Source organism: Marinobacter sp. R17, from assembly GCF_003789045.1.
GTDB classification, from domain to species: Bacteria; Pseudomonadota; Gammaproteobacteria; order Pseudomonadales; family Oleiphilaceae; genus Marinobacter_A; species Marinobacter_A mangrovi.
Genome location: NZ_RHGZ01000029.1, coordinates 1 through 57,671, shown reverse-complemented (window position 1 = coordinate 57,671; position 57,671 = coordinate 1). Strand labels below are relative to the sequence as shown.

Here is a 57,671-nt window from a genome sequence, read left to right as displayed (position 1 = left end):
CGATCGTCGATCGTATGGTGCGGATGCTCGGGCATCGCATCGAAGTGACGTCCCGGCCGGGTGTGGGATCGCGCTTTACCGTGGTCGTGCCGCAGTCGGCCCCGGCGTATCGGGCTCCGGCCGCCCAGGCAACGGTTGCGGCTATGGAACCGCATTCCCTGGCCGGTCGCCGGGTGCTGGTGATCGATAACGAACCGGACATCCTGGTTAGCATGCGGGCGCTGCTGGAGCAGTGGGGCTGTGACGTACAGACCGCCGAGAACGCCGACATGGCGCTGGCCCTGCAGCAGTCGGTCAGCCCGGCGCCTGAGGCGGTGCTCGCCGACTATCACCTCAACGATGGCCGCACCGGTTGCGAGGCCATCTACGCCATACGGCGCCAGCTGCAACAGGACGTCCCGGCAGCCATTATCACCGCCGATCGCAGCGACGCCTGCCGCCAGTTCCTGAAAACCCAGTATTTCCAAGTGCTTAACAAACCGGTCAAACCCAACCGGTTGCGCGCGCTGCTCACCAGTTTGTTGTCATGAGGCGTCATTGCGGGCTGGCCTGTGATGACGGCAAACTGTCATCACTGAGGCCCGGATTCCTGTCTACACTTCTGGAATAAGACCGCGATCGGCGGCTTCCGACTGAATGCCAACAGCGAGGAGGTGTCCATGCAAAGCTCCGACAGTGCTCTGACCAACCATGAAGTGACCGTCTGCCTGGCCGGCGGGGCTATCCTGGGGCCATTCAACGCCACTTGGTCCAAGGATTCCGGCGGCGATGTGCGGGAACTGGTCAAGGAATACGACGCCTTTCTCCAGGGCGAACCCCAGAAGCGCTTCAAGTTCCATCTGCACGATACCTACACCAACACGGTACACACCCTGATCCTGAACTTTTCCCAGGTGACCGGTGTCTGTGACCATGTTCGGCTGAAGCACAGCCCGGAGGGCTGATGTGGCGCTAAGGCGACCGCATGCTATGGAACGGGCTGGCCGGCTTGTGTGGCTCAGACCTCTTTTCCCGGGTCGCAGGGGCTTGAAACCGCAGGTTTTTGCAACAAGGACAGGAGGTAGAGGCTGATCCACGGCGTCGTGGACAGTGAAGAGCGGGGCGATCGTTGCCATCCGGCTCCATTCCAGCGAAAGGAGGCTGCCATGAGTGAATTCCGTATCGAAAAGGACAGCCTGGGTGAGGTGAAGGTCCCCAGTGAGGCCCTGTGGGGCGCCCAGACCCAGCGGGCTGTGGATAACTTTCCGGTCAGCGGGCGCACGATGCCGCCGGCCTTTATCGAAGCGGTGGTTCGCATCAAGCGCGCCGCGGCGGAAGCCAACAGCCGGCTCGGCCTGCTGGAAGACCGGCGCCGGGACGCCATCCTCAAGGCCTGCGACACCCTGCTGGCCGGTGAGCACCGGGACCAGTTCCCGATCGATGTCTACCAGACCGGCTCCGGCACCAGCACCAACATGAACGTCAACGAGGTGATCGCCCATCTGTGCAAGGCGGATGGTGGCGAGATCCACCCCAACGATCACGTCAATATGAGCCAGAGTTCCAACGACGTGATTCCCACGGCCATTCATGTGAGTGCCGTGAGTTTGGCAGAATCCACGCTGCTGCCGGCCCTGTCGCATTTGCAGGGTGTCATCTACGAACGCGAATCCGAATTCAAACAGACCGTGAAGACCGGCCGCACGCACCTGATGGACGCCATGCCGGTGACGCTGGGCCAGGAACTGCAGACCTGGCGGGAACAGCTGCACGCGGTGGAAAAGCGGATCGAATGGGCGCGGGATGAGCTGCTGGCGCTGCCCCAGGGCGGTACCGCCGTGGGCACTGGCGTCAATGCTCACAGCCAGTTTGCCGACCGGTTTATTGGCGCGCTGAACGAGCAGACCGGGTTCCACTTCACGTCTCTCGAGCACAAGTTCGTTGCCCAGAGCGCGGTGGATGCGCCGGTGAATTTCTCCGCCCAGTTGCGTGGGGCCGCGGTAGTCCTGATGAAGATGGCCAACGACCTGCGCTGGATGAACAGCGGGCCGATTCATGGGCTGGCGGAGATCAGTCTGCCGGCTCTGCAGCCGGGCAGCAGCATCATGCCGGGCAAAGTGAATCCGGTGATTCCCGAATCCACGGCCATGGTCGCCGCGCAGGTGATGGGGCTGGACAGCACCATTGCCACGGCCGGCCAGTCCGGCAACTTCCAGCTCAACGTGATGCTGCCGCTGGTTGGGGCCAACCTGGTGGACATGATTCACCTGATCAGCAACAGCGCCCGGGTGCTGGCGGATAAGGCCATTAGCGGCTTTACGGCCAATACCGGGCATCTGGCCGAGGCTGTCGGCAAGAATCCGGTGCTGGTGACCGCCCTGAATCCGGAAATCGGCTACAGCCGGGCCGCCGAAATCGCCAAGGAAGCCTACGCCAGCGGTCGCTCCATCCTGGATGTGGCGGAAGAGAAGACCGACCTGTCCCGGGAACAGTTGGAAGGCATCCTTGATCCGTTGAAACTGACTCGCGGAGGCCTGGAAAGCTGACTGACGCCGCTGTACTGGTCCTCCAGCTGCTGTTATTGCTGACGGCGGCCAACGGCTCCCCGGTGTTGGGGCAGTTGCTGCTGGGCGCTCATGGCGACCAGCCGATCGATGGTGGTCGGCTCTGGCGCGACGGCGAGCGCTTGCTGGGGGACAGCAAGACCTGGCGGGGGCTGATCATCGGCGTCGTCGCCACCACCATTGTCAGCCTGTTGCTGGATCTGGGCGGCAAGTTCGGCGCACTGTTCGGCTTTTTGGCCCTGACCGGCGACATGATCAGCAGCTTCATCAAACGCCGCCGTCATTTACGGTCCAGCGCCCAGGCCATCGGGCTCGACCAGTTGCCGGAAGCGATCCTGCCGGTGGTGTTCGGGGCCTTCTGGCTGGACTACGGCTGGGAGGTGACGGTGGTGACCGTGTTGCTGTTCATGCTGGCGGATATGGTGTTTTCGCCGTTGTTGTACCGGTTGGGGATTCGGCGGCGGCCGTATTGATCGGCTAGGGAGGCGGTGCCGTTGGCGCGATCCTCCCCCGATGCGTCCGTTGTCCGGATGTAGGTTGGGCTGACGCAGGAAGCCCAACATTGGCCCGGCACCGAGCATTTAGGATCTCTACAACATTGTTGGGCTTCCTTCGTCAGCCCAACCTACGGTGCCCTTCAGCTTCGGAGTAGCCGGCGAGGCTGCCAAAGCCGCTAGGCCGGCCCCCGCGTCAACGTATGCATATTCACCTCCGGCGGACAGTTCAGCCGGGCATGAACCATCGAGGTTCCGGCGCCACACGAGGTGTAGCCCTGCATATCCGCATGGCGCCAGGCGCCCTTGCCGAGTGAGCGCGGGCAATCCGCATCCAGCAGCACCGGAATCCCGCCGGGCAGGCAGATCTGGCCGCCGTGGGTATGGCCGCAGAGGAACATGTCATAGCCGGCGTGGGCTGCTTCGCGCCAGATTTCCGGGGTGTGGCTGAGCAGCAGGGAGGCCTCGCCGGGTGGAATGTCTTCGGCGGCGCGTTGCAGGTTGTGCACCTTGTAGAAGTGGGCGTCGTCGACACCGGCCAGGTAGAACCTGGCGCCACCCCGTTCAATCGCCATGGATTCGTTCAGCAGCATCTGATAACCCATGTCCTCCAGGGCCGGCAGCATGCGGATGCTGTCATGATTGCCCAGCACGCCGACCGGTGTGCCCTTGAGTACCTGGCGCAGGCGGCGCATGCCGTCCAGGCTGGCCTCGATCGGCCCCCAGGTCAGCTTGCGGTAATCGCCGGTGAGCACGCACAGGTCGTAATCCAGGTCCGCCACGTGTTCGATGATGGCCTCCAGCATGGCGTCGTCCATGTCCACGTGCAGGTCGGTCAGTTGCAGGATGCGGTAGCCTTCGAACGCGGCAGGCAGGTGCGGAATCACGAAGCGGTTATCGATGGTGCGCATGCGCCGGGCGTTGTTCTCGGCACGCTCCAGCATGCCGCTGATGCGCAGGCAGGCGCGAATCAGGCCGTGTAGGGAATACCATTTTTCCACGTGGCAAAAATGGCCGTTGCGGTCGATCAGGCGCGATTCGAATTCCCTTTCGATCCCCAGTCGCTGGCGGGCGTGAACCGGTCCCAGCCGCAGGGAAAGGCGATACTCCAGGAGATCGTCCGGGTGTTTGGTTTCCGGAGCCGCACGGGTCATTGTCCGCTCCTTGCGTCGCTTTTTTCGTGTCGTGCGATGGATATGCCGTGCTCCTGAACGGTTGGAACCGCACAGGAGAGGTTTCAGTATGGCGCGCGCGGCACCGGGGGTAAATGCGGAACCGTTAAGGGATCGACATGTCGCAGGCATAACCGCCAACAATGGGGGACTTCCGCGATTGGTAAATCCCCGCGTTAGCCCACAAAATAGAAGGTCAACGCATTGTAATGCGCCAATGAGCGTCAGGAGGAATCATGAGTCAGTCCTGTGATCTGCCGGGTATGAACGTCCCGCGCAGCCGGTTTCCCGAACCGGATACCGATCTGGAGCTGCCGGCCGATGCCGGTGAGCAGCGGGCGGTCTTCGGCGGTGGTTGCTTCTGGTGCACCGAGGCGGTCTACCTCGCCGTGGATGGCGTCAAGGCCGTCACGTCGGGCTATGCCGGAGGCGCTGCGGAAACCGCCAACTACGAGGCGGTCTGCACCGGGAATACCGGACACGCCGAGGTGATCGAGATCCGCTACGACCCGGCGAAAACCAGCTTTGGCGAGTTGCTGCGGATTTTCTTCTCGGTGGCCCACGACCCGACCCAGCTCAACCGTCAGGGCAACGACCGAGGCACCCAGTACCGGTCGGCGGTGTTCTATGCGACCGACGCCGAGAAGCAGGTGGCCGAGGCCTATATCCGCAAGCTGGATGCCGCCGGAGTGTATGATGCGCCGGTGGTGACCACCCTGGAGCCGCTGGAGGCCTTTTACCCGGCCGAGGAGTACCACCAGAACTTTGCCGCGCGTAATCCCTTTCAGCCGTATATCATGGCGGTCGCCGCGCCCAAGATGGAAAAACTGCGCGACCGCTTTGGTGACCGCCTGAAACCCGAATACAACGACGATTCCGTTTAAGGAGCCTGGCCATGCCCACATCCGACGCAGGTTACGACCTGACCCCGCTGAACCCGGACGACATCGACAAACTGGCCGCGGGCCTCTCCGACGAAGAGCGCAAGGTACTGCTGGACCACGGGACCGAGCATCCCTTCTGCGGCACGTTGCTGGATAACAAGCAGGACGGCGTCTATCACTGTCGCCTGTGCGATCTGCCGCTGTTCAACTCCGAACACAAGTTTGATTCCGGCACCGGCTGGCCGAGCTTTTTTGCCCCGTTCGATCCGGACCACATCCGCTACCTGGAAGACCACAGCGCCGGCATGATGCGCACCGAAATCCGCTGCCCGCGTTGCGACAGCCACCTGGGCCACGTCTTCCCGGACGGCCCGCCGCCGACCGGGCAGCGTTATTGCCTCAATTCCGTGGCGATGACGTTTGTGCCGAAGGGCGAGTGAGATCGACCTGATTCCGGGGTGTCCCGCCGGGGCACCTTCGGTTGTAGGTTGGGCTGACGCAGGAAGCCCAACAAAATGAGCGGGCACAGGGCATTTCCGTTCTCGTGGACACTGGCCTCCCTCCCCATTGAATGGGAAGAAGTTGGCCGGCGGATCTGGATTGTTGGGCTTCCTGCGTCAGCCCAACCTACGGCTTAAGTTTGTGCCGTTTCCTACCGAATCTCCTCCGACTCGATCACCCGGACCCCGTCACTGCCCAGCACCGAATCCAGCATGGTCCGCGCAATCGATCGCGCTGACACGGCGCGGTAGTGCGCCGGAATGATCGGGCGCAGCAGGCGGCTGGCGATCAGGCCGGCTTTTTCCCCGAAGCGGGCTTCTTCCCGGTCCGTGTCGATCAGCGATGGGCGCACCAGCGCCAGACGCCGGAAACCGATCCGGCGCAGGTCGTCTTCCGTTTCGCCCTTGGTGCGTAGGTAGAAGTTGCGGCTGGCGCTGTTGGCCCCCAGGGAGGAATTCAGCACCATCACCGGCGTGCCGTAATCGTGGGCCTTCTGGGCGGCTTCCAGAATCAGGTCGTGGTCCACGGCGCGGAAGGCCGCCTGGCTGCCCGCCTTCCTGATCGTGGTGCCCAGGCAGCAGAGCAGGGCGTCGGCTTTCCACCAACCGGCGGCGGGCAATGGCATGGTGAAATCGACCACCGGGTTGTGCAGTTTGTCGTGAGGCGTCAGGGGGCGGCGTGTGGGTGCCGTCACGGTCGGGATGGACGGGTCGTTGAGGGCCAGTTCCAGGACTTCCCGACCCACTGCGCCAGTGGCGCCGAGCAGCAGCAATTCCATGGTTTTGCTCCAGAAAGCGGTGAGGCCCGAGTATGGCATACCTGAAATGCGTTTTGGCTGTCATCCGGTTGTCATGTGGACGTCGTACATTGAAGTCAGCAACGACTGCATTGTGGTGATAGCCAATGTGGCAGGGAGCTCATCTGCATCAGGGACGATGCTTTTTTCTCTTCAATCACCACCGGTCACCCCGGCCACATAACGGGCGACCGCGTTGATCTCCTCTTCCGACAGACTCTCCGCAAACGCCGGCATAATGCCTACACCTCCGCGCACGGCGGCGGCCACCTGTTCCGGCGTGGGTTTCAGGGTATCCAGGTTGGGACCAATCTGACCGGTCGTGCCCGCATCCTGCAACGTATGACACAGGCCGCACGAGGGCTGGGCCAGCTCGGTGAACACGCGCCGACCCAGCGTTGAGGAATCCCCGTCGGCCAGGACTGTGCCCGGGAGGAGGGCGGTCGCCAGCAAAACCCAGCGAGCAGGCCCTCCCTTGCAGACGGTCATGGTTGCGGCCATCAGCTGACGGTTAACGTGATGCCGTGATCGTCCCAGCCGTTATGGCCGTAACCCCGCTCGTTGTCACGCCGCTCCCGGGGTTGGGTGATGCCTTCGGCGCTGGTCGCCCGGCTGACGATGCGGTACTCGCCGGGTTTCAGGTCGGCCGCGATCATGAAGGGACGCCAGGCATAGCGACCCAGATCGGGGCCGACGAACTCCGCGGCCTGCCAGTTCTTGCCATTGTCCAGCGACACCTCCACGCTTTTCACCGCGTTGGCTCCGCCGAAGGCCACGCCGTGGATGATCTGCGGCCCGGACTTGGCCTGTTCCAGCGGTCCGGTGATCCACGATTTCACGTTCATTTCCCACATCGACGGCTGTTCGGGGCTGCCTTTCTCACCCACATCGCGGATGCGGTAGCTGGAAACCTGGATCTTGGCGGTGGACTGCACATCGGTGAAAGCCACCTGCTTCACGTATTTCACGTTATTGACGCCGTAGTAGCCGGGAATCACCAGGCGCAGCGGTCCGCCGTGGGTCAGCGGCAGCGGCTCGCCATTCAGTTCCCAGGCGAGCAGGGCCACATCCAGTGCTTTCAGCGGGACGGACCTTTCGACTTTTACGGTGTCGGCATCCAGGCCGGCGGGCAGTTCCTCACCGCCGGTACTGGTGATGTACTGGGCGCCGGACGCCGGACCGCCCAGATCCTGGATCACCTGCCGCAGGGGAACGCCGGTCCAGAGCACGCAGCCGGCGGCACCCACGCTCCACTGGGAGCCGCTGGCGCCATGCGGAAAGAAGGCACGACCGTTGCCGGAGCACTGCAGGACGGTGGCGACGGTTTCCACACCCAGCCGCTTGAGTTCGCCGACGGTCAGTGAGCGCGGGTTGTTGACGCCACTGAAACTGACCTCCCAGGCATCCGGGTCGGCGACGATGCTTTCCGACGGTGTGGGCAGGTTGTTGCGGACAAACAAGATGTTGTTGGGCGTGATGACGCTCATGTCGATGGCGTCGCGCCGGGTCTCCATCGTTTTCTCACTGTGGATAATCAGCGCGTCAGTCTTCTTCCATTTGATAAAATCGGGAATCGGGGCTGTGTCGCCGCTGGCCCGCAGGGGGATGCCAGACAGTCCTAGGGCAGCCAGGGTGCCGACACTACCCGCCAGCATCTGGCGTCGGGTCAGTCGGGGGAGATCGCTGTTGAACCGGTTCAGGGTGACCATGGCCGTTCTCCTTGTCGTTGTCAGATCTCACCATGTCGAGTGGCCGGCTCAACAGCTCCCTGGGCACGGGCCATACTGTGTCTTTAGCCCCTGTTCGAAAAGTGATCAAGATGACCTTTAGACTATTCGGCTATTGGCTGAGGGACTAATATGTTGCCCCTTGCGACAGCGGCGGGCGCCGCTGGCAGACGTTCGTGAAAGTGAGGTATCCCGGCCGATGATCCGCCTGACCGTTAATCCCATTGCCGAATCCGCCACGCTGATGCGACGCATCGGGGTGGTGGTCGGTTCGGTCGGTGTGACCGCGCTGTATTCGTCCCTGGTCCTGCTGCGGTCGCTCACCGGGCGCCTGACACGGGAGAAGGTGGACCGCTATTGCCGCGACTGGTCAGCGTTGTTGTTGAGACTGGTGCGGGTCAACCTGCGGGTGCGGGGCGAGATTCCGGATTTCGAGGACGGCCGCCGCTACATCATCCTCTGCAGCCACGCCAGCCACTACGATATTCCGCTGAGCTTCGTGGCCCTGCCGGGTTCGATCCGCATGCTGGCCAAGAAAGAAATGTTCGGCATTCCCCTGCTGGGGCCAGCGATGCGGGCGGCGGAATTCCCGTCCGTCGATCGCTCCAACCATGACCGCGCCCTGGCGGACCTGGAGCGGGCCAGGGCCATGATGGAGAGCGGGATTGTGCTGTGGGCTGCGCCGGAAGGCACGCGTTCCCCGGATGGCGAACTGGGTCGTTTCAAGAAAGGCTGTTTTCACCTGGCCCTGGATACCCAGGCGATCATCGTGCCGGTGGGAATTCGTGGCAATGAGCGCGTGCTGCCGGCGCGCACCTGGCACATCAACCTGGGTCAGCAGGTGGATTTCTGCGTGGGCGAGCCGCTGGACAGCCGCCAATACAGCCGCGAGCAGTTGCCCGAGCTGATGGCGGAAGTCCGGCGGCGGATCGAGCGGGAGCGAGGCTGGGCCTGACGCCCGGCCCGGCGTCAGTGCAGGAACAGGCCGAGCAGGTAAACCCCACCGTAGCCAATGGTGTAGGCGACCAGCAGGAACAGGCTGTAGCGCAGGTAGCTGGCAAAGGTCAGGCCCGGGATCTTGCTCATGGCGACAATACCCGCCGCGGAACCGATCACCAGCAGGGAACCGCCCACACCCACCGAATAGGTCAATCCCAGCCACTCACCCGGCGTCATGTCGATCCCCGCCTTGAGCAGTGCGGCGGTCAGCGGCACGTTGTCGATCAGTGACGAGAAGATGCCCATGAAGTAGTTGGCGGCGATCGGCGGCAGCACATGGTAAACCTCGACGAAGCTGCCCAGTGCCGCGATTTCCTTGAGCATGCCAACGATCAGCAGGATCCCCAGGAAGAAGAACAGGGTATCGAACTCGATGGTGCGCACGTATTCGATAATCGGGTCCAGGTCGGAATCCGTACTCAGGAAACGGGACGTGAGGAACATGACCGACAGCCCGAACAGGAACATCAGCACCGGCGGCACCTGGAACAGCACGTTGCAGGCGATGGTGGCAATGATCGTGGACAGGAACAGCACGGCAATGATGACGTCCACACGGCGCACATCATTGCGTTCGTGAACCAGCACCACCTCTTCGTGCATGCCCCGGGACAGCAGCAGGGCCAGCAGGAAGACGCCGAAAGCGGCCGGCACGGCCAGGGCCAGCAGCGTCAGGATTTCGACCTTGTGGGCCAGGAAGATCATCAGCGTCGTGACGTCGCCCGTGATCAGCGACACGCCGCCGGAGTTGACCGCGAAGACCACCAGGGTGACGAACCGGACCTGCTTTTTCCGGTCCAGATGCAGGGACAGGATCAGGGCGCAGGACACCAGGGTGGCTGTAATGTTGTCCGCCAGGGACGAGAAGATGAAGCAGAACAGCCCGGTCAGCAGGAGAAGATGATTCTCCTTGATGCGCTTGGGCATGATCAGATAGATCAGGTTTTCGATCATGCCTTTCTTGTTCAAATAGGCCACAAAGGTCATGGCGGCCACGAGGAAGAGCCACAGGCTGGCGATTTCGGATATGCTCTCCGCCAGTCCTTCGCCGACCGATTCGGTGTGGCTTTCCGACGGACTGAAGAGGAAGAGCATGAGCCAGGACAGGGTGCCGAAAAACAGGGTGACCTTGGCTTTGTTAACGTGGGTGACCTCTTCAAAGATCACGCCGAGAAGCGCCAAAATGGCGAAGCTGATCAGGACAAATTCCAACCAATGCATAAAGGACAAACCATCCGCAGGCTGTTTAACAGGAATAATGGTGTGTAAGGGGAGTGCCGAATTCTGTTCTTGTTCGGGGCAGATAGCTCGGCGAAGCCGGCGATTCTACTCGGATGGCATTTGATAAGCTACCGGAATGATTGCTTTGGTCATGCGAATTTCGTACCCATTGCTATAAGCAATTTCATCTTGCGTCAAAAATACGGATAATTGGCGCCTCAAAATAATTATGTAACATTTTCGATCACCTCAGATTGAAGGTAGCAAGCTAATGACTGCAAGACAGGCAGATGTCGTGCTGGTCGGTGGTGGCGTCATGAGCGCCACTCTCGGCATGATGCTCAGGCAGCTTGATCCGTCCCTGGACATCGTCATGGTCGAACGTCTCGATCACGTGGCCCATGAAAGCACCGACGGATGGAACAATGCGGGTACCGGCCACGCCGGTTACTGTGAACTCAACTACACGCCGGAAACCGATGACGGCGACGTGCAGATTGAACGGGCGCTGAACATCAACGCGTCGTTCGAACTGTCACTCCAGTTCTGGTCGTACCTCGTCGAAAAGAACATCCTTCCGGAGCCCTCCAAGTTCATCAACCCCACTCCGCACGAGAGTTTTGTCTGGGGTGAGAAGGACGTGGCTTTCCTGCGCAAGCGGCATGAGAAGCTCAGTAACCATCACCTGTTCCGGGAGATGGAGTTCACCGAGTCCACCGACACCTTGCGTGAGTGGATGCCACTGATCATGAGCAACCGCGACCCCAACCAGCCGGTTGCGGCAACCCGGGTCAAGCATGGCTCCGACGTGGATTTCGGGTCCCTGACCCGGAGTATGGTCGATTTCCTGAAGGATCAGCCCAACTTCGAGCTGTTGCTGAATCATCCGGTGAAGACGCTGGCCCAGCGCGACAACGGCCGCTGGAAGGTTCGTCTGAAGGACGAAAACACCGGCGAGACCAAGAAGATCGAGGCCGGTTTCGTGTTCCTGGGGGCCGGTGGCGGTGCGCTGCCGCTGCTGCAGAAATCCGAGATCGAAGAGAGCAAGGGTTACGGCGGTTTCCCGGTCAGCGGCCAGTGGCTGGTCTGCCAGAAGCCGGATGTGGTCAAGCGTCACCACGCCAAGGTCTACGGCAAGGCGCCGATGGGCGCGCCCCCGATGTCCGTGCCGCACCTGGATACCCGCATCATCAATGGCGAGCCGGCCCTGCTGTTCGGGCCGTTTGCCGGGTTCACCACCAAGTTCCTCAAGCAGGGCTCGGTGTTTGACCTGTTTTCGTCGGTTCGCGGTGGCAACATCGTCCCCATGATGCAGGTGGGTAAGGGCAACATGGACCTGACCCGTTACCTGATCAAGGAAGTGTTCCAGTCTCACACCGCCCGGATCGAATCCCTGCGTAACTTCTTCCCGGATGCGCAGGAACAGAACTGGAAACTGCAGACCGCCGGCCAGCGGGTTCAGATCATCAAGAAATCCGACGATGGTCGCGGCAAACTGGAATTCGGCACCGAGATCGTGGCGGCCAAAGACGGCTCCCTGGCAGCCCTGTTGGGCGCTTCCCCGGGTGCGTCTACGGCGGTGAACGCCATGGTGGACGTCCTGGAACGCTGCTTCAGCGATCGTCTCAAGACGCCGGAATGGCAGGCACGGATCCGCGAGCTGATCCCGTCCTACGGACAGTCCCTGGTGGACAATGCCGAACTGCTGAACACCGTTCGCAGCCGCACCCTGTCCACACTTGGCCTGGACAAGCTGAAAGAAAAAGAAGAGGCTTAAGGCCGCACACCAATACCCCGGTACTGGCATTGCCGGCGCCGGGGTATCGTCGCCCCTGAAACCTGTCGCTTTTCTAATCATTACCCCTTCGATCGATCTCTGTCCTCCCCATTGCTACGCCCTGAATCCGCCACCGGTGGATGTTGTTGGTGGATTATTGACCGGCGCACAGTGACTCCTGACATTCGCAGCGGTTTGTCCATTGGGCTGGCCGAGGGATGTCGTCTTCCAAAACAAATACAAGAAGCGTCTCCGGAATGGGAGGCGAAAGGAGCTAACAATGAAACACGTCAAGCAACGGCTGCCATGGCTGGCCGCCGCTCTTCTTCTGTTGGGATCGGCTTCACAGGCCCATGCCGGGGTCTTTGTGCAGCTGTTCGAATGGTCCTGGGACGATGTGGCCCAGGAGTGTGAGAACTTCCTCGGGCCCAAGGGGTATTCGGCCGTTCAGGTGTCGCCGCCTCAGGAGCATATCCAGGGCAGCCAGTGGTGGACCCGCTACCAGCCGGTGAGCTACCAGCTCAACAGCCGCAGCGGCGACGCGGCCGCCTTTGCCAATATGGTGTCACGCTGCAACGCCGTGGGTGTGGATATCTACGCCGATGCCGTATTCAACCACATGGCGAACGGCAGCGGGACCGGCACCGCAGGCTCGTCTTACGACAGCGGCAGCGAGACCTATCCGATATACAGCAGCAACGACTTCCACTCCACCTGCACCATCAACAGCGGCGACTACAGCAGTGACGCCTGGCGGGTGCGCAACTGCCAGCTGGTGGGGCTGCCGGACCTAAATACCGGCGCCAACTATGTCCAGCAGACGGTCGCGGACTACATCAACAACATGATCAACCTCGGGGTGAAGGGCATTCGCGTGGACGCTGCCAAGCATATGGCACCGGGGGACATCAGCGGTATCCTGGGTCGGCTCAACGGCAACATCTACACCTTCCAGGAAGTCATCGACCTGGGGGGCGAGGCGATCAGCTCGTCGGAATACACCGGCCAGGGCGACGTCACCGAGTTCAAGTACAGCGCCAACATCGGCGACGTGTTCAAGAACCAGCAGCTGTCCTACCTGAGCAACTTTGGCGAGGACTGGGGCTTTATCGGCAGCCAGAATGCCGTGGTGTTCACCGACAACCACGACAACCAGCGCGGCCACGGCGCCGGGGGCAGCAACGTGCTGACTTACAAGGACGGTGCGCTCTACAACCTGGCCAACGTGTTCATGCTGGCCTGGCCGTATGGCTATCCCAAAGTGATGTCCAGCTACGCCTTCTCCGACAGCGACCAGGGGCCGCCGTCCAGCAGCGTCTACCAGAACGGCGAGGCCCAGTGCGGCAGCGACTGGATCTGCGAACACCGCTGGTCGTCGATCGCCAACATGGTGGCCTTCCGTAACGAGACCGACGGCACCGGCGTCAACCACTGGTGGGACAACGGCAACAACCAGATCGCCTTCGGCCGGGGCAGCGTTGGTTTCGTTGTGATCAACCGTGAGAGCAGTGACCTGAGCCGCACCTTCACCACCAACATGCCGGACGGCAGCTACCACAACGTGGCCGGCGACAACGCTTGCGTGACCGTATCCGGAGGTCAGGTGACTCTGGACGTGCCTGGCATGGAAGCGGCGGCGCTGCATACCGGAGCCGCGTGTGATGGCTCTGACTCCGGTTCGGACACCGGCTCCGGTAGTGGTGGCAGTACGGACGTGACGGTGACCTTCCAGTGCCAGAACGGAACGACGACGCTGGGCCAGAGTGTCTACGTGACCGGCAATATCGCCGAACTGGGCAACTGGGATCCGGCCTCGGCAGTGATCCTGTCTGCGGATAACTACCCGACCTGGGCGGGCGACGTGGGTATTCCGGCGCAGACCGATGTCGAGTGGAAATGCCTCAAACGGGACGAAAGCGATCCGTCGCAGGATCAGGTCTGGCAGAGTGGCAGTAACAACACACTGGCCGGCCAAAGCGCCGGATCGTCGGTGACCGCGACGGCGAGTTTTTGAGGCCGTCGTCAAATCTTTTTAGGGCCCTGATGGGCCCACCGAAGCTGAAGCGTCGGCTACATGGCCCAGCCGACTCGAGGGTGTAGCAGATGCTTCAGCTTCTGAGGCGCCGCCAGGCGCCCACCATTCTTACCCACCTCCCAACCCGTTCTGTACTTCAGTGGCGTCCTGCACAAGGCCAGATCGAAACCAATGGCTGCTATCGCTGGAGCAGAGGGCAGGATGTCCTCGTCGCCTAAGCGGCCATGGACGGCCCTCTTAGGCGACGGAAGCGATGGCAGCCGTTGGTTTCAGGCTCCCAAGGTCTGCTCAGGACATACGCAATAAAAAAAGGGGCCCTTGAAGGGCCCCTTATCATGCTCACCACAACCAATCAGTGGGATTCAGACGGCTCGGCATGGGCCTTGGCCGCCTCATCCTGATCGGCGTTGTGGTCCTTCGCCAGCAGGACGTAGAACGCCGGCAGCACGAACAGCGTGAACAGCGTGCCGATGCCCAGACCCGTGGCGATGGTCAGGCCGATGGCGAAACGGCTCTGGGCACCGGGGCCGACCGCGATCAGCAGCGGCACCATGGCCACGATCAGCGCCAGGGACGTCATGATGATCGGACGCAGTCGGATAGCCGCAGCCTCAATCACGGCCTCCAGCTTGTTCAGCCCCTTGTCATGCTGCAACAGGTTGGCGAACTCGACGATCAGTATCCCGTTTTTCGACACCACCCCGATCAGCGTGATCAGGCCCACCTGGGTGTAGATGTTCATGGTGGTGAAGCCCAGCACCATGAACGCCATGGCCCCGGCGATGGACATCGGCACCGACACCAGGATGATGAACGGGTCACGCCAACTCTCGAACTGGGCTGCCAGAACCAGGTAGATCACCAGCAGTGACAGGAAGAAGGTCACCGCCAGGGCGCTGCCTTGCTGCACGTACTGGCGAGAGTCCCCCTTGAAGTCGAAGGTGAAGCCCTGCGGGAACACCTCGTTGGCGGTCTGCTTCATGAAATTGATGGCGTCGCCCTGCGGCACCAGCGGGATCCCCTGGATCGTCAGGGAGTTCTGCTGGTTGAACTGCGTCCGCTGGGACGGTTCCACCGACTTGCTGAAGCTGATCACGCTGCTCAGAGGCACCAGTTCGCCCGAGTCGGCACGGATGTAGTAGTCGTTCAGGTCTTCCACGTTCTTGCGGGCGCTGCGCTCCACCTGCGGAATGACCTGATAGGAACGACCTTCCATATTGAAGCGGTTGATGTAGCCACCACCCAGCATGCTCGACATGGCTTGCCCCACATCCTGCATCGACAGGCCCAGATCAGCGACCCGGTCGCGATCCACCTTGATGGTGGTGACCGGCCGGTCGAACTGGATCGACTTCTGCAGGAACATGAACTTGCCGCTCTGCATGCCCTTGGCCAGCAGGTCGTCGGCCACGTTGTTGAGCTCTTCATAGCTCTTACCGGTGGTGATGACGAACTGGAACGGCAGGCCGCCGCTGGAGCCGGGCAGGGACGGAATCGGGAACACCGCCGTCTGCAGGCCGGTAATCTTGGAGATTTCCTTCTGCAGGATCGGCTGGACCTCGAATTGGGAAACATCCCGCTCACTCCAGGGCTTCATCTTGAAGCCGCCGAATACGGCGTTGGGGCTGGTGATCCCCAGCAGCATGAAGGTCTCGTCGTAACCGGGTAGCTTTTCAAAGGCATCCTGCATCTCATCGCCGTACTTCTGCAGGTAATCCAGCGTCGCGGTTTGCGGCGCCGTGCCCTGGAACAGCAGGATGCCCTGGTCTTCACTGGGCGCCAGCTCGCTCTGGCTCAGCTTCACCATGCCTCCGATCGACAGCAGCACGATCACCGCAAAGAAGATGGTGACGGACTTGGTCTCCAGGCTGGAGGACAAGGCGCGCTGGTAGCCGTTGGCCAGCCCGTTGAAGAAGTTCTCGACCTTGGTTTCGAACCTGGTCGGATTACCGTGGGGCTTGAGTACCTTGCCCGAGAGCATCGGCGACAGGGTCAGCGCCACGATGCCCGAAATCACGACGGTGCCGGCCAGCGTAAAGGCGAATTCGGTGAACAGCGAGCCCACCAGACCGCCCATAAAGCCAATCGGCGCGTAGACCGCCACCAGCGTTGTGGTCATGGCGATAATCGGCGTCGCCATTTCCCGCGCGCCGTTGAGCGCCGCGTCGAACTTGGATTCGCCCTCCTCGATATGCCGGTGCACGTTCTCCACCACGATGATGGCGTCATCCACCACCAGACCGATGGCCAGCACCATCGACAGCAGGGTGAGCAAATTCAGGGAGTAACCCAGCGACAGCATCACAAAGGCGCCACCGATGATCGAAAGCGGCACCGCTACCGACGGGATAATGGCTGCACGCAGTGACCCCAGGCAGAGGAAGACCACCACCAGCACGATCAGGACCGCTTCCCAGAGGGTCTGGATCACTTCCTTGATGGAGTCGTCGATGAACTCGGACGCGTCGTACGGCAGCTCCACCTTCAGCTCTTCCGGCAGCTGGGCCTCGATATCCGGCAGGGCGTCTTTGACCAGTCCGGCAACGGTCAGCGGGTTGGCGCCCGGCGACAGATTGATCGCGACATAGGTGGACGGCTTGCCCTTGTACAGCGCCAGGTTCTCGTAGCTCTGCGAGCCCAGTTCGACCCGGGCGATGTCGCCCAGACGGATCAGCGTGCCCTTGTCTTCCTTGATGACCAGATTCTTGAACTGTTCGGCGCTGCCAATATCGGTGTCGCTGGTCAGGCTGATTTGCACCAGGTCGCCCTTGGTGTTGCCGACCGCCGCCTGATAGTTGTTCTTCAACAGGATCTGCACCACGTCGGACGGGGTCATATCGACGGCGGCCAGGCGTTCCGGATCCAGCCAGACCCGCAGCGCGAATGTCCGGCCCAGCAATTCCGCTTTACCCACACCGGGCAGGGCTTGCAGCTTGGGCTGGACCACACGGGTCAGGTAGTCGGTGATCTTCGGCACGTCCATGGTGTCGCTGTAGAAGGCGATGTACATCAACGCCGTGCTGTCGCCGGTCTCGGATGTGATGACCGGGTCCTGGGCGTCCGCTGGCAGCACGTTGCGCTGACTGGCCACCTTGGCCTGGATTTCGGCCAGCGCTGCGTTGGCGTCGTAGTTCAGCTCCATGTGGGCCTCGATGGTGGAGGTGCCCTGGGAGCTGGTGGAGGTCAGGTAGTCGATACCGCTGGCTTCGGCGATGGCCTGTTGCAGCGGCGTGGTGATAAAGCCCTTGACCAGGTCGGAACTGGCGCCCGGATAACTGGTGGTGACGGTGACCGTCGTGCTTTCCAGCAACGGATACTCCCGCACCTCCATTTCCATGGCACTACGGACCCCCAGCAGCAGGATCAGCAGACTGACGACGGTCGCCAGTACCGGCCGGTTAACGAATATGTCCGTGAAGCGCATCAGTTGCTGGCCTCCTCGCCACTGGTTCCATCCTTGGCCGGGGCGTCGTCGTCCTTGGTGATCTCGACCGCCTGGCCGGCCCGCAGGCGCAGCAGGGCGGTTGCGACGACCCGCTCACCGGCTTCAAGATTCTTCGTGACCTCAACCCGGCCATCGCGTGTGGCGCCGGTTTCGACGCTGCGGCGTTCAGTGACCAGTTGGCCGTCGTCGTTCTTCTTCAGCACGTAGACGAAATCGCCGTAGGTGTTAAAGGAAATGGCCGTGCGCGGCAGGGTCACCACGTCGCGTTCGGCCGGCCGGACTGTCTGAACGGTGGCGAACATGCCCGGGCGCAGCTCGCGATCCGGGTTGCGCAGGGTGGCGCGCACGCGCACGGTCCGGGTCTCGGGGCTGATCGAGCTGTTGATGGCGCTGACTTTGCCCTTGAACGTTTCACCCGGCAGCGCGGCCACGGTGGCCTCTACGTCATAACCGACGTCGACGTTGGCCAGATCCTTCTCGGAGATGGTGTAGTCCACATAGATGGGATCGAGCATGTTGATCTCGACAATCGGCGTGCCCACGCCCAGGTACTGGCCCTGGTCCACCAGGCGCAGGCCCAGGGAGCCGGCAAACGGCGCTTTGATGACCTTCTTCTCAAGCGTGGCCTCGGATTCCTTCACACGGGCGTTGGCGGCTTCCAGGTTGGCTTGGGCCTCGTCGTACTCGGCCTGGGAAATGGCCTTCTTGGGCAGCAGGTTGGCGGTCCGCTTGAACTGCTGCTCGGCGAGCTTGGCTTCGGCGCGGGTGGTGCGCAGGGCCGCCTCGTCGGTGGCGCTGTCCATGGTCAGCAGCACATCGCCTTTTTCCACGCGGTCGCCGGACTCGAAGCGCAGCTCCTTGATGACGCCGGCCACTTCGTTGGCGACTTCAATGCCGTTCACGGCGGTTACGCTGCCCACCGCCTTGATGGACTGGACCCAGGTGGTGCTTTTGGCGGTGGTGGCTTCAATCGTGGCCGGCGGCTGCGGCTGTGAGAACTGCTTCTGCATCTGGCCGAAGCGATAGAAGGTATAGCCGAAGATGCCGCCGAGCACGACCAGGAGAGCTACGATAACAATGGCAAAGCGGGACGCGGTGCGCATGAGAAAGTCCTGATTTCCGTCACTTGAACACGAATGATTGTCACAGCTGTGCGTGACCGGTCACGCCGACTGTCCTTCGGCACCGGCACGGCTGTGAATGTGTGGGGAGGTCTGGTCTTCCCTACCGGGGGGTAGGCGTGTGGCTCCGTTTTTCTTTTCGGGCACAGGGCCGCTTAAAAAGCAGCAGCGCACACCAGGTTCCATCCAAACCGACACCAATAGATGTTTTTACCACGCACTGGCATAGGTAAAAACCCGTATATTGCCTAAATAACTACGGTTTTTTACGGAATTTGGATTTTGACGCCGGAATCATGGCAAACCTATGACATTTCCGGGCATGATGTCGACCACTAAGACGTATTTAAGTTGTTATCCATAAAAACAATCCGGAGGTTGATCCATGATTGGTTACGTCACGCTGGGTGTCAGCGACATGAATCGCGCCAAGGACTTCTATACGGCCTTGCTGGCCGACATGGGCGCCAAACTGTTGCTGGATATGGAGCGCATCGCGTTTATCGGCCGTTCCATGAAAGAGCCGATGGTGGCGGTCTGCATTCCCTATGACAAAGAGCCCAACCATCCGGGGAACGGCAACATGGTGGCCCTGCAACCCGGCTCCAAGGAAGCGGTGGATGCGTTCTACGCCAAGGCGATCGAGCTCGGTGCCACCTGCGACGGCGAGCCCGGGCAGCGCATTCCCAACCAGTTCTACGGTGCCTACATCCGCGATCCGGACGGCAACAAGGTCGCCTTCTTCCATTTTGGTTAAGACCTCCATCAGGGGCCCGCAGCTTTATGGTGATTCGGGGCCCTGGTTGGGAATCCGCACCAACAGATCGGTGACGCCGACGTCCACGCCCAATTGATGGAACAGTGTGGTGGCCTGTCCGCGGTGATGCGTCTGATGATTGAACAGGTGCATCAGCAGGGGGCCGAAGGCGCGGGTCAATGGCTCCCCTTTGACGTTGCGGTAGTGCAGGGGGACCGCGTAATCCTGCTCGTCACTGGCTTCGATCAGATCGGCGATGATGCGGTCCATGGTGTCGCGGGCCTGGTGCAATTCGGCGAAGCTCGGGTAGAGGGTCTCGGACAGGGTTGTCGGCGTGGGTAAGAGGTCCAGTTCGTCAAGGCACCGGTAACGGGCCGGATGCACCCGGAACCGGTTGACCCACATGAGGTCCGCCACCAGGATGTGATTCAGCGTGCCTTCGATTGAACCGAAAAAGGCACCGAGATCCCGCGACCGGTCCCCGTCGTCCAGCCCGGCGGCGAGGCGGTAGAGGTTCCCGTTCATCCAGGCGTTGTAGTCCGCCATGAGAGTGAACTGCTGCTTCAAAGACATGGTTCCGCTCCTTGGTGAGATGACCATACGCTGCGCCGGAAGCCCGACGCCGTCAAGGTACAGACTTTCCAGCCGCGGGACCTCATTCTGTACCGCTCTGCCGCCTTGCCATCATCCGGTCATGAGAAGCGATCATCATGAAGCTCCTTTTATCCGGGAGGGGAGAGCGATGATCGAACGTTACTTGCGCCGGGTACTTGTCCTGGCCCATCCGTATCGGCTCGTGGAGATCGAGCGGGAAGGCCCCCGACGTCGACAAAGCTGCTGTGAAGCCCGCTATTTCAATCTGGTGGATAACCGGAAAAACCTGATCGCCGGGTTTGACGCCTGGATGGCCGGGCGGAGCTTCTTCGGCTACTTCCGCTACTCGCCCCAGGGCGATCTTATCGAGCGACGTACTTTTCCGATCGATTCCTGGCAGTTCTGAAGCGTAAAGACGTCAAACGACAAAGCGGCGGAGGCGTTCCAGCCATACGGTGATGGGCGGCAACTCGAAGTCATCCGACTTGCCCAACTCATCCAGTTCGCGCAGGACGACGGCGTCGGCGGAGCCGGGGTGCGCTTCGAATTGCCGGCACGCCGCGGCGTCATACGGCCCGCCCTGTTGCGCCAGGGTGGCCCGGCTGGCAGCGGACAGGCCGTCAGCATAGCCGGGCCGGGTCGCGACCAGATAGCGCTTGGCCTGCACATGCAAACGGATGGGGTTCGTGACGGTGGCCGGCAGACCGCGGGCCTCCAGCCAGTCTGCGCCCAGCGAGTCGTGGAAGCGGTAGCCCCAGCGGTCGCGTTCGGGCAGCGCCTGGTCTTCGGCAATCAGGTGGCCGATATCATGCAGGAATGCGGCAAGGACGAGGGGCTCCTTGCAGCCGCGCTGGTCCGCCCACCAACCGCATTGGGCCATGTGCTCGTACTGGGTGCAGTGCTCGCCGTAGTCGCGCGCGCCGTAGGCGTCGAAAAGATCGGACAGTTGGGTGACGATCGAGACGTTGGTGTCAGGCATGTCGATTCAATCCGGGCGATAAGCGAAACCACCCACTGTGACCATGAAGCATGACGGTGCGGTGACAGGTCAGTCCTCATTGAAGGTGAAAATCAGGCTGCCGCCCCTGAGCACACTGCCGTAGTTGAAGTTCACGCCGATCGCGACGTTGTCCACCAGCGGAATCCGCCCGCGGGCTTCCAGTAGCCAGGCCAGGCCGGCCTCGTAGTAATAGCTGTTGCCAAGCTGATCGCCGATGTCCCCGCCCACATCGATGCGTGCCGCACGAATCCAGATGTTCTGGCCCGGCAGGAAGCGTGAAATGATCGGATTGCGAATGCGGACGCCGTTGGACCAGAACCAGGCCTCTGGATCGGCTTCATGGGCCGGATTGCGGGTGCCAATGGTGTGACCGCGCATGTAGTGGTAATCGGAAAAGAAATCCCAATCCGCCCCCATGATGGGGCGGCTGTAACCCAGCGTCAGCGTGGGTTCAGCCACCAGGGCATCTACGGTGATATTGGTCAGGGTGCCATCCAGCTCCGACTGCACGGCTTGTGAGGCGGCGGTGTTGTAGTTGGTGTCGTTCTTGTAGCGCATCCAGTGAACCAGGCTGCCGACGGTGACCGTCACGGGCTTGGTAAAAGGATGCGTCCAGGCGGCGCCGGCACTGGCCGAGACGATCTGCTCGTAGACCTTGTCCTTGCGTTGCTCATCGGACACCACCAACTGGGCATCCTGCTCCTGCGCGATGTACGCCACCTTGCCGGTATAGGTCAGTGTATCGCCCTGATCACCGATAGGCAGGGTCCAGTCAAAGGGCAGACTGGCGGTGGTGATGCTCTGGCGCAACTGGGCGGAATCGGCCGAGCCGAGATCATCGTTATCCAGTTCGAAGTAGTCGTTGGGATTGAAGTTCCAGAAACCGAAACGAACCGCATCGCCGTTGGTGAGCAGTATTGCGAGGGTGTAGTTGGCCGAGAGCACATTGCGAGTGGCCCGATCCAACTCCGATGCGGCCAGCATCCGCGTGGTCTGGCAAAGCACCAACGTTAGCAACAGGAGCCAGGCGGCGCACCGGGCAGCGAGCGTCATAGAGGCGGACCCTTCCTGGAAAAGGTGTGTCTGGTTCCAGTCTAGCCGAGCCTTGGGCAAGGCGGTGTCGGGATATTTCTGGCGTTGGCTGGTTCGTCGGCGCACGTGCTCATGTTTCTGTCGTTGAAGGTTACGTAACGGCTTGTGAGTGTGGATGACAGGTTGCAACCTAATTAATTGAGAGGGAGGCGTATTCGCCTGTCCCCGGGTCCGCCGATCCCGTCCAGAACGCCCGAGCCGCCGCTCAGGGCGCTATTGTGCGACGGAATGGTCGTCGCGAGGTTGCAGACACAATGTGAAATCAATAAAACATTTGCCTTTCAAAATGCTACACACGTCATGTTTGGCCCATGGCACACTCATTTGTATCCACAGACCGTTAATGAGGGGAGAGAGCCGAATGCCCGTTACCGTGTTGAAGAGTGAGGACGGCTACCAGCTGCTCAAGGTGTCTCACGCGGGTGAACATGGCGAAATCGTCAGGGAACACCACGTAGTCGTTGATTCCAACGGCGAGCTGGTCCAGGTCGGGATGACCTTTGAGAAAGCGGAAGAACTGCTCAGGATTCTAACCGCCGATACCGGTGCAGACATCATGCCGGAACGCCAGAGGGCGGTTGGGGAATAACGCTGGCAAAGTCAGAAAAGCCGCTCAATCGAGCGGCTTTTTCATTTTGCGTCCCAGCGAATGCGGGTTCGATTCCCGCCGTCTCGATGATGTTTTCCAGGCATAAAAAAAGCCCCTGAAAATCAGGGGCTTTTTCATGGGATCTTGGTGGAGACGGCGGGAATCGAACCCGCGTCCGCCAGTCCTCTGCCTTGAGATCTACATGCTTAGCTTCCTTCTATTGATTTAACCTCAAACGACCCGAAGGTCAGGGTGTAAGAGGCGAGCTCTTTATATCTTAGCTATCAGGCAGTGAGCTCTGACTGATAGAGCGTCCTACTCATGATGACGTCCTGAGGTGTTGCTTCTGGGTAGTAGGCACCCCAGTCAGGACGACTGGAACGGCTTACGCCGCCAGTGCGTAGTTTTCGTCGTTTGCGACTATTTAAATGCAGCTTTGGATTAACGAGATTGGCTGCCATCTCGACATGCACCCAAGGGTTTGTAACCGGCGTCGAAGCCATGTCGTCCCCTTGCCTGACAAGTATATGGGGCCGGTCCCGCTCACTTCAAGGACATTCGTGTGAGCGGGACTCAGTATTTTTACTAGAATGACGCCGCTTTACGCCGTTCCACCTCCCGCCGCTCGACCTGGGGATAGGTCCCGGGCGTGCCGGCGACGGCCTGCAGGTCGTAGAAACTCTTCTCGAATGCGGTCATGACCCGCTGTGGATCCATGCCCAGTTTCTTGTCGACGATGATGCCGAACTGCACGCTGTCGGTGTAGCTGAAGATGCTCATGCCGATCCCGATTCCGCCGGTTTGCGGCACCCAGAACATGGGCTGTCTCAGGCGGGCGCCGGCCAGGTAGACCGGACGGCGCGGGCCCGGCACGTTGGTCAGCACCGCCGAGGCCTTCTGGCTGAGCAGGCCCAGGGCGCGGCGTTCGAGAATATCGGGGCCCCGGCCGAACAGGTCCAGCAGACTGTAGGTGACCTGTGCCTGCCAGGAACGCTTGAGCCGGTTCATATGATCCTGCACCTGGCGGAAACGCATGCGCGGGCAATCCACGTCGATCGGCAGCGGCACCAGCACCAGACCAAACTGGTTGCCGAGGGATTCCACCGGTTGGTGCAGTGGTCGCAGGTTGAACGGTACGGCGACGCGGATGCCGCAGTCCGGCAGGTCGAACGCTTCTTCCCGCAGGTACTCATGCAGGGCGCCGGTGGCAGCGGTCATCAGCACATCGTTGACCGTGCCCTTGAGCGCGCGGGCGGTGTCCTTGACGTTTTGCAGCGGCAGGCTGGCCCAGGCCACCTGCTTGCGGCCGCCCAGCGCTCCCTTGAGCGGCGTCGGCGGATCGGCCGGTGTCAGACCCAGCTTGGCGCACTCCATACCGATACGGCTGCCGGTCCTTAGCAGCTGTAGCGGGTAGGTCGGGTCCTGTTGGACGTTGTGGGCCAGGTGGCGCAGCTGTTCCACGCCGGCACCTGCCGTGTGGCGCCATTCCCGGGCCAGGCGCTGGATGGATTGCCAGCGGCTTTCCGCCGGTTGGTTCCGGGGCGGTACGGCGTGCAGGTGGCGACCGGGCTTGTCATCCGTGAGCGCGAGCAGGACGCGCACCAGGGAAATGCCGTCGGCGATGCAGTGATGGATGCGAACGATCAGCGCGCAGCCGCCCTGGTAGTTGTCCACGTAGTGAACCTGCCAGAGCGGTCGATTGGGATTCAGCGGGGTACTGTTCAGGTCGCTGGCGAACGATTGCAACGTCGCTTCGTCGGCCCGGCCGGGCAGGGCCACCACCTGCAGGTGGTTGTCCAGGTCGAAGGTCGGATCATCGTGCCAGAAGGTGCGGTCGCCGGCGTGCTCGACAATCTGCCGGAAACGCCGGAAGCACAGGAAGCGGTCTTCCAGTACCTGGCGGAAACGGGGCAGATCGATGGGGTCGTCAAAGATTAGCACGGCGCCGATCATCATGGGGTTTTCCGGGGATTCCATGCGCAGCCAGGCGCGGTCGACGGCTGTCATGGGCGTTCGTATGCGAGTCATAAGCCCTCTCTTCATTCCGTGGGAGAGGATGAGGTGTCGCGTCGGACTGCAGGCTCAGGGCGCGGACCCACCCGAAGTCGAACAGTATAGGACTGCGACAGGGTGGGTCGGAAGTGATCATGGAGGCGACAGGGAAATATCTTACCCTTGATTGACTTCTCTCAAGATTCGCTGCTTTTGACGGTTCCAGTCGCGCTCTTTTTCGGTCTGGCGCTTGTCGAATTGCTTCTTGCCTTTAACCAGAGCGATCTCGCATTTGACCTTGTTCTTTTTCCAGTAAAGCGCCAACGGAATGCAGGTGTGGCCCTGCTGTTGGGTGACCCCCAGCAGCTTGGCGATTTCCTTGGCGTGCAGCAGCAGCTTGCGGGTGCGCGTTGGATCGCAAATGACGTGGGTCGATGCGGTGCTCAGCGGCGTGATGTGAGCGCCGAGCAGGAAGGCTTCGCCGCCCTTGAACAGAACGTAGGCATCGACCAGCTGGGCCTTGCCCGCGCGCAGGGATTTGACCTCCCAGCCCAGCAGGGACAGGCCGGCTTCGAACCGTTCCTCAATGTGGTATTCGTGCTTGGCTTTTTTGTTCAGCGCAATCGTGCTGCTGCCAGTGCCCGGTTTCTTCTTGCTCATGGATGTCGAATCGTTACCTGGATACGTCGATGGGGCGCGGGGCCAGCGGTGGATAGGCTGGCCGGTAAGATAAAGGTCGCCCCGGCGAAACGACGCATTGTAGCTCAGTAGTGTCAAGCGGGTCACGGGTTGAAAACCGAGGCCTCAGGTGTGGATGAACGCTGTCACGGGTTTCCGCTACAATGCGCCCAGCGATGGAGGCTCTGGAGCCCCGGAAGAGACCCGTCCCCGTTCTATGGTGGTCGGCGGCAATCGCGTGCAGGGATGCGCTCCAGGCCACGCCCTGATACCCCGTCACGCAGTAGGAATGAGTCAGAGGCGACTTGAATGCTTGGACGTTATCAAACACCGGTCGGCTCCTGGTCCCACCGCACGACCTTTTTCTGGGCCACGACCGGCGCCACGGTCGGGCTGAGCGATCTGTGGACGTTTCCCCATATGGCCAGCCAGAACGGCGGCGGGGTGTTTATCCTGTTCTATCTCGCCTGTCTGCTGATTCTGGCGTTGCCGCTGGTGCTGACCGAAGCCGTGATCGGCCGTGGCGCCCGGCATGGCGTGGTGATCGCCATCGACAGTCTGTCGAAGGAGGCCGAAGCGCCGCCACGTTGGGTGTGGAGCGGCCGGCTCAGTGTACTGGCAGGCTTCCTGGTGCTGACTTTCTACGCGGTGATTGGCGGCATCTGTCTGGCTTACGTGTTCTATGCCGCCTATGGCCGCCTGGACGATGCGTCCCCCCGGCAGCTGGCCGGGATCCTCACGTCGCTGGTGCAGCAGCCGGAGAACTACCGGCACTTCATGGGCTGGCACGCGGGGTTCCTGATCCTGGTGCTGATCGCCTCCATGCAGGGCGTGACCAGCGGCCTAGAGCGCGCCTTGAGGGTGGTGGTTCCGGCGTTCATGCTGCTGCTGGGTGGGCTGCTGCTCTACGCGGCACAGCACGGTAATTTGCGGTCGGCGGTCGACTACCTGCTGGTGATGCGTCCGGAGGATGTGACCATCGACAGCGTGCGCAAGGCGCTGACCCACGCGTTCTACACCCTGTCTCTGGGCACAGGCATCCTGATTGTCTTTGGTGCCTATTCGGCCCCCACGACGCCGCTCAAGCGTTCCGTGCTGGCGGTGGCCCTGGTCGACACGTTGATTGCCATCGTGGCGGGGCTTCTGATCTACACATTGGTATTCAGTCATGGCGTCCCGGAGGGCGCACCGCTGCAGGGGTTCAGTCTGGTGTTCATGGCGATTCCGGAGAACGTCGGCACGATGCCGGGTGGCCAGTTCGTACTGACGGCGTTTTTCGCGATGATTGTACTGGCGGCGTGGAGTTCGTCGCTGGCCCTGCTGGAGCCCACGGTGAGCTGGTTGCAGGAGCATCTGGCGGCACCCCGGCGTTGGTGCGTTCTGCTGGTTGGGGCTGCAGCCTGGGTGGTGGGGTTGTTGAGTCTGTTCTCCTTCAACGCCTGGTCGGACGTTACGCTGTTGGGTGGCACGCCGTATCGCTGGATCGAGATCGTGACCAGCACACTGCTGATTCCGGTGGTCAGTATCCTGCTGGCTTTCTTTGTCGGCTGGGTGTTGCCGGATGCGATGGTGGCGCGGCTGATCGGCCCGACGCTGGCGTTCCTCCGGGCGTCCTGGATCTGGGTGCTTCGTTTGGTCCTGCCGGCCGTGATCCTGTATGTGGGGATTCATTACGCCATGCAGTCCGGCGCGTCGTTGTGCAACAGCGGCGACTCGCCGTTCTGGTGCAGTGGTGAGGCACACCCGGCGGAACCGGCGACCGCGCCGGACGTGACGCCCGCCGAGCCTGCGGCCGATCCGTCACAACCCCCGACTGAGGCACCTCCGGCAAGCGATGAGCCGGTCAATGACCCGATGCCGGACAAATCGGAAGCCGTTGTCCCGGAGACGTCGACACCGGTGCAGGCTCGGCCTGCCGAAGAGTCGACTGCCCCCGCATCCAGCGACGATATGCTTTATCATAGTGTCTGATTCGGTCCGTTACGGACCGGTGTGTTTCCCATCTGATTGCAGGAAGTGTTCAGTCCCGCATGGCTCAAGTCATCGAAAAATCCGCACTGGTCTGGCATTCGGCCGAGCAGATGTACGCCCTGGTCAATGATGTCGACCGCTATCCCGAATTCCTGCCCTGGTGCGACGGTACGGAAATCCATACGGCCAGCGAGACGGAAATCGTGGCGTCCATCGATGTGGCAAAGTCCGGTGTCCGACATCGCCTGACGACTCGCAACCGGCTTCACGCGCCAAGCCAGATCGAGATGTCCCTGGTGGAAGGGCCGTTCAGTAATCTTGGCGGCAGTTGGGAATTTGTCGCACTGAACGAGAATGCCTGCAAGGTCATCCTGAGGCTGCGTTTTGAACTGTCGGGATCGCTGGCGCGCATGACCTTTGGCAAGGTGTTCGGTCAGGCGGCCAATACCATGGTGGATGCCTTTTGCCAGCGGGCGAAGGTGGTGTACGGAGGCGCGGCCCAATGACGACATCGACCATTCGCGTTGAAGTGGCTTATGCCACCCCCGAGAAGCAGGCCATCTGCCCGGTGAACGTACCGGAAGGTACCACCGCTTTCGAAGCGGCCGAGGCCTCGGACATCCGGACGGTGTTTCCGGAGATCGATCTGGAGTCGGCGGATATGGGCATTTTTGGCAAGGTCGTGAAAGCGCCGCGGGAACATGCGCTCAGGGAAGGCGATCGCGTCGAGATTTACCGACCGCTGAAGATTGATCCCAAGCAGGCCCGGCTGAACCGGGCGCGCAAGAAGTCGGCCGATTAATAGGCTGGCGTTTTGTCCAAAAGCTGGGCTTCGTAGGAGTCGTAGCTATCGCCGTCATAATAAACGATGACCCGCTGCTTCTTGATATCCCCACCCCCTTTTTGGAAGGTGTACATGTAGTACTCGCGGGAGTCATCCACCGGGTTAAGCATGATCGGCGTGCCCAGGATGGCGTGGACCTGGTCGCGAGGCATCCCCTTCTGTAATTGGGCCAGGGCTTCATCGTCGACGATATTGCCTTGCTGAACGTTGATTTTATAAACGCCGGGGAAGACACAACCGGCCAGCAGGACAAGTGAGAGTAAGGCGGCGAGCTTTTGCATCAGGGGGTGGAATCCTCTATCTTGGAACGCTTGCCTGACCGGGCCAGTTTGTTGGCCTGAACGCGTCAGGATGGGTATCATAACGGAAGCAGACAGTACACCAAAGAGCGAAACAGCAGCATGTCATCTGAAAACGCTGAATTACGCAAGGTCGGACTCAAGGTGACCCTGCCCAGGGTTAAGATCTTCAACATCCTTGAAAATTCCGAAGAACATCATCTGAGTGCAGAAGATGTTTACAAAAAGCTTCTCGAAGCCGGGGATGACGTCGGTCTGGCGACCGTGTATCGCGTGCTGACACAGTTTGAAGCGGCCGGTCTGGTGCTGCGTCATAACTTTGAGGGTGGTCACGCGGTTTTCGAAATGGCGCGGGAAGATCATCACGATCATATGGTCTGCACCGAGTCCGGCGAAGTGATCGAGTTTTTCGACTCAGTGATCGAAGAACAGCAGCGCAAAGTCGCCCGGGAACACGGTTATGAAATCGTGGATCACAGCCTGATTCTCTATGTGAAGCCGATTAAGAAAAGCTGATCAGTGGTCCTTAAAGGTCACTGATGTAAAAACGCCCCCGTATCTGACACGGGGGCGTTTTTGTTTGTGCGGCGTAAAGGGCGCACTGCCGCGATATTCCCGCACGCAAAAAAAGAGGCAGACCCGAAGGCTGCCTCAGTAAACGCTCGGGGTTGAGCGTGGGGGAAATATCCGCGGCGCGGAATGCGTTATTGACGCCCGCTTGGCCCGGGATGGCCAGCAGGGGCATCAGTGATGCGTAGCCTGTCCCTTCTGGAACATCTCCTGAGCATGGGCCAGGGTCTGCTCGGTCATGTCGACGCCGCCCAGCATCCGGGCCACTTCCTTGACGCGGCCGTCGTCGTTCAACGTTTCGATCCGTGAGAAGGTGGCGTCCTGTTCGCTGAACTTGCTGACAAACAGATGCTGGTGAGCCTGGGCTGCGACCTGTGGCAGGTGTGTGACGCACAGCACCTGGCCGTTATCGCCCAACTGGCGCAACAGCCGACCAACCACTTCGGCGGTGCCGCCGCCAATGCCCACATCCACTTCGTCGAAGACCAGCGTGGGGATGGTTGAGGTCTGGGCCACGACCACCTGAATGGCCAGGCTGATCCGTGAAAGTTCGCCGCCTGAGGCGACCTTGCTCAGCGAGCGCGCCGGCTGGCCCGGGTTGGCGCTGATCAGGAACTCGACGTCCTCGTTGCCGGCCGGTGAGGGCGCGGCTTTCTCGTGACGGGCCAGTCGGGTGACGAATTGAACGGACGGCATGCTCAGGTGGGCCAGCTCTTCGGCGATACGACCGTCGAGTTCGGCCGCGGCTTTCTCGCGCCGGGCGGTCAGTTCGTCCGCTTTCGATTGCCAGTTATCGTTCAGTTCCGTGGCGTCCGCTTCCAGGCGCTCCAGGCTGCCTTCGCCACCGTCCAGTTGCTCCAGTTCAGTCTGTAGCTGGGTGTGCAGTTCCCCGAGGGTTTCCGGGGAGACCCGATGTTTACGGGCCAGGTCATAAATCGTGCTCAATCGTTCCTCGACTTCTTCGAGGCGAGCTGGGTCGGCGTCGTAGTCTTCCACGAAATGGCGCAGGTTATTGCCGGCTTCACTGACCTGAATCTGGGCCTCGTTCAGCATTTGCAAGGTGTCGGCCAGGGCTGGCACCTCGACCGGCAGCTGCTCGAGCTGTTGCAGGGCCTGCTGGATCAAGCTGGCCGCGCTGGGCTCATCCTCGCTGCACAGGACGGACGCCTGGTGGCAATTGTGCAGGACGGTTTCAGCGTGACTCAGGCGGGCCTGCTCGGCTTCCAGGTTGTCCAGCTCACCGTCTTCCAGCGCCAGGCGGTCAAGTTCCTCTACCTGGTAGCGCAGCAATTGCAGGCGGGCCTCGTTCTCGTCGCGGTTTCCGCGCAACTCTTCCAGTCGCTGCTGGGTCTGGTGCCAGGCTTTCCAGGCGGCACGGACGTCGCTGGCCAGCTTGTCGGCATCGGCAAATTCGTCCAGCAGCTTTCGGTGGGTTTCTTTCTGCAGCAACGACTGGTGCTGATGCTGGCTGTGGATGTCCATCAGCATGCCGCCCAGCTCCCGCAGATCGGCCAGTGGACACGGTTGACCGTTGATGTAGGCGCGGGAGCGACCGTCCTTGCTGATCACGCGGCGCAGGATGCAGTCGTTGTCTTCATCCAGATCATGGGCTTCCAGCCACTCTCGGGCCTCGGCGATGCGGCGCACGTCGAAGCTGGCCGTGATGTCCGCCCGCTTGGCACCGTGGCGTACGGCCCCCGCATCGGCGCGCCCGCCCAGCACCAGGCCGAGGGCGTCGAGAACAATGGATTTACCGGCGCCGGTCTCCCCGGTCAGCGTGGTCATGCCCTGGCGGAACTGCAGTTCGACGCGCTCGGCAATGGCGTAGTTGGCGACGATCAGTTGATTCAGCATGAAAGGCTCCAGTCCTGTTCGACGGTGCTGCCAAGGCGGCGGCGCCCGGCATCTGGTCATATATACAGTACCTGTGAATGTATACAGTATTTTTGCTGGTTGCAAGCAATCGTTGCAAAAGCGGTTGAAAGCCCGGCGAGCTGTCCCCATATCCGCTGGCAAGCTATTCAAGAAGGGCGGCCGAGCCGTCATCGATGATTGATCAGGAGTGACTGATGAGCGCAGAAGAAACCCGTAACCAGAACGTGGAAGACGAGTTGAAAGAGGCCTCTGAGGAGACTGCGCAGGCCGACGCCGGTGCCGGCGAAACCTCGGCTCCGGAAGGCGAGTCGCAGGGTGAATTGAGCGAGGTCGAGGCGCTGCAGGCACAGCTTGCCGAGCAAAAGGATCAGGTCCTGCGGACCCAGGCGGAAATGCAGAACGTGCGTCGTCGCGCCGAAATCGATGTCGAGAAGGCTCGCAAGTTCGCGCTGGAGAAGTTCGTCAAGGAGCTGTTGCCCGTGGCGGACAGTCTGGAAAAGGCCGTTGAAAGCACCGAAGGCAAGGCGTCGTCAGACGACGTTGTCGCGTCCATCCGCGAGGGCGCCGAAATGACGCTGAACCTGCTGATGAACAGCCTGGAGAAGTTCAACGTGAAGCGGGTCGACCCGGTCGGCGAGCCGTTCGATCCGCAGCTGCACGAGGCCATGTCCATGGTGCCGGCGCCGGATGCCGAGCCGAACAGCGTCGTGGCTTGCATCCAGAAGGGGTACACCCTCAATGAGCGCCTGGTGCGTCCGGCCATGGTTGTGGTCGCTCGACCGGAAGACGGCGCAAAAATCGACGAGCAGGCTTGAAAAAGAAACGTCTGAGCCAATATAGGCAGTAAACGGTTCGCAAGCCGACAGAATGACAGCATCCCACGCATGCTGATTCGGGCAGAACAGAGCTTAGGAATAAAAGGAACTGGAGTCATTCAATGAGCAAGATTATTGGTATCGACCTGGGCACCACCAACTCTTGTGTAGCCATCATGGATGGCGACAAGGTCAAGGTGATTGAAAACGCGGAAGGCGATCGCACGACGCCGTCCATCATCGCATACACCGAAGAGGGTGAAACGCTGGTGGGTCAGTCCGCCAAGCGTCAGGCGGTGACCAACCCGAGCAACACCCTGTACGCCATCAAGCGTCTGATCGGCCGTCGTTTCGAAGACAACGTCGTTCAGAAAGACATCAAGATGGTGCCGTACAAGATCACCAAGGCGGACAATGGTGACGCCTGGGTTGAGGTGAAAGGCAAGAAGATGGCGCCGCCGCAGGTCTCTGCGGAAGTGCTGAAGAAAATGAAGAAGACCGCTGAAGACTATCTCGGCGAGAAAGTCACCGAAGCGGTCATCACTGTTCCGGCCTACTTCAACGACAGCCAGCGTCAGGCGACCAAGGACGCCGGCAAGATCGCGGGCCTGGACGTGAAGCGGATCATCAACGAGCCGACCGCGGCTGCCCTGGCCTATGGCCTGGACAAGAAGAGCGGTGACCGCACGGTAGCCGTCTATGACCTGGGTGGTGGTACCTTCGATATCTCCATCATCGAGATTGCCGACGTCGACGGTGAGCACCAGTTCGAAGTGCTGGCCACCAACGGGGACACCTTCCTGGGTGGTGAAGACTTCGATCTGAAGATCATCGAGTACCTGGCGGACCAGTTCAAGAAAGACAGTGGCATCGACCTGCGCGGTGATTCCCTGGCCATGCAGCGCCTGAAGGAAGCGGCCGAGAAGGCGAAAATCGAGCTGTCCAGCAGCCAGCAGACCGACGTCAACCTGCCGTACATCACGGCGGATCAGAGCGGTCCGAAGCACATGAACGTCAAGCTGACCCGCGCCAAGCTGGAAGCGCTGGTCGAAGAGCTGGTCGATCGCAGTCTGGAGCCGTGCAAGGTTGCACTGAAAGACTCCGGCGTTGACGCCAGCGACATCGACGAAGTGATTCTGGTCGGTGGTCAGACCCGCATGCCGAAGGTCCAGGAAAAGGTGAAGGACTTCTTTGGTAAGGACGCGCGCAAAGACGTGAACCCGGACGAAGCGGTTGCCATGGGTGCGGCGATCCAGGCTGCGGTCCTGTCCGGTGACGTGAAAGACGTCCTGCTGCTGGACGTCACTCCGCTGACCCTGGGTATCGAAACCATGGGCGGTGTGGCCACGTCGCTGATCGAGAAGAACACCACGATTCCGACCAAGAAGTCGCAGACCTTCTCGACAGCGGATGACAACCAGACCGCTGTGACCATTCACGTGGTCCAGGGTGAGCGCAAGCAGGCGTCCCAGAACAAGTCACTGGGTCGTTTCGACCTGGCCGACATCCCGCCGGCACCGCGCGGTGTACCGCAGATCGAAGTCACCTTCGACATCGATGCCAACGGTATCCTCAACGTGTCTGCGAAGGACAAGGCGACTGGCAAAGAGCAGTCCATCGTCATCAAGGCCTCTTCCGGTCTGAACGAGGACGAGATCGAGAAGATGGTCGCCGACGCCGAGGCCAATGCCGAGGACGATCGCAAGTTCGAGGAACTGGTCCAGGTGCGCAACCAGGGTGACGGCATGATCCACGCCGTTCGCAAGACCCTGAGCGAAGCCGGCGACAAGGTCACTGAGCAGGAGAAGGAGTCCATTGAAAGCGCCATCAGCGAGCTGGAAGAAGCCCTGAAAGGCGACGACAAGGACGACATCGAAGCCAAGACTCAGAAGCTGACCGAAGCGTCTTCCGAACTGGCTCAGAAAATGTACGCCGACCAGGCCGAGCAGGGTGCTCAGGCTGAAGGGCAGGGCGAGCAGGCCCAGTCCAGTGGCGACGATGCAGTCGATGCCGAGTTCGAAGAGGTCAAAGACGAAGACAAGCGGTAATATTCATGTCTTCATGAGCGTCGCAAAACGCGGGGAGTCAGCTTCCCGCGTTTTGCGCGTTTGATGGGTTGGAAATTTGTGAGCCGCATCGGTCCGGTCAGGGCCGCATGCCAGAGCTCACGGAGCAGTCATAAGATTCCGGGCTGGCGGGATCTGCAACGGGTATCAGAACATGGCCAAACGCGATTATTACGACATTCTCGGAGTCTCCCGGGATGCAGATGAGAAAGAGATAAAACGCGCGTATCGCAAGCTTGCAATGAAATACCATCCGGACCGGAATCCGGATGACGAAGAGGCCGAGAACAAATTCAAGGAAGCCAGTGAGGCCTACGAAATCCTGGCGGATTCGAGCAAGCGCAGCGCCTACGACCAGTTCGGCCACGCCGGCGTGGATGGTCAGGCCGGCGGTGGTGGCTTCGGTGGCGGCGGCGCCAGTTTCTCCGATATCTTCGGCGATGTCTTCGGGGACATCTTTGGTGGTGGTCGGGGTCGCAGCAACCGCGGTGCGGACCTGCGCTACACCCTGGAACTGGACCTTGAGCAGGCGGTCAAGGGCACCACGGTTCAGATCAAGGTGCCGGGGCATGTCGAGTGCGATACCTGTGACGGTTCCGGCGCGGCCAAGGGCAGTCAGCCGGAAACCTGTGGCACCTGTGGCGGTATCGGCCAGGTGCGGATGCAGCAGGGCTTTTTCGCCGTACAGCAGGCGTGCCCCACCTGTCGGGGTTCCGGCAAGGTCATCAAGAATCCGTGTAAGAAGTGTCACGGCGCCGGTCGGGTTGAGCAGGCCAAGACCCTGTCTGTGAAAGTGCCTCCGGGTGTCGATACCGGCGATCGTATCCGCCTCTCCGGCGAAGGCGAGATGGGTATGGATGGCGGTCCGGCGGGCGATCTTTACGTGCAGGTCGCTGTGCGTGAACACGCGATTTTCACCCGCGATGGGCGTAACCTGTACTGTGAAGTGCCCATCAGTATTGTCGATGCGACGCTGGGCGGCGAGCTGGAAGTGCCCACCCTGGATGGCCGCGTGAAGCTGAAGATCCCGGCGGAAACCCAGACGGGCAAGCTGTTCCGTCTGCGCAACAAGGGGGTGACCCCGGTGCGCGGTGGGCCGGCCGGTGACTTGCTGTGCCGGGTGGTTGTGGAAACGCCGATCAATCTGACCAATCGCCAGAAAGAGCTGATGGAAGAGTTTCAGCAGACGCTGGACGGTCAGAGCGCCTCCAGCCATGCACCGCGCAAGACCTCATGGTTTGAGGGCGTGAAAAGCTTCTTCGACGAAATGAAATTCTAAGGATTGAGGATATGAGGGTAGCAATCATGGGCGCCGCCGGGCGCATGGGCAAGACGCTGGTGGAGGCAATCGACGAGGCGGACGGTCTCGATCTGGGCGCCGCCATTGTCGAGCCGGGCAGCAGTCTGGTGGGCGCCGATGCTGGTGAGGTGGCTGGCATCGGTCGCAACCGAGTTACCCTCGTGGATAACCTGGCCGCGGTTGAGGACGCCTTCGACGTCCTCATCGATTTCACCTTCCCGGACCTGACGCTGGAGAATGCCCGCTTCTGCGGTCGTCACGGCAAGCGAATGGTGATCGGGACCACCGGCATGACCGAAGCGGAGAAAGTCGAGCTGCGGCAGGCTACCGAATCCGTGCCGGTTGTTTTCGCGCCCAATATGAGTGTCGGTGTCAACGTCGCGCTCAACCTGTTGCGCACCGCGGCCCAGGTGCTCGGTGATGACTACGATGTGGAAATCATCGAGGCGCACCACCGGCACAAGAAGGACTCGCCGTCCGGTACCGCCGTGCGTATGGGCGAGGTGGTTGCCGAGGCGCTGGGGCGTGATCTGAAAGAGTGTGCCGTCTACGGCCGTGAAGGCTTTGTCGGCGAGCGTCCGCGCAAGGAGATCGGCTTTGAGACCATCCGTGCCGGCGATGTGGTCGGGGATCATACGGTGTTGTTTGCCGGCATCGGCGAGCGTATCGAGATCACCCACAAGGCCAGCAGCCGGATGACCTTTGCCCGCGGCGCCGTGCGTGCGGCGCAGTGGTTGGCAGAGCGCCCGGCCGGTCTCTACGACATGCAGGACGTGCTCGACCTCAAAAGCTGAGCGGCTATTAGTCGTGGACAGTGATCGCCAAATTTTTTACAATAAGGCGGTTTAACTGCACCAAGCGTGGTTTTAAAAGCCGGGAAGGCGGCAGCCCTCCATCGGCAACGAAAAAAGCGGGACGGAGTCATAATCTCCCTCTCGCTTTTTTGCGACCTGAATTTGCGCTTGCGCTCCTGTTCGTGACGTTAGGGGCGGCCTCTTTAGCCCGGGCGAGAGAGCCGGTCCGTTTCGGAACCAACGATACGCCACTCGATGAGGATACAAGCCTTGAGTACACCAGCAATCCTTGCGCTCGCAGACGGAAGCCTGTTCAAAGGAATCGCCATCGGCGCAGACGGCGAAACCAGTGGCGAAGTCGTCTTCAACACCGCCATGACGGGCTACCAGGAAATCCTGACTGATCCGTCCTACACTCGCCAGATCGTCACCCTGACCTATCCCCATATCGGCAATACCGGCGTCAACGACGAAGACGTCGAGTCCTCCGGTATCCAGGCGGCCGGCCTGATCATCCGCGATCTGCCGCTGATGGCCAGCAGCTGGCGCCAGACCAAGACGCTTGACGCCTACCTGCGGGACAACAACGTGATCGGCATTGCCGATATCGATACCCGCCGCCTGACGCGCATCCTGCGGGACAAAGGTTCCCAGAACGGTGCGATAGTCGCTGGCGAGCATGCCACAGAAGAACGCGCTCTGGAACTGGCGAACGCCTTCCCGGGGCTCAAGGGTATGGATCTGGCCAAGGAAGTCGGCAGCAAGACGACCTACCAGTGGAGCCAGACAGAATGGTCCCTGGAGGGCGGTGGTTACGGAGAGCTGGAATCACCCAGGTACAAGGTGGTCGCCTACGATTACGGCATCAAGTACAACATCCTGCGCATGCTCGCCGCCCGCGGCTGCGACGTGACAGTTGTGCCGCCGCAGACGCCGGCATCCGAGGTGCTGGCGATGAATCCGGACGGCATCTTCCTGTCCAATGGCCCCGGCGATCCCGAGCCCTGCGATTACGCCATCAAGGCGATCAGCGAGATTCTTGAGACTGAGGTGCCGGTCTTCGGCATCTGTCTCGGCCACCAGCTGCTGGCCCTGGCCAGTGGCGCCAAGACCCTGAAGATGGGGCACGGCCACCACGGTGCCAACCACCCGGTGCAGAACCTGGAAGACGGTACTGTGATGATCACCAGTCAGAACCACGGTTTCGCGGTGGATGAGTCCACGCTGCCGGATAACCTGGAGATGACGCACAAATCCCTGTTCGACGGCACCCTGCAGGGTATCCGACGCACGGACCGCCCGGCCTACAGCTTCCAGGGGCACCCGGAAGCGAGCCCGGGACCGCATGACGTGGCGCCGCTGTTCGACACCTTTATTCGCCTGATGGACGAACGGGCCGGCTCGCAAGCCTCCTGAGGTGCGCCGCTGAACGCCGCGGTAAGCGGCCAATGCTGACGACTGACTCAAGCTGCTGACAGGTTTACTGAGAAATGCCAAAACGTACAGATATCAAGAGCATCCTGATCCTGGGTGCCGGCCCCATCGTCATCGGGCAGGCGTGTGAGTTCGATTATTCCGGGGCCCAGGCGTGTAAGGCGCTGCGCGAGGAGGGTTACCGGGTCATCCTGGTGAACTCCAACCCGGCGACCATCATGACCGACCCGGCGATGGCCGATGCCACCTACATCGAGCCGATTACCTGGAAGACGGTGTCCAAGATCATCGAGAAGGAGCGTCCGGACGCGCTGCTGCCCACCATGGGTGGCCAGACCGCGCTGAACTGCGCGCTGGATCTGGAAAAGCATGGCGTGCTGGCGGAGTTCGGTGTGGAAATGATCGGCGCCAACGCCGACACCATCGACAAGGCCGAGGATCGTGACCGTTTCGACCAGGCAATGAAGGCCATCGGCCTGGAGTGTCCGCGCGCATCCCTGGCACACTCCATGGAAGAAGCCCTGCAGGTGCTCGACAACATTGGCTTCCCCTGCATTATCCGCCCGTCCTTTACCATGGGCGGCTCTGGCGGCGGTATCGCGTATAACCGGGAAGAGTTCGAGGAGATCTGTGAGCGTGGCCTGGACCTGTCGCCCACCAACGAGCTGCTGATCGACGAGTCCCTGATCGGCTGGAAGGAATACGAGATGGAGGTCGTTCGGGACAAGAACGACAACTGCATCATCGTCTGCGCCATCGAGAACTTCGACGCCATGGGCGTGCACACGGGCGACTCCATTACCGTCGCCCCGGCCCAGACCCTGACCGACAAGGAATACCAGATCATGCGGAACGCCTCCCTGGCGGTCCTGCGTGAGATCGGTGTGGAAACCGGCGGTTCCAACGTCCAGTTCGGCATCAACCCGGACACCGGCCGCATGGTGGTGATCGAAATGAACCCGCGGGTGTCCCGCTCCTCGGCGCTGGCCTCCAAGGCTACCGGCTTCCCGATCGCCAAGGTCGCCGCCAAGCTGGCCGTGGGCTACACCCTCGACGAGCTGCAGAACGACATCACCGGCGGCGTGACCCCGGCCTCGTTCGAGCCGAGCATCGACTATGTGGTCACCAAGATCCCCCGGTTTACCTTCGAGAAATTCCCCCAGGCCGACGCCCGCCTGACCACCCAGATGAAGTCCGTGGGTGAGGTCATGGCCATCGGCCGGACCTTCCAGGAATCCGTGCAGAAAGCCCTGCGCGGCCTGGAAGTGGGCTCTGAAGGCTTCGAGGAGATGGTCGACGTCACCACCGAGGACGGTCGTGAGACGCTGATCCAGGAAATGAACGTACCCGGCGCCCAGCGCATCTGGTACATCGGCGACGCCTTCCGCGCCGGCATGACCGTGGACGAGATCTACCGCCACACCAAGGTGGATCCCTGGTACCTGATCCAGATCGAGGATCTGATCAAGGAAGAAGCCGCGCTGAAGACGGCCGGCAAGAGCGACATCGATCACGCGACCCTGTTCCGCCTGAAGCGCAAGGGCTTTTCGGACTCGCGGCTGGCCAAGCTGCTGAGCATTTCCGAGTCCAGCCTGCGCAAGCACCGCCACGACCTGGGCATCCGCCCGGTGTACAAGCGGGTCGACACCTGTGCGGCGGAATTCGCCTCCTCCACGGCCTACATGTACTCCACCTACGAGGAAGAGTGCGAAGCCGAGACCTCGGACCGCAAGAAGATTGTCGTCATCGGCGGCGGTCCCAACCGGATCGGCCAGGGCATCGAGTTTGACTACTGCTGTGTCCACGCCGCGTTCGCCATGCGCGAAGACGGTTACGAGACCATCATGATCAACTGCAACCCGGAAACGGTCTCCACCGACTACGACACCTCCGATCGTCTCTACTTCGAGCCGATTACCCTGGAGGACGTCCTGGAAATCGTAAACCTAGAGAAGCCGGCGGGCGTGATCGTCCAGTTCGGCGGCCAGACGCCGCTGAAGCTGGCCCGGGGGCTGGAAGCGGCCGGCGTGCCGATCATCGGCACCACGCCGGATGCGATCGACCGCGCGGAAGACCGTGAGCGCTTCCAGCAGATGATCAATCGCCTCAACCTGCGCCAGCCGCAGAACGCGACCGTGCGCAGTCATGAGGAAGGCGTGCTGGTGGCCCGCGAAATCGGCTACCCGCTGGTGGTGCGTCCGTCCTACGTCCTGGGCGGACGGGCCATGGAAATCGTCTATGACGAAGAAGAGCTGGTGCGCTACATGCGCAACGCCGTGCTGGTCTCCAACGACAGCCCGGTGCTGCTGGATCACTTCCTCAATGCCGCCATCGAGGTGGATATCGATGCGGTCAGCGACGGCAAGGACGTGGTGATCGGCGGCATCATGCAGCACATCGAACAGGCCGGCGTACACTCCGGTGACTCCGCCTGCTCGCTGCCGCCGTACACGCTGCCCAAGGCGGTGCAGGACGAAATGCGCGAGACCGTCAAGCGCATGGCGATCGAACTGGAAGTCGTCGGCCTGATGAACGTCCAGCTGGCCTGGCAGGACGACACGATCTACGTGATCGAAGTAAACCCGCGGGCCTCGCGCACCGTGCCGTTCGTGTCCAAGGCCATCGGCGTGTCCCTGGCCAAGGTCGCCGCGCGCTGCATGGCGGGCATCAGCCTGCAGGAGCAGGGCTTCACCGAAGAGGTGGTGCCCACGTACTATGCGGTGAAGGAGTCGGTGTTCCCGTTCAACAAGTTCCCGTCGGTGGATCCGATCCTGGGGCCGGAAATGAAGTCCACCGGTGAGGTGATGGGCCTGGGTGACAGTTTCGACGAGGCGTTTGCCAAGGCGTCACTGGCGTCAGGCACCCGTCTGCCGGACAAGGGCACGGCCTTCATCTCCGTACGCGATGTGGATAAGCCGGGTGCGATTACCGTCGCACGCGACCTGATTGACGCGGGATTCCGCCTGGTGGCCACCACGGGCACCGCCGCGGCCCTGAAGGACGCGGGAATCGAGGTCGAGCGCGTGAACAAGGTACGTGAAGGTCGGCCGCACATCGTGGACGATATCAAGAACGGTCAGATCCAGCTGATCATCAACACCACAGAAGGGCGCAAGGCGATCTCTGATTCAGCCCAGATCCGCCAGTCTGCGCTTCAGCACAAGGTGACCTACACAACCACGCTGGCAGGTGGCGAAGCCTTCTGCCGCGCCATTAAATTTGGACCGGAGCGGACAGTACGTCGGCTTCAGGACTTGCACGCAGGAATTTGAACGTTATGAACAATCGAGTGCCGATGACGGTGAGCGGTGAAGCGGCGCTTCGTGCCGAGCTGAAGAAGCTCAAAAGCGAAGATCGCCCCCGCGTTATCGAAGCCATTGCCGAGGCCCGTGAGCACGGTGACCTGAAGGAAAACGCGGAATACCATGCCGCGCGTGAGCAGCAGAGCTTCATCGAAGGCCGGATTCAGGAGATCGAATCCAAACTGTCTGCCGCCCAGATCATTGACGTTACCAAGATGGATAACACCGGTAAGGTGATCTTCGGTGTGACCGTCAAGCTGATCAACGTCGATACGGACGAGGAAGTCCAGTACCAGATCTGCGGCGAGGATGAGGCGGATATCAAGGCGGGCAAGCTGTCCGTTACGTCACCGATCGCCCGTGCCCTGATCGGCAAGAACGAAGGTGACGTGGTTGCCGTTCGTGTGCCTTCCGGCACCGTTGAGTATGAAATCGAGGCCGTTGAGCATCTTTGATCGCTGGCCTGAATGCAAAAAAGCCGGCGTCAGCCGGCTTTTTTGTGTCCCGAATCCCGAAAGGTCCTGGTGATCAATCCTTGTAGCGTTGAAGGTTCGACAGCTTGGGATTGGGTTTCTCAGCCCGACGCAGGATGACGGCGTTCTTGCCGATCATCTGCACCAGTTCCGCGCCGGCTTCCTGGCAGACCGCCTCAATCGCCGCCTGGCGCTCATCGCGATCCGGGCTGGCAATTTTCACCTTGATCAGCTCGTGATCATTCAGGGCGCGATCCAGCTCCTGTTGCAGGCCTTCGCTCAGCCCCTTGTCGCCGATAATCACGACCGGCTTCAGGTGATGGGCTATGGCGCGATAGGCGCGCCGTTGTTCGGGCGACAGGCTCATAATTCAGTCTCTTTATCAGTACGATTTAAAATGTCGGGCGGCAGTCACTGCGCCGATCCCGTATAATCGACGAATTGTAGCAGCACGCCTGCGGGCGGTGAATCGCTGTCACTACGTATTATTAGGCAGGGTAACTTCGGGCATTTTAGCGTTTCCGCCGCCCTGTCTGTTACTGGAGGTTCGATTTGGCGCGTTCCAAATCCAGCAAGCGCTGGTTGAAAGAGCATTTTGACGACGAATACGTCAAACGTTCGCAGGTCGACGGTTATCGTTCTCGGGCGAGCTACAAACTGATTGAACTGGACGATAAAGACCGTTTTTTCAAGCCAGGGCAAATGGTTGTGGACCTCGGTGCGGCGCCGGGCGGTTGGTCACAGGTGGCAATGGAACGCATCGGGCACAACGGTCGGGTCGTGGCCAGTGACATCCTGGACATGAATCCGATTGCCGGCGTGGACTTCCTGCAGGGGGATTTCACGGAGCAGTCCGTACTGGACGAATTGCTGGATTTACTGGGTGAGGCGCGTGCCGACGTTGTAATTTCGGATATGGCCCCCAATATGAGTGGTATGCCTGCCGTTGATATTCCCAAGGCGATGGATCTGGTGGAGCTGGCGCTGGATATGGCCAAGCAGGTCCTGAGGCCGGACGGCGTTTTTGTGGCAAAGGTATTCCAGGGCGAGGGCTTTGATTCCCTGCTCAAGGATATGAAAACGAATTTCAGGACCGTCGTGAGTCGCAAGCCGGGAGCTTCCCGGTCCCGTTCTCGCGAAGTCTATCAGGTGTGTCGCGGTTTTCGTGGCGCCTGAAACGCTCGCTAATAGGTTGCTGTCGGCGACAGGTCGTCTCCGGACACTGCGCCATTCCTAGTTAAGGGGCGTACAATTGATGTAAGGTTGAGGTAGAAGGGGTTGCCGGCTTGACATCCGGTTATCTTCTTGCGGGGCGGCCCCGGCGGTGGCCCTTACATTCACAGGTGATGATCCTTGAACGATATGGCTAAAAATCTGGTTCTCTGGCTGATCATAGCAGCCGTCCTGCTGATGGTTTTCCAAAACTTCTCTCCGACGACGAGTGGACAGCAGGTCAATTACTCCCAGTTCGTACAGATGGTGCAACAGGGACAAGTCAAGCAGGTGACGGTGGACGGCCTGGAGATCCAGGGTGTGCGTGAAGACAACACCCGTTTCCAGACGATTCGCCCGCAAGTGCCGGATAACAAGCTGATGGACGATCTGCTTGCCAACAATGTCGAGATTGTCGGTAAGGAGCCGGACCGTCAGAGCATCTGGACACAGTTACTGGTCGCTTCGTTCCCGATCCTGATCATCATCGCGCTGTTCGTGTTCTTTATGCGACAGATGCAGGGCGGTGGTGGCGGCAAAGGCCCCATGTCGTTCGGCAAGAGCAAGGCTCGCCTGATGAGCGAGGACCAGATCAAGACCACTTTCTCTGATGTCGCCGGCGTCGACGAGGCGAAGGAAGACGTCAAGGAGTTGGTGGACTTCCTGCGGGATCCGAGCAAGTTCCAGCGTCTGGGCGGTCGCATCCCGCGCGGCGTCCTGATGGTTGGCCCGCCGGGTACCGGTAAAACACTGTTGGCGAAGGCCATTGCCGGTGAAGCCAAGGTGCCGTTCTTCTCCATCTCCGGTTCCGATTTCGTGGAAATGTTCGTGGGCGTGGGCGCCTCCCGTGTCCGTGACATGTTCGAGCAGGCCAAGAAGCAGAGCCCCTGTATCATCTTCATCGATGAGATCGACGCGGTCGGTCGTCACCGGGGGGCTGGCCTGGGCGGTGGTCACGATGAGCGTGAGCAGACCCTGAACCAGCTTCTGGTTGAGATGGACGGTTTCGAAGGCAACGAAGGCGTGATCGTCATCGCCGCCACCAACCGTCCGGATGTCCTGGATCCGGCGCTGCTGCGCCCGGGCCGTTTCGATCGTCAGGTGGTGGTCAACCTGCCGGACATCATAGGTCGCGAACAGATCCTCAAGGTGCACCTGAAGAAGGTGCCGCTGGCCGACGGCGTCGATCCGAAAGTGATTGCCCGTGGTACGCCCGGTTTCTCCGGTGCGGATCTGGCCAACCTGGTGAACGAGGCGGCGCTGTTTGCGGCGCGCCGTAACCAGCGCCTGGTCTCCGGGGAGGAGCTGGAACTGGCGAAGGACAAGATCATGATGGGCGCCGAGCGCAAATCCATGGTCATGAACGAAAAAGAGAAGCTCAACACCGCGTATCACGAATCCGGTCACGCGATTGTCGGGCGTCTCGTGCCGGAACACGATCCGGTGTACAAGGTCAGTATCATTCCGCGCGGCCGGGCACTGGGTGTCACCATGTTCCTGCCGGAAGAGGATAAGTACAGCCACTCCAAGCGCTATCTGATCAGCTCGATCTGCAGCCTGTTCGGCGGCCGTATTGCCGAAGAGCTGACGCTGGGCTTCGAGGGTGTGACCACCGGTGCGTCCAATGACATCGAGCGTGCCACATCGCTGGCCCGCAACATGGTGACGCGCTGGGGGCTGTCCGAGAAGCTGGGTCCGCTGCAGTACGATACCGACAGTGAAGAGCCGTTCCTGGGTCGCTCTGCCGGTCAGAGCCACACGGTCTACTCGCCGGAAACGGCCCAGCGAATCGACGAGGAGGTGCGCTCCATCATCGACGACTGTTACGAGACGGCGCGCAACCTGCTGATCGAGAATCGCGACAAGCTGGAAATGATGGCCGACGCGCTGATGCGTTACGAGACCATCGATCGCTACCAGATCGACGACATCATGGCCGGCAAGACGCCGCGTCCGCCGCAGGGCTGGAATGGCCCGGGTGCTGGTGGCAATGCGCCGGACGATGAAGCGTCGCCGGCAGCGAGCCCGGCGTCCGGTAGCGGTGACTCCGGTCGTCGCCCCGGCGAAGGCATCGGTGGTCCCGCTGGGGAGCACTGACCAACGCTGTCGGGTTCGTCCCGAGCGATAGAAAGACCTTCAAGCGCCGTCCCGCGGGACGGCGTTTTTCATTGTGGGAAGCGTGTTTTTGGATCGCGCTTCGACGTACCAATCAACAAGAGGATGCTGCCGATGGAAATGAACTTTGCCGGACACAAGATCGACCTCGCCCATCCCCAGGTGATGGGCGTCGTTAATGTAACGCCGGATTCCTTTTCCGACGGCGGCCGTTTCAATCAGCTTGATACGGCGCTGGCACAGGCAGAAAAGCTGGTGCGGGAAGGCGCGGCGTTTATCGATATCGGCGGCGAGTCGACCCGGCCGGGCGCCGCGACGGTCAGCGTCGACGAGGAGCTGGATCGCGTCTGTCCGGTGGTCGAGGCGATCAGTCAGCGCCTCGACGTGGCCATTTCCGTGGACACCAGCACCCCTCAAGTGATTACCGAAAGCGCACGGTTGGGCGCTGGTCTGGTCAACGACATTCGGGCGCTCACCAAAGACGGTGCGATGCAGGCCGCAGCGGACGCCGGTATCCCCGTGTGCCTGATGCACATGCAGGGCGAGCCGGGCACCATGCAGCAGGCGCCGCATTACGACAACGTGGTGGCCGAGGTGTCACGATTCCTGATGGACCGGGTCGCTGTCGCCAGGGAGGCCGGCATCCCGGCAGAGCGGATTATCCTTGACCCCGGTTATGGCTTCGGCAAGAACCTGGAGCACAATCTGGTATTGCTGGAGGCGCTGGATCAGATGCATGCGCTGGGTTATCCGCTGCTGGTGGGGATGTCGCGCAAGACCATGCTGGGCCAGATTACAGGCCGGGATGTGGCAGACCGGTTGCCTGCGAGCCTCGCAGTCGCGACAATAGCCGCCATGAAGGGGGCCGCGATTATACGCGTGCACGATGTCAGGGAAACCGTGGATGCCGTTAAAGTGGTGTCCGCGCTGAAGGAAGCGACTGCATGAGCGAGCGCAAATATTTTGGAACCGATGGCATCCGTGGGCATGTGGGCACATCGCCCATCACGCCGGATTTCATGCTCAAGCTGGGCTGGGCCGCGGGCCAGGCTTTCAAGCAGGATGGCCAGCGCAACCGGGTGCTGATTGGCAAGGACACCCGCCTGTCCGGTTACATGTTCGAGTCGGCTCTGGAGGCGGGGCTGTCTGCCGCCGGTGTGGACGTGTCCCTGCTGGGGCCCATGCCGACGCCGGCGATCGCCTATCTGACCCGGACCTTCCGGGCCTCGGCGGGCATCGTCATCAGCGCGTCCCACAACCCGCACGAAGACAACGGCATCAAGTTCTTCTCGCCGCTGGGCACCAAACTGAACGACGCCGTGGAAGCGGAAATCGAATCCTGGCTGGATCGCGATATCGAGGTCTGTGCGCCGGGAGAATTGGGCAAGGCGTCGCGCATCGACGATGCGCCCGGACGTTACGTGGAATTCTGCAAGAGCACGGTGCCCAATGCCTTTACGCTGGAAGGCATGCACATCGTGCTGGATTGCGCCCATGGTGCGACCTACCACGTGGCGCCCAAGGTCTTTCGGGAGCTGGGGGCGAAGACCAGCGTCATCGGCAACAATCCGGACGGGCTCAATATCAACCTCAAGGTGGGGTCTACCCATCTCGATGCCTTGCGCGCTCGCGTACTGGAAGAGCAGGCCGATCTGGGGATCGCCTTTGATGGGGACGGCGACCGGGTCCTGATGATCGATCGCGATGGCTCGATGATCGATGGTGACGAACTGATGTTTATCATCGCGTCGCAGCGTCAGGTCGAGGGTCGACTCCAGGGGGGTGTGGTCGGTACTCTGATGACGAACCTCGGAGTGGAACTGGCGCTGAAAGAGCGGGGTATTCCGTTCGAGCGTGCCCAGGTGGGCGATCGCTACGTGATGGAAAGACTGGTGGCCAATGATTGGCAGATCGGCGGCGAAGGCTCTGGTCACCTGGTGGTCCGTGATTGTACGAGCACCGGCGACGGGATTGTCTCGGCCTTGCAGGTCCTGCTGGCCGCCTGGCGTTCCGGAGAGACGATTTCGGCGCTGCGACAGGGGATGAGCCGTCTTCCGCAGGTGCTGATCAATGTGCGTGTGGACGAACGGTTTGACCCGCTGACCCGGCCGGACATCGCGGAAGCGGTGAAGGCGGCCGAGGCCTCCATGGGGGCGACCGGACGCGTATTGCTGCGGGCCTCCGGAACCGAGCCGTTGATCCGGGTCATGACCGAAGGCCAGGATGAATCCGAAATGCGGCAGTGGGCTGAAAAACTGGCAGGCGTGGTGAAATCCTCCCCATCCGTCTGAAAATTATCCGGGGGTGTGCCATCGGTTGTGTCCGTTGACGGACTGCTGTATAGTGCGCCCTCCCTTGAAATGAGGGTTGTTGATGCGACGCAGGATTGTAGCAGCCAACTGGAAAATGAACGGCTCCCAGGAGCTGGCCAAGTCACTGGTTGGCGACGTGCGCAAAGGCATTGCCGCGCTTGATAATGAAGCGGAGGTTGTTATCATTCCTCCCGCTCTCTATGTCGCAAGCGTTCAGCAGCTTCTCGATGGGGTTGCCCAGGTTGGCGTGCAGAACATCGCCGCCTGGGAATTCGGCGCTTATACCGGCGAAATTTCCGGGAAAATGGCTGCGGATGTCGGTTGCGGTTACGCCGTCGTCGGTCATTCAGAGCGTCGGCAGCTCTTCGGTGAATCCGATGCGGTTATTGCCGAAAAGGTCGGTCAGGGTATTGCGGCCGGCGTGCAGATTATCCTTTGTGTTGGTGAAACGCTGACGCAAAGAGAAGCGGGGCTGGCGGTTGAAGTGGTCAGTGCCCAACTTCGGGAAGCGCTCAAAGACGTTTCCGGAGAACAGTGGAAGCAGGTTGTTGTGGCCTATGAGCCGGTCTGGGCGATCGGAACGGGCAAGACAGCAACGTCGGAAGACGCCCAGGCCGTGCATCAGGCCATGCGCTCGCAGCTGAGCGAGATGGGGGCTCCGGCACAGGACATGACGCTGTTGTACGGTGGTAGCGTTAAGCCGGACAACGCCAAAGAATTGTTTGCTCAGCCCGATATAGACGGCGGCTTGATTGGCGGTGCTTCTTTGAAGGCATCGGATTTCCTCGCCATCTGCAAGGCGATTTAAGAGAGTTTGATATGGATTGGATTGAAACACTGGTTGTCGTAGCGCACGTCGTGATTGCGGTGGCGCTGGTGGGCCTGGTCCTGATCCAGCAGGGCAAGGGCGCCGATGCCGGTGCAGCCTTTGGTGGTGGCGCCTCCCAGACCGTGTTTGGTAGCCAGGGTAGCGGCAGCTTCCTGACGCGCGTGACCACCTTTCTGGCGATCCTGTTCTTTGTGACGAGTTTTACGCTGGCTGTGTTTGCCAAGCAGCGCGCCGAAGTGGCGGGCGAGGCAGGCATCCCGACAGTTCAGCAGGCGCCGGCCGCGGCGCAGGAAAAACAGGCAGCCGACGAGCAGAACGACGCTCCGGCGGCCAAGGGCGACGAAGCGTCTGATGCGTCAGGCAGCGCTGCCCAGAGTGAAGGTTCTGAAGCCGGCAGCGGTGATTCCTCGCTGCCCGAGCTTGAGTAAGGTTGTTGCCGAAGTGGTGGAACTGGTAGACACGCTATCTTGAGGGGGTAGTGGCGTAAGCCGTGCCGGTTCGAGTCCGGCCTTCGGCACCATTATTAGAAACGGCTTGGAATACCAAGCCGTTTTTTTTGGTCAGTCCTTGACCAGTGTTGTCGGCGTCCTTATACTCCGGCGATTATTGCAGTGGGTATCGGCTGCGTCCGGTCCCGCTCAGGCAGGCCAGGTGTCTGTCGGCAGAGAAGCGTAATGTTGATGTTCTCTGGCACGTAACGACTTCAGGAGGCCCCGCGTTATCTGGGGCCTTTTGGTTCAGGGGCCTGGCGCATGGGCCCGATTGTACGAAAAAGGGCTGATTAACAGGCCCTTTTTTTGTTTGTGCGACATGTAAAGGCGGCATTGAAAACGGCTTGACCGCTCAATATCGCCCGAATAGTGGAGATGACAGCAACTTGTCAGCCAAGGTAAAGCAACTCGAAGACATCCTGGTGCCGGTCATTGAAGGACTGGGATATAACTGCTGGGGGATTGAATTTCGGTCTCAGGGCCACAAGTCAATGCTCCGGATCTTTATTGATGATGCCGAAAACGGCATCAGCGTCGAGGACTGTGAAACGGTCAGTCGGCAGGTCAGCGGTGTGCTGGATGTCGAGGATCCGATCCAGACCGAGTACACCCTCGAAGTTTCCTCGCCCGGTATGGACCGGCCGCTGTTCCGACTGGAGCAGTATGCGGCCTGGGCCGGGCACATGGTCAAAATCCGCCTGCGTATGGCGTTCGAAGGACGTCGCAAATTCGAAGGGCTCCTCAAAGGTGTTGAAGGAAGCGATGTCGTCGTGATTGTCGACGAGCATGAGTATCTGCTTCCCGTCGACAGTATCGAGAAAGCCCACATCGTTCCGGTTTTTGAGTGATTCGTTTGACTGCAAGTCTAAGGGTTAAGGGCAGGGCAATCTGATGAGTAAAGAGATCTTGCTGGTAGTTGAAGCCGTCTCCAACGAGAAGGGAGTGGAAAAAGAGGTCATTTTCGAGGCCATCGAACTTGCCCTGGCGACAGCAGCCAAGAAACGTTACGAAGACGAGGAAGCGGATATCCGCGTCCAGATCGACCGCAAAACCGGCGACTACGAAACCTTCCGTCGCTGGCTGGTGGTGGACAACGAAGCCGTGCCGGCGCTCGGTACCGAGCTGACCATGCAGGAAGCCGAGGAGATTGACGACAAGCTCCAGCCGGGCGACATGCATGAAGAGAAGGTGGAATCGGTGGCCTTTGGTCGCATTGGTGCCCAGGCGGCCAAACAGATCATCTTCCAGAAGGTCCGTGAAGCCGAGCGCACCAAGATCGTCGACAGCTACCGCGACCGGGTCGGTGAACTGGTATCCGGTACCGTCAAGAAGGTCACCCGCGACAATGTGATCGTCGATCTCGGTGCCAATGCCGAGGCGTTGCTGCCCCGCGACCAGCTGATCCCGCGCGAGACGTTCCGCATGGGCGACCGGGTTCGGGCGCTTCTGTTGGAAATCCGCACCGATCATCGCGGGCCGCAGCTGATCCTCAGCCGTACCAACCCGGCCATGCTGATCGAGCTGTTCCGTATCGAGGTGCCGGAGATCGCCGAAGACCTGATCGAAATCCGCGGTGCCGCGCGCGATCCGGGCTCCCGGGCCAAGATCGCCGTTAAGACCAACGACCGTCGTATCGATCCGGTGGGTGCCTGTGTCGGTATGCGCGGTTCGCGCGTGCAGGCGGTATCCAACGAACTGGGCGGTGAGCGAGTGGACATCGTCCTGTGGGACGACAACCCGGCGCAGCTGGTGATCAACGCCATGGCGCCCGCGGAAGTGGCCTCCATCGTGATGGACGAAGATCGCCAGACCATGGAAGTGGCCGTCGCCGAGGACAACCTGGCCCAGGCCATCGGCCGTAATGGCCAGAACGTACGGCTGGCCAGTGAGCTGACCGGCTGGACACTCAATGTCATGACCGAGGAAGAGGCCGGTGAACGTCAGGAGCAGGAATTCAACCGTCTGCTGAATCACTTCACCGATAACCTCGATGTCGATGAGGAGCTGGCCGGCGTCCTGATCGAAGAAGGCTTCACCACGCTGGAAGAAGTCGCATACGTGCCCATGGATGAGATGCTGGCCATCGAAGGTTTCGATGAAGACACCGTGACCGAACTGCGTCGTCGCGCCAAGGATCGCCTGCTGAACCAGGCCCTGGCCAGCGAAGAGGCCCTGGAGGGCAATGAGCCTGCCCAGGACCTGCTGGACATGGAAGGCATGGATCGCGCGCTGGCTTTCAAGCTGGCCGGCATGGGAGTGCGGACCATGGATGACCTGGCAGAGCAGTCTGTCGACGATCTCATGGACATCGAAGATATGGATGAAGAGCGCGCGGGCCAGTTGATCATGACCGCACGTGCGCCCTGGTTCCAGGACCAGGAATAATCGGGAGAGGAGGACCAGTATGGCTGAAGTAACTGTAAAACAGCTGGCCGATGATGTAGGCGCTCCCGTGGATCGCTTGCTGCGCCAGATCGTAGAGGCTGGCCTGAAAGCCCGTTCTGAGAATGATGCCGTCAGCAGTGACGAAAAGCAGCAACTGCTGGCATTCCTGCGCAAGAATCACGGCGAAGCCGATGCCGAACCGCGCAAGATCACGCTCAAGCGTAAGACCACGACCACCCTGAAAGCCGGAAGCGGCGCAGGGCGTGCCAAGACAGTGAACGTGGAAGTCCGCAAGAAGCGGACCTACATCAAGCGCGAAACGCCGCAAGCGGAGCAGGAAGAGGCTCCGGTTGAATCCGCGCCAGTCGAACAGCCGGTCGCCGAAGCGCCGTCCGCGCCTGAAGCCACTCCGGCGAAGCCGGCGGAAGAGGCCGCTCCGGCTGCTGAAGAGGCCGCCAAGCCGAAGCAGGGTGCCGAACAGGCACCCGCGGCCGAAGAGCCGGTCACGCCGGAGCCGGAAGCCCCGGACGAGGAGCCGGTGGCTGCCGAGCCGGCGGACGAGGTGCCCATGCCGGCGCCAGACGCCGACAATGGCAAAGACCGCAAGGCCAAGAAGAAGAAGGAAAAGACGCGCGAGCGTGCCGACGATGCCGAGGACGGCAAGCCGAAGAAGAAGTCCGCGGGTCACCGTGGACCCCGCAATCGTCCTGTAGAGCCCGTTACCCTGAGTGACGACGAGGACGATACCACTCTGCGCAAGCCGCTGCGGGCGAAGAAAAAGCCCAAGCAGAAGCGGCATGGATTTGAGAAGCCGACCAAGCCAATGGTGCGTGAAGTCGAAATTCCGGAAACCATCACGGTGGGCGATCTGGCCCAGCGGATGGCCGTCAAGTCCGCTGACGTCATCAAGACCCTGATGGGTATGGGCGTTATGGCAACGATCAACCAGGCCCTGGATCAGGAAACCGCCGTACTGGTGACTGAAGAGCTGGGCCACAAACCCAAGACCGTCAGCGAAGACGCCTTCGAAGAGGAAGTGCTCAGCGAGATTTCCTTCGAGGGTGAAAAGGTCAAGCGCGCGCCCGTTATCAGTGTCATGGGCCACGTCGACCACGGCAAGACCTCGCTGCTGGACCACATTCGCCGTACCAAGGTTGCGGCCGGCGAATCCGGTGGTATTACCCAGCACATCGGGGCTTACCACGTCGAGACCGGCCAGGGCATGATCACCTTCCTGGATACCCCGGGCCACGCGGCGTTTACTGCCATGCGGGCACGCGGTGCCCAGAGTACGGATATCGTTATCCTGGTGGTCGCGGCCGACGACGGCGTTATGCCGCAAACCAAGGAAGCGGTCGATCACGCCCGTTCAGCCGGCGTACCGCTGGTCGTGGCCATCAACAAGATGGACAAGGAACAGGCGGATCCGGATCGCATCAAGACCGAACTGGCGGGTATGGACGTGATCCCGGAAGACTGGGGCGGTGATGTCCAGTTCGTGCCGGTCTCGGCGCATTCCGGCCAGGGCATCGACGACCTGCTGGAAGCGGTTCTGCTCCAGTCTGAAATCCTGGAACTGGAAGCCGTGCCAACAGCACCGGGTGCCGGTGTGGTGGTGGAATCCAGCCTGGAGAAAGGTCGTGGTTCCGTGGCGACTATCCTGGTTCAGAACGGTACCGTTCGTCAGGGCGACATGGTCGTGGCCGGCGCCTACTTCGGTAAGGTCCGGGCGATGATGAACGAAGCCGGTGATCAGGTGAAGGAAGCCGGACCGTCGATCCCGGTGGAAATCCTGGGTCTGAACGGCACACCGGACGCCGGCGACGAATTCTTCGTCGTGGCGGACGAGCGTAAGGCCAAAGAACTGGCCGAGTTCCGTCAGAAGCGCGAACGCGAACAGCGTCTGCAGCGCCAGCAGGCGGCGAAGCTGGAGAACCTGTTCGAGAACATGGGCAAAGACGAGGTCAAAACCCTCAATGTCGTGCTCAAGACCGACGTTCGGGGTTCCCTGGAAGCCATCACCAAGGCGCTGCTGGACATCGGCAACGAGGAAGTCCAGGTCAAGATCGTGTCCTCCGGTGTCGGTGGTATCGCCGAAACCGACGTCAGCCTGGCGCTGGCAACCGGCTCGGTCCTGTTTGGCTTCAACGTGCGTGCGGATGCTTCCGCCAAGCGTCTGGTCGAGCAGGAAGGTGTGGACCTGCGTTACTACAGCATCATCTACAACATGATCGATGATGTCCGCGCGGCCCTGACCGGCATGCTGGCACCGGAGTTCCGCGAAGACATCGTGGGCATCGCCGATGTGCGCGACGTGTTCCGTTCGCCGAAGTTCGGCCAGGTGGCTGGCTGTATGGTGACCGAGGGTACGGTCTACCGGAACAAGCCGATCCGCGTCCTGCGGGATAACGTGGTCATCTTCGAGGGTGAGCTCGAGTCCCTGCGCCGCTTCAAGGACGACGTCCAGGAAGTCAAGAAGGGCATCGAGTGCGGTATCGGTGTTAAGGGCTATGACGTGAAGGTCGGCGACCAGATCGAGGTGTTTGACCGAGTGAAGGTCGAGCGCAAGCTGGAAAGCTGATTCCGGCTCAAGCTCACGACCCAAGCAGACTGGCGCCCCGGACTCCCGGGGCGCCGTGCATTCAGAGGGGCCATTAAATGGCCCCGACAGGAGGCGTGTTGAAACGCCTCGCAAATGACAGGGCGTAACAATGCCAAAAGAGTTCAGTCGTGTTGAGCGGGTTGCGGACCAGATCCAGAAGGAGCTGGCCGTGATGGTCCAGCGCGAGATCAAGGATCCGCGTCTGGGTATGGTCACCGTCAATGCGGTCAAGGTCAGTCGCGATCTGGGGTATGCCGATGTCTACGTGTCGCTGCTGACCACCGAGGAGCTGACCGAGCAGGATCCCGCCGTCCAGGATTCCCTGGGCGTGCTGCGTAAAGCGGCCGGTTTCCTGCGCAGCCAGTTGGGGCGCGCCATGAAGCTGCGGGTGATTCCCCAGCTGCGTTTCCATTTCGACACCCTGGGTGGCCAGAGTCGCCGTATCGACAGCCTGATCGACCAGGCGGTGGGCAAGAAGCCGGCCGTCGATGGATCGGATGACGGCGGGGAGCGCGAGGATTGAGTCGGCGTCGACGTGGCCGTGACGTTAACGGCATCCTGGTGATCGACAAACCCCAGGGGGTCACGTCGAACGCGGTGCTACAGCAGGTCAAGCGCCTGTACGGTGCTGCCAAGGCCGGTCACACCGGCAGTCTTGATCCGCTGGCGACCGGTGTCCTGCCCCTGTGCTTCGGCGAGGCCACCAAGTTCTCCCAGCTGATGCTCGACAGCGACAAGTCGTATGTGGCCCGGGGCCGTCTGGGTATCGTGACCGACAGCGGTGACAGTGACGGCAACGTCATGGCGGAAAAGCCATTGCCGGAAGGCTTGGATCAGGCGGCCCTCGAAGCCGTGTTGCCACGGTTCCGTGGCGATATTGAGCAGGTTCCGTCCATGTACTCGGCGCTCAAGCACAAGGGGCGCCCGCTGTATGAGTACGCCCGCGAAGGCATCGAGATCGAACGTCCGGCCCGCCCGGTCACCATCCATGAGTTGACGCTGCTCGCTTTCGATGGCGAGAATTTCGACATTGCCGTCACCTGCAGCAAAGGCACCTACATCCGCTCGCTGGTGGAAGACATCGGCGAGGCGTTGGGCTGTGGCGCCCACGTCACGCAGTTGCGCCGGACGAAGGCGGCCGGGTTCGACCTGGACCAGGCCCTGGATGTGGCCGAACTGGAAGCACGCCGGGAGGCCGGGGAATCTCTGGACCCGCTGCTGGTGCCGGTCGATGCGGCGCTTACGGAATTTCCGAAAATTCTGCTGCAGGACGCACAGATTGTATCGATATTGAACGGACAACCCGTTAAAATGACGGGTCATCCGCCCGGGTGGGTGCGTCTCTACGGAGGCGACCAGTTCCTTGGGTTGGGTGAGCAGTTACCGGACGATCGGGTTGCACCCCGGCGTCTGGTAAAGCAGGCCTGAACACTCCGGTGTCAGGCTCTAGCCGGGCTGTAGAGATGCGCGGTCCGGCCGAATTCAATGGCATCGCAAATAGTGAGGTGAGTTATGGCACTGTCTGCCGCAGAGAAGTCACAGATCGTCAACGATTTTCAGCAAGGTGAAGGTGATACCGGTTCTCCTGAAGTTCAGGTTGCACTGCTGAGCGCCAACATCGACAAGCTGCAGAATCACTTCAAGACCAACAAGCAGGATCACCATTCCCGCCGCGGTCTGATTCGGATGGTTAACCAGCGTCGTAAGCTGCTGGACTACCTGAAGAAGAAAAACGCCGATCGTTACCTGGACCTGATCCAGCGTCTTGGTCTGCGTCGTTGATCGACGATCACGTCGTGCTCTGAACCGGTATCGCAGTCCCGTTTTCGGTCGTCAGCCGTATCGATGGCCGAAGCAGGGCGGGTACCGGATCTGCCGGGAGGGTTCAGGCTCTCCGGGCAGGATCTCTCGCCCGTCTACACTGTCTCAACAGTGTGCCGGATGTCCGTCTCGACACAACGAGGGGATGACCGGAACAATGCCGACGCTGTCGGCCTGAAAGACTCACGGGAACGACCGGTGTCGTCGAGTGGGTTGTCAGGTCTGTCAGTCCTGCCGGCACATATGAACCACAACAGGATGCCAGAGCTTTACCGACAAACCGGTCGGTGATGAAAGCCCGAACAATAGCAGGTTGTTGAAAGTCGCCCCTGCCGCCCGGTGACGCCTTTCAACAGCCTGTTAGCTTTCAGTCCGGTAAGTCCAGAGTTTCGGTCCTGTGGTGGAGATCACAGGGGTTCCCGCAGGGAACCGGAATATGCCAAGAAGAGTAAGGAGTTACCGTGAATCCGGTAAAGAAATCATTTGAACTGGGCGGCAAGACGGTCACGCTTGAAACCGGCCGCATCGCACGTCAGGCCACCGGCTCCGTCCTGGTGACCATCGACGACATCTCCGTACTGGGTACCGTGGTTGCCGCGAAAGAAGCGAAGCCGGGCCAGCCTTTCTTCCCGCTGACCGTGAACTACTTCGAGAAGACCTACGCAGTCGGTAAGATTCCGGGTGGTTTCTTCAAGCGCGAAGGCCGTCCGTCCGAGAAGGAAACGCTGACCTCGCGTCTGATCGACCGTCCGATCCGCCCGCTGTTCCCGAACGGTTTCATGAACGAAGTGCAGGTTATCTGTACCGTCATGTCCTCCAGCAAGAACCAGGATCCGGATATCGCCGGCATGCTGGCGGCCTCTGCGGCGCTGGCCCTGTCCGGCGTGCCGTTTGACGGCCCGGTTGGTGCGTCCCGCGTGGGCTACACCGACGAAGACGGTTACTTCCTGAACCCGACCTTCGAACAGCTGGAAAACTCCAGGCTGGACATGGTTGTGGCGGGTACCGAAGACGCCGTCCTGATGGTGGAATCCGAAGCCCAGGGCCTGACCGAAGACCAGATGCTGGGTGCGGTCCTGTTCGCTCACCAGGAAATGCAGACCGCCGTGACGGCCATCCGCGAGCTGGCCGCTGAAGCCGGTCATCCGCGCTGGGACTGGCAGCCGGTTGCGGTGAACAGCCAACTGGCCGAAGCCCTGAAAGGCGAGTTCTCCGACGCCATCACCGAAGCCTACGGCATCCGCGACAAGATGGAACGCTACACCCGTCTGGGCGAGATCCGTACCCAGGCCATCGAGAAACTGGCGGGTGACGAAGACGGTCAGCCTGACGAAGCGGAAGTGAAGTCTTACTTCGGCAAGCTGGAGAAGTCCATCGTTCGTCGCCAGGTGATCGAAGGCAAACCGCGGATCGACGGTCGTGACAACAAGACTGTCCGTCCGATCGAAATCGAAGTGGGCGTTCTGCCGAGCACCCACGGTTCTGCGCTGTTCACCCGTGGCGAGACCCAGGCCATCGTGACCACCACGCTGGGTACCGCCCGTGACATGCAGATCATCGACGCGCTGGAAGGTGAGAAAAAGGATCCGTTCCTGTTCCACTACAACTTCCCTCCTTACAGCGTTGGTGAGACCGGTCGCGTTGGCGCGCCGGGCCGTCGTGAAATCGGTCACGGCCGTCTGGCCAAGCGCGGTGTTGCGGCGGTCATGCCGACCATCGAAGAATTCCCGTACACCATCCGTGCGGTATCCGAGATCACCGAATCCAACGGTTCCAGCTCCATGGCCTCTGTCTGTGGTTCCAGCCTGGCGCTGATGGACGCCGGTGTGCCGATCAAGGCACCGGTGGCCGGTATTGCCATGGGTCTGGTCAAGGAAGGTGACCAGTTCGCCGTCCTGACCGACATCCTGGGTGACGAGGATCACCTGGGCGACATGGACTTCAAGGTGGCCGGTACCGCTGAAGGCGTCACGGCGCTGCAGATGGACATCAAGATCAACGGCATCACCGAAGAGATCATGGAAATCGCCCTGCAGCAGGCCTACGCGGCACGTCAGCACATCCTGGGTGAAATGGCCAAGGTCATCTCCGAGCCGCGCTCGACCCTGTCTGACCGCGCGCCGAGCATCACCAGCATGAAGATCCATCCGGACAAGATCCGCGACGTGATCGGTAAGGGTGGCTCCGTGATCCGTTCGATCTGCGACGAAACCGGCGCGTCCATCGACCTGGACGACGACGGCAACGTCAAGATCTACGCCGACAACCAGGCCGCGGCCCAGGCGGCCCAGAAGCGCGTGATGGAAATCACCGCGGAAATCGAAGTGGGTGCCATCTACAAGGGCACCGTGGCGCGGATCGTCGACTTTGGCGCCTTCGTCAACATCCTGCCGGGCAAAGACGGTCTGGTGCACATCTCCCAGATCGCCGAGCGTCGCATCGAGAACGTCACTGACGAGCTCAGCGAAGGTCAGGAAGTTCTGGTCAAGGTGCTGGATGTGGACAACCGCGGTCGCGTGAAGCTGTCCATGAAGGAAGTGAAGGAAGGCGAGCAGCCGACCGATTTCGGCGCCTGATTTCAGGTTCCGGAAGTGAAAAAGCCGCCCCTCGGGGCGGCTTTTTTGTGCGCCCGGCACGGGCGCACTCCTGGAGGTGCAAGTCCTCCCGTGAGCTGGCCACAGCGAGCGAAGTGAAGCGCAACTGCGGAAGGGCGACCGACCGTGGGGAGGAAGCGTGGAGCGTAA

51 protein-coding genes, 1 tRNA gene and 1 other RNA gene (1 of these 53 running past the window's edge) are annotated in these 57,671 nt (G+C 61.0%); 37 read left to right on the top strand and 16 right to left on the bottom strand.

Annotation, left to right across the window (positions count from 1 at the left end; translation table 11 throughout):
• The 4 genes from EB809_RS17675 to EB809_RS17660 form a co-directional block, all read left to right on the top strand.
• Positions 1-530 carry the end of a NahK/ErcS family hybrid sensor histidine kinase/response regulator gene (locus tag EB809_RS17675; protein ID WP_123636168.1) on the top strand. The gene continues 1,231 nt to the left of window position 1, outside the view, so 530 of the gene's 1,761 nt are visible here — the last part of the coding sequence; the start codon falls outside the window, past its left edge; it ends in the stop codon at positions 528-530.
• Between the two features lie 129 nt (positions 531-659).
• On the top strand, positions 660-944 hold the full coding sequence (locus EB809_RS17670) for a hypothetical protein (protein ID WP_123636167.1): 285 nt from the start codon (positions 660-662) through the stop codon (positions 942-944).
• Positions 945-1,145: 201 nt separating this feature from the next.
• The gene (locus tag EB809_RS17665) at positions 1,146-2,525 is read left to right on the top strand and encodes a class II fumarate hydratase (RefSeq protein WP_123636166.1); all 1,380 of its coding nucleotides are present in this window, start codon (positions 1,146-1,148) and stop codon (positions 2,523-2,525) included.
• Positions 2,526-2,560: 35 nt separating this feature from the next.
• Positions 2,561-3,016, top strand: coding sequence for a CDP-archaeol synthase (locus EB809_RS17660; RefSeq protein WP_123636165.1), 456 nt, complete (start codon positions 2,561-2,563; stop codon positions 3,014-3,016).
• 200 nt (positions 3,017-3,216) lie between these two features.
• Here EB809_RS17660 and EB809_RS17655 read toward each other — a convergent pair whose 3' ends face one another.
• Positions 3,217-4,191, bottom strand: coding sequence for a metallophosphoesterase (locus EB809_RS17655; RefSeq protein ID WP_123636164.1), 975 nt, complete (start codon positions 4,189-4,191; stop codon positions 3,217-3,219).
• 254 nt (positions 4,192-4,445) lie between these two features.
• On the opposite strand from EB809_RS17655, the gene msrA reads away from it, so the two are divergent.
• A complete protein-coding gene (gene msrA, locus EB809_RS17650; protein ID WP_123636163.1) occupies positions 4,446-5,093 on the top strand; it encodes a peptide-methionine (S)-S-oxide reductase MsrA in 648 nt (215 codons plus the stop codon).
• Between the two features lie 11 nt (positions 5,094-5,104).
• Entirely contained in the window at positions 5,105-5,533 is a 429-nt protein-coding gene (gene msrB / locus EB809_RS17645) for a peptide-methionine (R)-S-oxide reductase MsrB (RefSeq protein ID WP_123636162.1), read from the top strand.
• A gap of 212 nt (positions 5,534-5,745) precedes the next feature.
• Here the strand turns inward: msrB and EB809_RS17640 are convergent, their stop codons facing one another.
• The 3 genes from EB809_RS17640 to EB809_RS17630 all read right to left on the bottom strand — a co-directional run bounded on the left by EB809_RS17640 (position 5,746) and on the right by EB809_RS17630 (position 8,099).
• Complete coding sequence (locus EB809_RS17640) at positions 5,746-6,372, bottom strand: NAD-dependent dehydratase (RefSeq protein ID WP_123636161.1); 627 nt, start codon at positions 6,370-6,372, stop codon at positions 5,746-5,748.
• 171 nt (positions 6,373-6,543) lie between these two features.
• Complete coding sequence (locus EB809_RS17635) at positions 6,544-6,879, bottom strand: c-type cytochrome (protein ID WP_123636160.1); 336 nt, start codon at positions 6,877-6,879, stop codon at positions 6,544-6,546.
• An 11-nt stretch (positions 6,880-6,890) separates the two neighbouring features.
• The gene (locus EB809_RS17630; RefSeq protein ID WP_123636159.1) at positions 6,891-8,099 is read right to left on the bottom strand and encodes a sulfite oxidase; all 1,209 of its coding nucleotides are present in this window, start codon (positions 8,097-8,099) and stop codon (positions 6,891-6,893) included.
• A gap of 217 nt (positions 8,100-8,316) precedes the next feature.
• On the opposite strand from EB809_RS17630, the gene EB809_RS17625 reads away from it, so the two are divergent.
• A complete protein-coding gene (locus tag EB809_RS17625; RefSeq protein ID WP_123636158.1) occupies positions 8,317-9,072 on the top strand; it encodes a lysophospholipid acyltransferase family protein in 756 nt (251 codons plus the stop codon).
• A gap of 14 nt (positions 9,073-9,086) precedes the next feature.
• Here EB809_RS17625 and nhaD read toward each other — a convergent pair whose 3' ends face one another.
• Entirely contained in the window at positions 9,087-10,337 is a 1,251-nt protein-coding gene (gene nhaD / locus EB809_RS17620) for a sodium:proton antiporter NhaD (RefSeq protein WP_123636157.1), read from the bottom strand.
• A 271-nt stretch (positions 10,338-10,608) separates the two neighbouring features.
• On the opposite strand from nhaD, the gene mqo reads away from it, so the two are divergent.
• Both mqo and EB809_RS17610 read left to right on the top strand, forming a co-directional pair.
• On the top strand, positions 10,609-12,114 hold the full coding sequence (mqo, locus tag EB809_RS17615; RefSeq protein WP_123636156.1) for a malate dehydrogenase (quinone): 1,506 nt from the start codon (positions 10,609-10,611) through the stop codon (positions 12,112-12,114).
• 280 nt (positions 12,115-12,394) lie between these two features.
• A complete protein-coding gene (locus EB809_RS17610) occupies positions 12,395-14,128 on the top strand; it encodes a carbohydrate-binding module family 20 domain-containing protein (protein ID WP_123636155.1) in 1,734 nt (577 codons plus the stop codon).
• Positions 14,129-14,501: 373 nt separating this feature from the next.
• On the opposite strand, the gene EB809_RS17605 is transcribed toward EB809_RS17610, so the two are convergent.
• Together EB809_RS17605 and EB809_RS17600 are read right to left on the bottom strand one after the other, a co-directional pair.
• Positions 14,502-17,573 carry an efflux RND transporter permease subunit gene (locus EB809_RS17605; protein WP_123636154.1) on the bottom strand — a complete coding sequence of 1,024 codons (3,072 nt, stop codon included), beginning with the start codon at positions 17,571-17,573 and terminating at the stop codon, positions 14,502-14,504.
• Positions 17,573-18,697 carry an efflux RND transporter periplasmic adaptor subunit gene (locus tag EB809_RS17600; RefSeq protein ID WP_123636153.1) on the bottom strand — a complete coding sequence of 375 codons (1,125 nt, stop codon included), beginning with the start codon at positions 18,695-18,697 and terminating at the stop codon, positions 17,573-17,575. Before EB809_RS17600 ends, EB809_RS17605 begins: the two co-directional genes overlap by 1 nt.
• A 403-nt stretch (positions 18,698-19,100) precedes the next feature.
• On the opposite strand from EB809_RS17600, the gene EB809_RS17595 reads away from it, so the two are divergent.
• On the top strand, positions 19,101-19,472 hold the full coding sequence (locus EB809_RS17595) for a VOC family protein (protein WP_123636152.1): 372 nt from the start codon (positions 19,101-19,103) through the stop codon (positions 19,470-19,472).
• A gap of 24 nt (positions 19,473-19,496) precedes the next feature.
• Here the strand turns inward: EB809_RS17595 and EB809_RS17590 are convergent, their stop codons facing one another.
• A complete protein-coding gene (locus EB809_RS17590) occupies positions 19,497-20,045 on the bottom strand; it encodes a DinB family protein (protein ID WP_223808020.1) in 549 nt (182 codons plus the stop codon).
• A 169-nt stretch (positions 20,046-20,214) separates the two neighbouring features.
• On the opposite strand from EB809_RS17590, the gene EB809_RS17585 reads away from it, so the two are divergent.
• A complete protein-coding gene (locus EB809_RS17585) occupies positions 20,215-20,472 on the top strand; it encodes a hypothetical protein (protein ID WP_123636151.1) in 258 nt (85 codons plus the stop codon).
• 12 nt (positions 20,473-20,484) lie between these two features.
• Here the strand turns inward: EB809_RS17585 and EB809_RS17580 are convergent, their stop codons facing one another.
• Complete coding sequence (locus EB809_RS17580; RefSeq protein WP_123636150.1) at positions 20,485-21,045, bottom strand: phosphonate degradation HD-domain oxygenase; 561 nt, start codon at positions 21,043-21,045, stop codon at positions 20,485-20,487.
• Between the two features lie 69 nt (positions 21,046-21,114).
• Complete coding sequence (locus EB809_RS17575) at positions 21,115-22,119, bottom strand: Solitary outer membrane autotransporter beta-barrel domain (protein ID WP_123636149.1); 1,005 nt, start codon at positions 22,117-22,119, stop codon at positions 21,115-21,117.
• Between the two features lie 400 nt (positions 22,120-22,519).
• Here EB809_RS17575 and EB809_RS17570 point away from each other — a divergent pair, with 400 nt between their 5' ends.
• On the top strand, positions 22,520-22,747 hold the full coding sequence (locus tag EB809_RS17570) for a hypothetical protein (protein WP_123636148.1): 228 nt from the start codon (positions 22,520-22,522) through the stop codon (positions 22,745-22,747).
• Between the two features lie 145 nt (positions 22,748-22,892).
• Here the strand turns inward: EB809_RS17570 and ssrA are convergent.
• The 3 genes from ssrA to smpB form a co-directional block, all read right to left on the bottom strand.
• Positions 22,893-23,259: a transfer-messenger RNA gene (gene ssrA / locus EB809_RS17565) on the bottom strand.
• A gap of 73 nt (positions 23,260-23,332) precedes the next feature.
• Complete coding sequence (locus EB809_RS17560; protein ID WP_123636147.1) at positions 23,333-24,775, bottom strand: WS/DGAT/MGAT family O-acyltransferase; 1,443 nt, start codon at positions 24,773-24,775, stop codon at positions 23,333-23,335.
• A gap of 141 nt (positions 24,776-24,916) precedes the next feature.
• A complete protein-coding gene (gene smpB, locus EB809_RS17555) occupies positions 24,917-25,399 on the bottom strand; it encodes an SsrA-binding protein SmpB (protein ID WP_123636146.1) in 483 nt (160 codons plus the stop codon).
• Between the two features lie 327 nt (positions 25,400-25,726).
• On the opposite strand from smpB, the gene EB809_RS17550 reads away from it, so the two are divergent.
• From EB809_RS17550 to EB809_RS17540, 3 genes are read left to right on the top strand one after another with little or no spacing between them, the layout of a single operon-like run.
• A complete protein-coding gene (locus tag EB809_RS17550; protein WP_123636145.1) occupies positions 25,727-27,388 on the top strand; it encodes a sodium-dependent transporter in 1,662 nt (553 codons plus the stop codon).
• A 59-nt stretch (positions 27,389-27,447) separates the two neighbouring features.
• The gene (locus EB809_RS17545; RefSeq protein WP_123636144.1) at positions 27,448-27,894 is read left to right on the top strand and encodes a type II toxin-antitoxin system RatA family toxin; all 447 of its coding nucleotides are present in this window, start codon (positions 27,448-27,450) and stop codon (positions 27,892-27,894) included.
• Positions 27,891-28,190: an RnfH family protein gene (locus EB809_RS17540; RefSeq protein WP_190294952.1), complete on the top strand. Its 300-nt coding sequence runs from the start codon at positions 27,891-27,893 to the stop codon at positions 28,188-28,190. The genes EB809_RS17545 and EB809_RS17540 overlap by 4 nt, the downstream gene beginning before the upstream one ends.
• Here EB809_RS17540 and EB809_RS17535 read toward each other — a convergent pair.
• On the bottom strand, positions 28,187-28,513 hold the full coding sequence (locus EB809_RS17535) for an outer membrane protein assembly factor BamE (RefSeq protein WP_123636143.1): 327 nt from the start codon (positions 28,511-28,513) through the stop codon (positions 28,187-28,189). The two genes, EB809_RS17540 and EB809_RS17535, sit on opposite strands and share 4 nt — an antisense overlap.
• A 120-nt stretch (positions 28,514-28,633) precedes the next feature.
• On the opposite strand from EB809_RS17535, the gene fur reads away from it, so the two are divergent.
• On the top strand, positions 28,634-29,047 hold the full coding sequence (gene fur, locus EB809_RS17530; protein ID WP_123636142.1) for a ferric iron uptake transcriptional regulator: 414 nt from the start codon (positions 28,634-28,636) through the stop codon (positions 29,045-29,047).
• A 228-nt stretch (positions 29,048-29,275) separates the two neighbouring features.
• Here fur and recN read toward each other — a convergent pair whose 3' ends face one another.
• Positions 29,276-30,955: a DNA repair protein RecN gene (gene recN, locus EB809_RS17525; protein ID WP_123636141.1), complete on the bottom strand. Its 1,680-nt coding sequence runs from the start codon at positions 30,953-30,955 to the stop codon at positions 29,276-29,278.
• A gap of 215 nt (positions 30,956-31,170) precedes the next feature.
• Between recN and grpE the strand changes: the two genes are divergently transcribed.
• The 7 genes from grpE (at position 31,171) to greA (ending at position 41,142) form a co-directional block, all read left to right on the top strand.
• Positions 31,171-31,791: a nucleotide exchange factor GrpE gene (gene grpE / locus EB809_RS17520; RefSeq protein WP_123636140.1), complete on the top strand. Its 621-nt coding sequence runs from the start codon at positions 31,171-31,173 to the stop codon at positions 31,789-31,791.
• A 122-nt stretch (positions 31,792-31,913) separates the two neighbouring features.
• Complete coding sequence (gene dnaK, locus EB809_RS17515) at positions 31,914-33,839, top strand: molecular chaperone DnaK (protein ID WP_123636139.1); 1,926 nt, start codon at positions 31,914-31,916, stop codon at positions 33,837-33,839.
• A 172-nt stretch (positions 33,840-34,011) separates the two neighbouring features.
• Entirely contained in the window at positions 34,012-35,136 is a 1,125-nt protein-coding gene (gene dnaJ, locus EB809_RS17510; protein WP_123636138.1) for a molecular chaperone DnaJ, read from the top strand.
• Positions 35,137-35,147: 11 nt separating this feature from the next.
• Positions 35,148-35,951, top strand: a complete 804-nt coding sequence (gene dapB / locus EB809_RS17505; RefSeq protein WP_123636137.1) for a 4-hydroxy-tetrahydrodipicolinate reductase — start codon at positions 35,148-35,150, stop codon at positions 35,949-35,951.
• 270 nt (positions 35,952-36,221) lie between these two features.
• Entirely contained in the window at positions 36,222-37,367 is a 1,146-nt protein-coding gene (carA, locus tag EB809_RS17500) for a glutamine-hydrolyzing carbamoyl-phosphate synthase small subunit (protein ID WP_190294951.1), read from the top strand.
• 74 nt (positions 37,368-37,441) lie between these two features.
• Positions 37,442-40,657, top strand: coding sequence for a carbamoyl-phosphate synthase large subunit (gene carB, locus EB809_RS17495; protein WP_123636135.1), 3,216 nt, complete (start codon positions 37,442-37,444; stop codon positions 40,655-40,657).
• A gap of 5 nt (positions 40,658-40,662) precedes the next feature.
• Complete coding sequence (gene greA / locus EB809_RS17490; protein ID WP_123636134.1) at positions 40,663-41,142, top strand: transcription elongation factor GreA; 480 nt, start codon at positions 40,663-40,665, stop codon at positions 41,140-41,142.
• Positions 41,143-41,215: 73 nt separating this feature from the next.
• Here the strand turns inward: greA and yhbY are convergent, their stop codons facing one another.
• Positions 41,216-41,527, bottom strand: coding sequence for a ribosome assembly RNA-binding protein YhbY (yhbY, locus tag EB809_RS17485; RefSeq protein WP_123636133.1), 312 nt, complete (start codon positions 41,525-41,527; stop codon positions 41,216-41,218).
• Between the two features lie 185 nt (positions 41,528-41,712).
• Between yhbY and rlmE the strand changes: the two genes are divergently transcribed.
• The 14 genes from rlmE (at position 41,713) to pnp (ending at position 57,503) form a co-directional block, all read left to right on the top strand.
• A complete protein-coding gene (gene rlmE / locus EB809_RS17480; RefSeq protein ID WP_123636132.1) occupies positions 41,713-42,336 on the top strand; it encodes a 23S rRNA (uridine(2552)-2'-O)-methyltransferase RlmE in 624 nt (207 codons plus the stop codon).
• Between the two features lie 186 nt (positions 42,337-42,522).
• Entirely contained in the window at positions 42,523-44,469 is a 1,947-nt protein-coding gene (gene ftsH / locus EB809_RS17475) for an ATP-dependent zinc metalloprotease FtsH (RefSeq protein ID WP_123636131.1), read from the top strand.
• Positions 44,470-44,580: 111 nt separating this feature from the next.
• A complete protein-coding gene (gene folP / locus EB809_RS17470) occupies positions 44,581-45,435 on the top strand; it encodes a dihydropteroate synthase (RefSeq protein WP_407944070.1) in 855 nt (284 codons plus the stop codon).
• Positions 45,432-46,778 carry a phosphoglucosamine mutase gene (gene glmM, locus EB809_RS17465; protein WP_123636129.1) on the top strand — a complete coding sequence of 449 codons (1,347 nt, stop codon included), beginning with the start codon at positions 45,432-45,434 and terminating at the stop codon, positions 46,776-46,778. Before folP ends, glmM begins: the two co-directional genes overlap by 4 nt.
• An 82-nt stretch (positions 46,779-46,860) precedes the next feature.
• The gene (gene tpiA / locus EB809_RS17460; protein ID WP_123636128.1) at positions 46,861-47,607 is read left to right on the top strand and encodes a triose-phosphate isomerase; all 747 of its coding nucleotides are present in this window, start codon (positions 46,861-46,863) and stop codon (positions 47,605-47,607) included.
• Between the two features lie 11 nt (positions 47,608-47,618).
• Positions 47,619-48,056 carry a preprotein translocase subunit SecG gene (gene secG, locus EB809_RS17455; protein WP_123636127.1) on the top strand — a complete coding sequence of 146 codons (438 nt, stop codon included), beginning with the start codon at positions 47,619-47,621 and terminating at the stop codon, positions 48,054-48,056.
• Between the two features lie 7 nt (positions 48,057-48,063).
• A tRNA-Leu gene (locus EB809_RS17450) sits at positions 48,064-48,148 on the top strand.
• Positions 48,149-48,505: 357 nt separating this feature from the next.
• Positions 48,506-48,967, top strand: a complete 462-nt coding sequence (rimP, locus tag EB809_RS17445; RefSeq protein ID WP_123636126.1) for a ribosome maturation factor RimP — start codon at positions 48,506-48,508, stop codon at positions 48,965-48,967.
• 43 nt (positions 48,968-49,010) lie between these two features.
• Positions 49,011-50,504, top strand: a complete 1,494-nt coding sequence (nusA, locus tag EB809_RS17440; protein WP_123636125.1) for a transcription termination factor NusA — start codon at positions 49,011-49,013, stop codon at positions 50,502-50,504.
• A gap of 19 nt (positions 50,505-50,523) precedes the next feature.
• Positions 50,524-53,085: a translation initiation factor IF-2 gene (gene infB, locus EB809_RS17435; protein ID WP_123636124.1), complete on the top strand. Its 2,562-nt coding sequence runs from the start codon at positions 50,524-50,526 to the stop codon at positions 53,083-53,085.
• Between the two features lie 130 nt (positions 53,086-53,215).
• A complete protein-coding gene (rbfA, locus tag EB809_RS17430; RefSeq protein WP_123636123.1) occupies positions 53,216-53,629 on the top strand; it encodes a 30S ribosome-binding factor RbfA in 414 nt (137 codons plus the stop codon).
• Positions 53,626-54,534: a tRNA pseudouridine(55) synthase TruB gene (truB, locus tag EB809_RS17425; RefSeq protein WP_123636122.1), complete on the top strand. Its 909-nt coding sequence runs from the start codon at positions 53,626-53,628 to the stop codon at positions 54,532-54,534. Before rbfA ends, truB begins: the two co-directional genes overlap by 4 nt.
• Positions 54,535-54,618: 84 nt before the next feature.
• The gene (rpsO, locus tag EB809_RS17420) at positions 54,619-54,888 is read left to right on the top strand and encodes a 30S ribosomal protein S15 (protein WP_123636121.1); all 270 of its coding nucleotides are present in this window, start codon (positions 54,619-54,621) and stop codon (positions 54,886-54,888) included.
• Between the two features lie 500 nt (positions 54,889-55,388).
• Positions 55,389-57,503 carry a polyribonucleotide nucleotidyltransferase gene (gene pnp, locus EB809_RS17415; RefSeq protein ID WP_123636120.1) on the top strand — a complete coding sequence of 705 codons (2,115 nt, stop codon included), beginning with the start codon at positions 55,389-55,391 and terminating at the stop codon, positions 57,501-57,503.
• The last annotated feature ends 168 nt before the right edge of the window (positions 57,504-57,671 follow it).

Excerpts from the sequence above, each read along its gene's own strand:
- EB809_RS17545 (WP_123636144.1), top strand. The coding sequence starts at position 27,448 with ATGGCTCAAGTCATCGAAAAATCCGCACTGGTCTGGCATTCGGCCGAG.
- recN (WP_123636141.1), bottom strand. The coding sequence starts at position 30,955 with ATGCTGAATCAACTGATCGTCGCCAACTACGCCATTGCCGAGCGCGTC.
- EB809_RS17580 (WP_123636150.1), bottom strand. The coding sequence starts at position 21,045 with ATGCCTGACACCAACGTCTCGATCGTCACCCAACTGTCCGATCTTTTC.
- glmM (WP_123636129.1), top strand. The coding sequence starts at position 45,432 with ATGAGCGAGCGCAAATATTTTGGAACCGATGGCATCCGTGGGCATGTG.
- EB809_RS17635 (WP_123636160.1), bottom strand. The coding sequence starts at position 6,879 with ATGACCGTCTGCAAGGGAGGGCCTGCTCGCTGGGTTTTGCTGGCGACC.
- EB809_RS17535 (WP_123636143.1), bottom strand. The coding sequence starts at position 28,513 with ATGCAAAAGCTCGCCGCCTTACTCTCACTTGTCCTGCTGGCCGGTTGT.
- mqo (WP_123636156.1), top strand. The coding sequence starts at position 10,609 with ATGACTGCAAGACAGGCAGATGTCGTGCTGGTCGGTGGTGGCGTCATG.
- EB809_RS17600 (WP_123636153.1), bottom strand. The coding sequence starts at position 18,697 with ATGCGCACCGCGTCCCGCTTTGCCATTGTTATCGTAGCTCTCCTGGTC.
- tpiA (WP_123636128.1), top strand. The coding sequence starts at position 46,861 with ATGCGACGCAGGATTGTAGCAGCCAACTGGAAAATGAACGGCTCCCAG.
- rbfA (WP_123636123.1), top strand. The coding sequence starts at position 53,216 with ATGCCAAAAGAGTTCAGTCGTGTTGAGCGGGTTGCGGACCAGATCCAG.
- EB809_RS17570 (WP_123636148.1), top strand. The coding sequence starts at position 22,520 with ATGCCCGTTACCGTGTTGAAGAGTGAGGACGGCTACCAGCTGCTCAAG.
- EB809_RS17605 (WP_123636154.1), bottom strand. The coding sequence starts at position 17,573 with ATGCGCTTCACGGACATATTCGTTAACCGGCCGGTACTGGCGACCGTC.
- EB809_RS17655 (WP_123636164.1), bottom strand. The coding sequence starts at position 4,191 with ATGACCCGTGCGGCTCCGGAAACCAAACACCCGGACGATCTCCTGGAG.
- nhaD (WP_123636157.1), bottom strand. The coding sequence starts at position 10,337 with ATGCATTGGTTGGAATTTGTCCTGATCAGCTTCGCCATTTTGGCGCTT.
- carB (WP_123636135.1), top strand. The coding sequence starts at position 37,442 with ATGCCAAAACGTACAGATATCAAGAGCATCCTGATCCTGGGTGCCGGC.
- yhbY (WP_123636133.1), bottom strand. The coding sequence starts at position 41,527 with ATGAGCCTGTCGCCCGAACAACGGCGCGCCTATCGCGCCATAGCCCAT.
- dapB (WP_123636137.1), top strand. The coding sequence starts at position 35,148 with ATGAGGGTAGCAATCATGGGCGCCGCCGGGCGCATGGGCAAGACGCTG.
- fur (WP_123636142.1), top strand. The coding sequence starts at position 28,634 with ATGTCATCTGAAAACGCTGAATTACGCAAGGTCGGACTCAAGGTGACC.
- msrB (WP_123636162.1), top strand. The coding sequence starts at position 5,105 with ATGCCCACATCCGACGCAGGTTACGACCTGACCCCGCTGAACCCGGAC.
- EB809_RS17590 (WP_223808020.1), bottom strand. The coding sequence starts at position 20,045 with ATGTCTTTGAAGCAGCAGTTCACTCTCATGGCGGACTACAACGCCTGG.
- EB809_RS17670 (WP_123636167.1), top strand. The coding sequence starts at position 660 with ATGCAAAGCTCCGACAGTGCTCTGACCAACCATGAAGTGACCGTCTGC.
- EB809_RS17630 (WP_123636159.1), bottom strand. The coding sequence starts at position 8,099 with ATGGTCACCCTGAACCGGTTCAACAGCGATCTCCCCCGACTGACCCGA.
- EB809_RS17640 (WP_123636161.1), bottom strand. The coding sequence starts at position 6,372 with ATGGAATTGCTGCTGCTCGGCGCCACTGGCGCAGTGGGTCGGGAAGTC.
- infB (WP_123636124.1), top strand. The coding sequence starts at position 50,524 with ATGGCTGAAGTAACTGTAAAACAGCTGGCCGATGATGTAGGCGCTCCC.
- grpE (WP_123636140.1), top strand. The coding sequence starts at position 31,171 with ATGAGCGCAGAAGAAACCCGTAACCAGAACGTGGAAGACGAGTTGAAA.
- nusA (WP_123636125.1), top strand. The coding sequence starts at position 49,011 with ATGAGTAAAGAGATCTTGCTGGTAGTTGAAGCCGTCTCCAACGAGAAG.
- EB809_RS17665 (WP_123636166.1), top strand. The coding sequence starts at position 1,146 with ATGAGTGAATTCCGTATCGAAAAGGACAGCCTGGGTGAGGTGAAGGTC.
- smpB (WP_123636146.1), bottom strand. The coding sequence starts at position 25,399 with ATGAGCAAGAAGAAACCGGGCACTGGCAGCAGCACGATTGCGCTGAAC.
- ftsH (WP_123636131.1), top strand. The coding sequence starts at position 42,523 with ATGGCTAAAAATCTGGTTCTCTGGCTGATCATAGCAGCCGTCCTGCTG.
- greA (WP_123636134.1), top strand. The coding sequence starts at position 40,663 with ATGAACAATCGAGTGCCGATGACGGTGAGCGGTGAAGCGGCGCTTCGT.
- EB809_RS17540 (WP_190294952.1), top strand. The coding sequence starts at position 27,891 with ATGACGACATCGACCATTCGCGTTGAAGTGGCTTATGCCACCCCCGAG.
- dnaK (WP_123636139.1), top strand. The coding sequence starts at position 31,914 with ATGAGCAAGATTATTGGTATCGACCTGGGCACCACCAACTCTTGTGTA.
- EB809_RS17575 (WP_123636149.1), bottom strand. The coding sequence starts at position 22,119 with ATGACGCTCGCTGCCCGGTGCGCCGCCTGGCTCCTGTTGCTAACGTTG.
- rpsO (WP_123636121.1), top strand. The coding sequence starts at position 54,619 with ATGGCACTGTCTGCCGCAGAGAAGTCACAGATCGTCAACGATTTTCAG.
- EB809_RS17610 (WP_123636155.1), top strand. The coding sequence starts at position 12,395 with ATGAAACACGTCAAGCAACGGCTGCCATGGCTGGCCGCCGCTCTTCTT.
- EB809_RS17625 (WP_123636158.1), top strand. The coding sequence starts at position 8,317 with ATGATCCGCCTGACCGTTAATCCCATTGCCGAATCCGCCACGCTGATG.
- EB809_RS17550 (WP_123636145.1), top strand. The coding sequence starts at position 25,727 with ATGCTTGGACGTTATCAAACACCGGTCGGCTCCTGGTCCCACCGCACG.
- msrA (WP_123636163.1), top strand. The coding sequence starts at position 4,446 with ATGAGTCAGTCCTGTGATCTGCCGGGTATGAACGTCCCGCGCAGCCGG.
- EB809_RS17585 (WP_123636151.1), top strand. The coding sequence starts at position 20,215 with ATGATCGAACGTTACTTGCGCCGGGTACTTGTCCTGGCCCATCCGTAT.
- secG (WP_123636127.1), top strand. The coding sequence starts at position 47,619 with ATGGATTGGATTGAAACACTGGTTGTCGTAGCGCACGTCGTGATTGCG.
- EB809_RS17560 (WP_123636147.1), bottom strand. The coding sequence starts at position 24,775 with ATGACTCGCATACGAACGCCCATGACAGCCGTCGACCGCGCCTGGCTG.
- dnaJ (WP_123636138.1), top strand. The coding sequence starts at position 34,012 with ATGGCCAAACGCGATTATTACGACATTCTCGGAGTCTCCCGGGATGCA.
- EB809_RS17595 (WP_123636152.1), top strand. The coding sequence starts at position 19,101 with ATGATTGGTTACGTCACGCTGGGTGTCAGCGACATGAATCGCGCCAAG.